46 protein-coding genes (1 of these 46 running past the window's edge) are annotated in these 57,671 nt (G+C 42.3%); 29 read left to right on the top strand and 17 right to left on the bottom strand.

Annotated elements, in window-relative coordinates:
- Positions 1-41, top strand: the 3' end of a protein-coding gene (locus CIK88_RS09075) for an ATP-binding protein (protein WP_094436002.1). Its footprint begins 2,128 nt before the window's first position; the window shows 41 of its 2,169 coding nt (coding positions 2,129-2,169); its start codon lies beyond the left edge, outside the window; its stop codon occupies positions 39-41.
- Entirely contained in the window at positions 38-2,209 is a 2,172-nt protein-coding gene (locus CIK88_RS09070; protein WP_094436000.1) for a HAMP domain-containing sensor histidine kinase, read from the top strand. The genes CIK88_RS09075 and CIK88_RS09070 overlap by 4 nt, the downstream gene beginning before the upstream one ends.
- A 15-nt stretch (positions 2,210-2,224) precedes the next feature.
- Here CIK88_RS09070 and aat read toward each other — a convergent pair whose 3' ends face one another.
- Genes aat through CIK88_RS09055 form a run of 3 tightly spaced genes read right to left on the bottom strand, consistent with a single transcriptional unit; the run spans position 2,225 to position 5,487 of the window.
- Positions 2,225-2,872: a leucyl/phenylalanyl-tRNA--protein transferase gene (aat, locus tag CIK88_RS09065; RefSeq protein ID WP_094435998.1), complete on the bottom strand. Its 648-nt coding sequence runs from the start codon at positions 2,870-2,872 to the stop codon at positions 2,225-2,227.
- A gap of 12 nt (positions 2,873-2,884) precedes the next feature.
- Positions 2,885-5,167, bottom strand: a complete 2,283-nt coding sequence (locus CIK88_RS09060) for an AAA family ATPase (RefSeq protein ID WP_254046881.1) — start codon at positions 5,165-5,167, stop codon at positions 2,885-2,887.
- A gap of 17 nt (positions 5,168-5,184) precedes the next feature.
- On the bottom strand, positions 5,185-5,487 hold the full coding sequence (locus CIK88_RS09055; protein WP_094435994.1) for an ATP-dependent Clp protease adaptor ClpS: 303 nt from the start codon (positions 5,485-5,487) through the stop codon (positions 5,185-5,187).
- Positions 5,488-5,611: 124 nt separating this feature from the next.
- On the opposite strand from CIK88_RS09055, the gene CIK88_RS09050 reads away from it, so the two are divergent.
- From CIK88_RS09050 to CIK88_RS09035, 4 genes are all read left to right on the top strand, one after another.
- On the top strand, positions 5,612-7,012 hold the full coding sequence (locus CIK88_RS09050; protein WP_094435992.1) for an aminopeptidase P family protein: 1,401 nt from the start codon (positions 5,612-5,614) through the stop codon (positions 7,010-7,012).
- 41 nt (positions 7,013-7,053) lie between these two features.
- Positions 7,054-8,253, top strand: a complete 1,200-nt coding sequence (locus CIK88_RS09045; RefSeq protein ID WP_094435990.1) for an aminopeptidase C — start codon at positions 7,054-7,056, stop codon at positions 8,251-8,253.
- A gap of 154 nt (positions 8,254-8,407) precedes the next feature.
- The gene (recJ, locus tag CIK88_RS09040; protein WP_094389399.1) at positions 8,408-10,144 is read left to right on the top strand and encodes a single-stranded-DNA-specific exonuclease RecJ; all 1,737 of its coding nucleotides are present in this window, start codon (positions 8,408-8,410) and stop codon (positions 10,142-10,144) included.
- A 64-nt stretch (positions 10,145-10,208) separates the two neighbouring features.
- Positions 10,209-12,104: an ATP-dependent DNA helicase RecQ gene (locus CIK88_RS09035; RefSeq protein ID WP_094435988.1), complete on the top strand. Its 1,896-nt coding sequence runs from the start codon at positions 10,209-10,211 to the stop codon at positions 12,102-12,104.
- A 34-nt stretch (positions 12,105-12,138) separates the two neighbouring features.
- Here the strand turns inward: CIK88_RS09035 and CIK88_RS09030 are convergent, their stop codons facing one another.
- From CIK88_RS09030 to CIK88_RS08985, 10 genes are all read right to left on the bottom strand, one after another.
- Positions 12,139-13,047, bottom strand: a complete 909-nt coding sequence (locus tag CIK88_RS09030) for a dihydroorotate dehydrogenase (protein WP_094389401.1) — start codon at positions 13,045-13,047, stop codon at positions 12,139-12,141.
- A complete protein-coding gene (locus tag CIK88_RS09025; RefSeq protein ID WP_094389428.1) occupies positions 13,035-13,811 on the bottom strand; it encodes a dihydroorotate dehydrogenase electron transfer subunit in 777 nt (258 codons plus the stop codon). Before CIK88_RS09025 ends, CIK88_RS09030 begins: the two co-directional genes overlap by 13 nt.
- Before the next feature lie 59 nt (positions 13,812-13,870).
- Positions 13,871-15,175 (bottom strand): NCS2 family permease, encoded by a 1,305-nt coding sequence (locus tag CIK88_RS09020; protein ID WP_094436059.1) that lies wholly within the window; start codon positions 15,173-15,175, stop codon positions 13,871-13,873.
- Positions 15,176-15,398: 223 nt separating this feature from the next.
- Complete coding sequence (gene ilvC / locus CIK88_RS09015; protein WP_094389402.1) at positions 15,399-16,448, bottom strand: ketol-acid reductoisomerase; 1,050 nt, start codon at positions 16,446-16,448, stop codon at positions 15,399-15,401.
- Positions 16,449-16,621: 173 nt separating this feature from the next.
- Positions 16,622-17,407, bottom strand: a complete 786-nt coding sequence (locus tag CIK88_RS09010) for an acyl-[acyl-carrier-protein] thioesterase (RefSeq protein ID WP_094389403.1) — start codon at positions 17,405-17,407, stop codon at positions 16,622-16,624.
- Positions 17,408-17,488: 81 nt separating this feature from the next.
- Positions 17,489-18,031 carry an acetolactate synthase small subunit gene (ilvN, locus tag CIK88_RS09005; protein WP_094435986.1) on the bottom strand — a complete coding sequence of 181 codons (543 nt, stop codon included), beginning with the start codon at positions 18,029-18,031 and terminating at the stop codon, positions 17,489-17,491.
- A 54-nt stretch (positions 18,032-18,085) separates the two neighbouring features.
- The gene (gene ilvB / locus CIK88_RS09000) at positions 18,086-19,795 is read right to left on the bottom strand and encodes a biosynthetic-type acetolactate synthase large subunit (protein ID WP_173815139.1); all 1,710 of its coding nucleotides are present in this window, start codon (positions 19,793-19,795) and stop codon (positions 18,086-18,088) included.
- Positions 19,796-19,850: 55 nt separating this feature from the next.
- Entirely contained in the window at positions 19,851-21,635 is a 1,785-nt protein-coding gene (gene ilvD, locus CIK88_RS08995; RefSeq protein WP_094435982.1) for a dihydroxy-acid dehydratase, read from the bottom strand.
- A gap of 314 nt (positions 21,636-21,949) precedes the next feature.
- Positions 21,950-24,469: a glycosyl hydrolase 115 family protein gene (locus CIK88_RS08990; protein WP_094435980.1), complete on the bottom strand. Its 2,520-nt coding sequence runs from the start codon at positions 24,467-24,469 to the stop codon at positions 21,950-21,952.
- Between the two features lie 452 nt (positions 24,470-24,921).
- A complete protein-coding gene (locus tag CIK88_RS08985; protein WP_094435978.1) occupies positions 24,922-26,070 on the bottom strand; it encodes an OmpA family protein in 1,149 nt (382 codons plus the stop codon).
- A gap of 174 nt (positions 26,071-26,244) precedes the next feature.
- Between CIK88_RS08985 and cobU the strand changes: the two genes are divergently transcribed.
- The 11 genes from cobU to buk all read left to right on the top strand — a co-directional run bounded on the left by cobU (position 26,245) and on the right by buk (position 38,552).
- Entirely contained in the window at positions 26,245-26,751 is a 507-nt protein-coding gene (cobU, locus tag CIK88_RS08980; RefSeq protein WP_094435976.1) for a bifunctional adenosylcobinamide kinase/adenosylcobinamide-phosphate guanylyltransferase, read from the top strand.
- A complete protein-coding gene (gene cobT, locus CIK88_RS08975; protein ID WP_094389410.1) occupies positions 26,748-27,797 on the top strand; it encodes a nicotinate-nucleotide--dimethylbenzimidazole phosphoribosyltransferase in 1,050 nt (349 codons plus the stop codon). The genes cobU and cobT overlap by 4 nt, the downstream gene beginning before the upstream one ends.
- A gap of 21 nt (positions 27,798-27,818) precedes the next feature.
- Complete coding sequence (locus CIK88_RS08970) at positions 27,819-28,679, top strand: adenosylcobinamide-GDP ribazoletransferase (protein WP_094435974.1); 861 nt, start codon at positions 27,819-27,821, stop codon at positions 28,677-28,679.
- Positions 28,680-29,088: 409 nt separating this feature from the next.
- On the top strand, positions 29,089-30,795 hold the full coding sequence (locus CIK88_RS08965) for a glutamine--tRNA ligase/YqeY domain fusion protein (protein WP_094435972.1): 1,707 nt from the start codon (positions 29,089-29,091) through the stop codon (positions 30,793-30,795).
- A 17-nt stretch (positions 30,796-30,812) separates the two neighbouring features.
- Entirely contained in the window at positions 30,813-32,246 is a 1,434-nt protein-coding gene (locus CIK88_RS08960) for a lipopolysaccharide assembly protein LapB (RefSeq protein WP_094435969.1), read from the top strand.
- Positions 32,243-32,872 (top strand): DedA family protein, encoded by a 630-nt coding sequence (locus CIK88_RS08955; protein WP_094389414.1) that lies wholly within the window; start codon positions 32,243-32,245, stop codon positions 32,870-32,872. Before CIK88_RS08960 ends, CIK88_RS08955 begins: the two co-directional genes overlap by 4 nt.
- Positions 32,873-32,989: 117 nt before the next feature.
- Positions 32,990-34,057, top strand: coding sequence for a mannose-1-phosphate guanylyltransferase (locus tag CIK88_RS08950; protein ID WP_094435967.1), 1,068 nt, complete (start codon positions 32,990-32,992; stop codon positions 34,055-34,057).
- Positions 34,058-34,141: 84 nt separating this feature from the next.
- Positions 34,142-35,230 carry a GDP-mannose 4,6-dehydratase gene (gene gmd, locus CIK88_RS08945; RefSeq protein WP_094435965.1) on the top strand — a complete coding sequence of 363 codons (1,089 nt, stop codon included), beginning with the start codon at positions 34,142-34,144 and terminating at the stop codon, positions 35,228-35,230.
- A 65-nt stretch (positions 35,231-35,295) separates the two neighbouring features.
- Positions 35,296-36,501: a GDP-L-fucose synthase gene (locus CIK88_RS08940; protein ID WP_173815658.1), complete on the top strand. Its 1,206-nt coding sequence runs from the start codon at positions 35,296-35,298 to the stop codon at positions 36,499-36,501.
- A 34-nt stretch (positions 36,502-36,535) separates the two neighbouring features.
- The gene (locus CIK88_RS08935) at positions 36,536-37,375 is read left to right on the top strand and encodes a phosphate acyltransferase (protein WP_094435963.1); all 840 of its coding nucleotides are present in this window, start codon (positions 36,536-36,538) and stop codon (positions 37,373-37,375) included.
- A gap of 109 nt (positions 37,376-37,484) precedes the next feature.
- Positions 37,485-38,552: a butyrate kinase gene (gene buk / locus CIK88_RS08930; protein ID WP_094435961.1), complete on the top strand. Its 1,068-nt coding sequence runs from the start codon at positions 37,485-37,487 to the stop codon at positions 38,550-38,552.
- Positions 38,553-38,642: 90 nt separating this feature from the next.
- Here the strand turns inward: buk and CIK88_RS08925 are convergent, their stop codons facing one another.
- Positions 38,643-40,133, bottom strand: a complete 1,491-nt coding sequence (locus tag CIK88_RS08925) for a xylulokinase (RefSeq protein ID WP_094435959.1) — start codon at positions 40,131-40,133, stop codon at positions 38,643-38,645.
- 238 nt (positions 40,134-40,371) lie between these two features.
- On the opposite strand from CIK88_RS08925, the gene CIK88_RS08920 reads away from it, so the two are divergent.
- The 12 genes from CIK88_RS08920 (at position 40,372) to CIK88_RS08865 (ending at position 54,550) form a co-directional block, all read left to right on the top strand.
- Positions 40,372-40,740, top strand: coding sequence for a response regulator transcription factor (locus CIK88_RS08920; protein ID WP_027449457.1), 369 nt, complete (start codon positions 40,372-40,374; stop codon positions 40,738-40,740).
- Positions 40,741-40,763: 23 nt separating this feature from the next.
- Positions 40,764-41,981 carry a sugar transferase gene (locus CIK88_RS08915; protein ID WP_094389420.1) on the top strand — a complete coding sequence of 406 codons (1,218 nt, stop codon included), beginning with the start codon at positions 40,764-40,766 and terminating at the stop codon, positions 41,979-41,981.
- A gap of 22 nt (positions 41,982-42,003) precedes the next feature.
- Positions 42,004-42,966 carry a TolC family protein gene (locus CIK88_RS08910; RefSeq protein ID WP_094389421.1) on the top strand — a complete coding sequence of 321 codons (963 nt, stop codon included), beginning with the start codon at positions 42,004-42,006 and terminating at the stop codon, positions 42,964-42,966.
- 17 nt (positions 42,967-42,983) lie between these two features.
- On the top strand, positions 42,984-45,167 hold the full coding sequence (locus tag CIK88_RS08905; RefSeq protein ID WP_094435957.1) for a hypothetical protein: 2,184 nt from the start codon (positions 42,984-42,986) through the stop codon (positions 45,165-45,167).
- 4 nt (positions 45,168-45,171) lie between these two features.
- Positions 45,172-46,701, top strand: coding sequence for an O-antigen ligase family protein (locus CIK88_RS08900; RefSeq protein ID WP_094435955.1), 1,530 nt, complete (start codon positions 45,172-45,174; stop codon positions 46,699-46,701).
- A gap of 21 nt (positions 46,702-46,722) precedes the next feature.
- Complete coding sequence (locus CIK88_RS08895) at positions 46,723-47,610, top strand: glycosyltransferase family 2 protein (protein WP_094435953.1); 888 nt, start codon at positions 46,723-46,725, stop codon at positions 47,608-47,610.
- A gap of 75 nt (positions 47,611-47,685) precedes the next feature.
- Positions 47,686-48,789 carry a glycosyltransferase family 2 protein gene (locus CIK88_RS08890; RefSeq protein WP_158214669.1) on the top strand — a complete coding sequence of 368 codons (1,104 nt, stop codon included), beginning with the start codon at positions 47,686-47,688 and terminating at the stop codon, positions 48,787-48,789.
- Positions 48,790-48,801: 12 nt separating this feature from the next.
- Complete coding sequence (locus tag CIK88_RS08885) at positions 48,802-49,962, top strand: glycosyltransferase family 2 protein (protein WP_094389426.1); 1,161 nt, start codon at positions 48,802-48,804, stop codon at positions 49,960-49,962.
- Between the two features lie 6 nt (positions 49,963-49,968).
- Positions 49,969-51,492: a lipopolysaccharide biosynthesis protein gene (locus CIK88_RS08880; RefSeq protein ID WP_094435949.1), complete on the top strand. Its 1,524-nt coding sequence runs from the start codon at positions 49,969-49,971 to the stop codon at positions 51,490-51,492.
- Between the two features lie 122 nt (positions 51,493-51,614).
- Complete coding sequence (locus tag CIK88_RS08875) at positions 51,615-52,424, top strand: glycosyltransferase family 2 protein (RefSeq protein ID WP_094435947.1); 810 nt, start codon at positions 51,615-51,617, stop codon at positions 52,422-52,424.
- Positions 52,425-52,428: 4 nt separating this feature from the next.
- On the top strand, positions 52,429-53,352 hold the full coding sequence (locus CIK88_RS08870) for a DUF6625 family protein (protein ID WP_094390465.1): 924 nt from the start codon (positions 52,429-52,431) through the stop codon (positions 53,350-53,352).
- A 7-nt stretch (positions 53,353-53,359) separates the two neighbouring features.
- Positions 53,360-54,550 (top strand): glycosyltransferase family 4 protein, encoded by a 1,191-nt coding sequence (locus CIK88_RS08865; RefSeq protein ID WP_094390464.1) that lies wholly within the window; start codon positions 53,360-53,362, stop codon positions 54,548-54,550.
- 3 nt (positions 54,551-54,553) lie between these two features.
- Here CIK88_RS08865 and CIK88_RS08860 read toward each other — a convergent pair whose 3' ends face one another.
- From CIK88_RS08860 to CIK88_RS12500, 3 genes are all read right to left on the bottom strand, one after another.
- Positions 54,554-55,537 (bottom strand): acyltransferase family protein, encoded by a 984-nt coding sequence (locus tag CIK88_RS08860; RefSeq protein ID WP_094390463.1) that lies wholly within the window; start codon positions 55,535-55,537, stop codon positions 54,554-54,556.
- Positions 55,534-56,517 carry a cellulase family glycosylhydrolase gene (locus CIK88_RS08855; RefSeq protein ID WP_094390462.1) on the bottom strand — a complete coding sequence of 328 codons (984 nt, stop codon included), beginning with the start codon at positions 56,515-56,517 and terminating at the stop codon, positions 55,534-55,536. Before CIK88_RS08855 ends, CIK88_RS08860 begins: the two co-directional genes overlap by 4 nt.
- A 959-nt stretch (positions 56,518-57,476) precedes the next feature.
- The coding region (locus CIK88_RS12500; protein WP_216820880.1) for a hypothetical protein at positions 57,477-57,671 on the bottom strand (195 nt) is incomplete at its 5' end.

The following is a 57,671-nucleotide window of genomic DNA, read 5'->3' as shown; positions in this document are numbered from 1 at the left end:
ATGGTGCACGTTTCTACTTCAATATTCCCTACAACGCATGAAACAGACAAAAAGAACTACAATATACACCCTGCTGATCATCCTGCTGTTTGGCTTGGCTTTGCCCACACAAGGACAGAACAATCCATTCAAGATCAACGACAGCCTGTACCCACTATACCTCAGAGCCAACTACAACAGAAAGAACCATATCTGTCTGGAACAGGCTGACTCACTAAGGAGAAAAGCCATCAGGCTAAAAGACCACAAGGCAGAAATCCTTGCTCTTCTCGTTCCTCTGAAATACCAAATAACAAAACAGCACAATTTCCCTGCCGTTTGGAAAGCAAGTCAGCAGGTAAGAAAGAAAGCACAGGAATACAACTATCTGCAGTATTATTTCTACACTTCTACAACTATGGCAAACTACCTCCTGTCTGAAGACAGATTCGACGAGGCGAAAGAACTGATGCAGAAAGACATCCAGTTTGCCACAAAACACAAACACCCATACGGCATTCAAGCAGGCTATGTGGCATTGGGAAATATGCTGATGGTAAGAGGGGAATATGCACATGCCATTTTCTACTACGAAACAGCACTACAATTCTCACAGGAACACATGCAGAAACAGGAGCGGTCAACAATCTATCCTCACATCTGCGATGGTAACATACGTTTAGGACGATTCCAAGAAGTCGTCAACGCAGCAAATGAGGGCATCCGCTACTGTTATTCAGAACCTACAAAAGCTGGACTCTACGGCTACAAAGCTATTGGCCACTTCATGACAGGTGATTACGCCAACTTCAAGAAAAGCTATCAGGAATATTTCAAGAGATTGAATACTGTCCCTATTATCGCAACAGAATACCTTATTTTATTGAACTCATTATACGCCATTTCCAATCAGGATTCTGTGAAATATCAGGAATACAAGAACAAACTGTCTGGACTGCTCAGAAAATACAGCTCCTATGCCTACTATTCATACAACGGACAATATGACAAGGCGGCAAAAGTCATGAACAAAATTGTAAGACTCACACAAAACGGAGGCAACACCAACATCCTCACAGACCTTGCAGGCATGAGAAACAGCTTTGCCATGCAGATTGCTGACATCGACAAGCAAAAGGCTGCCAACGAAATGGCAAAGCTACAACTGCAACTGGCCCAACTGCAACTGGCCAGCAACAACCTTGAGATAAGCAATGCGGACAGACTCAAGAAATTGGCAGAGATGCAGAACGGTCGTAACCTGCTCGCACTACAGAACCAAAAACTCAAGTCTAACAAACTGGGCGTTTCCATCGACAGTCAGAAGAAACTGGTAGAACTGCAGAAACGACAATACAACATGCAAAAACTGATCATGGTAGCCATGGCGGCTATTGCCCTGCTGCTCATTGTTGGCACGATCATCTATCTGAAAGCTAACAAAAAAATGGAGCGACGACTGTCCAAACTCTCTAAAAATCTGACCCATACATTGGCCGAACTCAACATCGCCAATAAAGAAGCACAACATGCCGACCAACAAAAGACACTCTTCATACAAAATATGAGCCACGAAATAAGAACACCACTCAACGCCATCGTAGGTTTCTCGCAAGTGCTTACCGACCCCAGTTTCAACATCAGCGATGAAGAGAAATCGGACCTTACCTATAGAATCACAGAAAACTCAAAGCAATTGAGCAACCTAATCAATAATATCCTTGATCTGACCTCCATAGAGAGTGGAAAATATCAATTGATAATAGAACCGGCAGACATCAATGGTGTGTGTCGGGATGCCGTAGAAGAAGCACGCAGTCACGTGGCAGAAGGGGTGATGTTAACATTCAACACCCAACTGGCAGAAAGCGAAAAGATTGAAACTGACGGAATGCGGGTGAAACAGGTTGTGACACACCTGCTGAATAATGCTATCAAGAACACAACAGCAGGCAGCATACAGGTAAACTGTTCGAAGAACCAGAAAGGACAAACCCTCATCACAGTAACTGACACAGGTGTGGGCATTCCGCAAGACAAGCAAGAAACCATCTTCGAACGCTTCGGAAAACTGGATCAATTTAAACCTGGATCAGGTCTCGGACTGGAAATTTGTCGCACCATTGCCCATAAATTAGGAGGTGATGTGTACCTCGATCCCGACTATACCAACGGCGCACGTTTTTGTTTTTTCTTTGGGAAACCAGAAGGAAAAGCGGCAAAGGTCTGATCCTTCAAAGGATACTTACTCCTGACGCAACATGGCAAGATAATCATCGTAAGAAATGTGACGACCACCCATGGAACGGAGATGCGGAGTTTCAAACTGGCAATCGATCATCAGTCCGCCATTCTTCTCCATCAGTTGTGCTAAAGCGATGAGTGCCACCTTGGAGGCAGATGGGGCCAACGAGAACATACTCTCACCCATAAAACAACGACCAAGACAAACTCCATACAGTCCGCCAACGAGTTGTTCATCCTCATCCCACACCTCCACACTGGCGGCAAACCCCTGACGATGCAATTCGGAAAACGCAGCTATCATCTGAGGACCAAGCCATGCACCTTTCTCTTCAATTCGCAGTTCGCTACAATTATCTATAACAGCTTGAAAATCTTGATTAAACGTCACATGGTAAATATTTTTATTTAACAGCGAACGCATGGAGTGACTAATATGAATCTCATGAGGTAAAATCACATAACGGTCCATCGGACACCACCATTGAATCTCGTCATAATCACGAAAACTGTACCAAGGGAAGATGCCGTTACTATAAGCAAGTAACAGGCGATCAACACTGAGGTCACCACCAATGGCAAAGAGTCCGTCATCATCACCACGGCGTGGATCAGGAAACCAGAGATTGTTGTCAAGTCGATAAATCATAACTGCTCCAAATCATTTAACAACAAAAACACCATCCTTACAGTCCACAGTGGCTATTCCACCCTTGCTGAGAGAACCAAACAACAAGGCACGCATCAACAACGGTTTGATATTGTTGCCAATCACTCGATCCATCTCACGAGCACCGTATTCCGGTGTAAAGCCAAGCATAAGCAGACGGTCGAAGGCCTGCTGAGAAACAGTTAGTTTCACCTGGCGCTGGCCAAGCTTGTCAGAAAGGAGGGCAAGTTTCTTACGAAGGATAAGCGTTGCCATTGTCTTGTCCATATCACGAAAAGTCACAATATCGGTCAGGCGGTTGATGAATTCAGGCTTGAACACCCTCTTCACCTGTTGCCGCATAGCCTCACCACGGGACACATGCCCCGTGAAGCCAACGCTGGCCTGTGAAGCATACTGCGCTCCTGCATTAGAAGTCATAATAATGATAACATGATGGAAATCCGCCTGCTGACCTCGGTTATCTGTCAGGCGGGCATAGTCCATTACTTGAAGTAGAATATTATAAATGTCGCTATGGGCTTTCTCAATCTCATCAAGCAGAAGCACACAGTTGGGCGTCTTACGAATGGCCGAAGTAAGCAGACCACCATCATCATACCCCACATAACCGGCAGGCGAACCAATAAGTTTGGCAACGGTATGCTTCTCCGCATATTCAGACATATCGAAACGCACCAATTCCACGCCCAACTGACGAGCAAGCACACGGGCAACCTCTGTCTTACCAACACCAGTGGGCCCCACAAAGAGCAATGAGGCCATCGGTTTGTCAGAATCGGTAAGACCAGCCTTGGCCATCATCACTGCATCTGTCAGACGCTCAATGGCCTTATCTTGACCATAGATCTGACTCTTCATCTGTGTGACAAGGTCTTTCAACGAATTATTATCGGCCTCTTTCAAGGCATCGGCATCAATACGGCAAACCTTATTTAATATTTCATCAACCAGGCTCTTTGTCACATAGTTATGCAGACGATTACGCGGGTGGACTTCAAGATAAGCACCTGCCTCATCAATAATGTCAATGGCTTTGTCGGGCAACTGGCGATTTGTTATCAACCGAGCCGAACTCTCAACAGCATACGTCCAAGCATCCTTCCGGTAGATTACATTGTGATAGTTCTGAAAGGTTGGTAACAATGCTTCTACAATACGAAGGGTGTCCTCTACAGACGGTTCCTTAATGTCAATCTGCTGGAAACGACGAGTAACGGCCTTCGACTTGGCAAGGGTACGATTGAAGGCTTCATAGGTTGTTGAACCTATAAAACGGAGTTTACCTCGATCAAGATAGGGTTTCATGACATCAAAAGCACTGATACTATCAGATTGCGCTTGTTCACCACCCATCATCAAATGAATCTCATCGAGATAGATCACACTGTTACCTTGGGCTGTAGCACCGTCCAGAACATCCTTGAGGCGCTTTTCAAACTCGCCTCGAAACTGTGCACCAGCCATCAACTGTCCCATTTCAATAGAATATATGTGGGCCTTTTGCAACCTATAAGGCACATGACCTTTGGCGATGCGTTGTGCCAAACCATAAATCAGAGCGGTCTTACCCACCCCAGGCTCACCAATATGGAGCGGATTGTTCTTCTCCATACGGCAAAGCACCTCTATGGTACGGTCAAGTTCTGCCTCGCGACCGATAATGGGCAGATGATCAGTGGCTTCTGCTGTAATATCAGTGGTCCATTGTTTCCAATCTGATGACGAAGCAAAATCAGAAGGACCTCCCATCATCTCATCATCGTCCTCCAAGTCATCATCATCCAAGTCATCGTCTTCTAAGTCATCCAAGTCATCGTCAAGTTCTTCTTCAGCAACATAAGAATCCTTTGCATCGCAATATTCATGAAGAGATAACAGAAGAAACACTTCCGTGACTTTGAGATGTTTGGTCAACAGATAGGTCCCCATACACTCAGCATCACGCATCATGGCTTCAATAAAGGAAGTCACACACAACACACGATCAGCATTTTCTCCTTTGCATATCGTGAAAATCCGACGCATAGAAGACGACAGTTCCAAATCTACTGGCTTTGGGGCTTTTTCTTGAGAAGCTAACCATTTTTCAACATCTTCAGCCAATTCACCAGGCTGACAATCTAAAGATTGCTTCAATACATTAACAAAAGACGGTGCTATTTGGCATAGAGCCAACAGCACATGTTCAGGCATCAGAAATTCATGGGAAGACCGATGGGCAAGTTCACAGGCTTGCTGGATGGCCCTATTCATCGTGGTTGTTATTCTCATTGCTAATTATCGTTTGATCATTCAGGAATATAACTCAAGGTCAGAGGAAAACCATTGGCACGGGCAAGACGCATGGCTTTGTCAACCTTGGAACGCGCAATATCAAGCGGATAGATGCCCACCACAGCCTGACCTGTACGATGAATGGCCAACATGAGCCGTTCTGCCTCATCAGCAGACTTAAAGAACACGTCCATCAGCATCATTACCACAAAATCCATCGTTGTGAAATCATCGTTATGACAAATCACCTTATAACGTCCCGGCTCCTTCATATTGAGGCGCACGCGCATTGTTGATTGAGTTTTTTCTTGAGCCATAATCCACGTAAAATGTAATACTATAGTGCAAAGGTAATCATTTTCAGCAAAATAAGATGCAAATATTTTGCCTTTTGGTTTATTTGTAGTAATTTTGTGGTCAAGATATTAATAAGTTACTACTATGTTTGACAAAGAAACTTACATCAGGCGAAGAGCCGAATTGAAAAAGCTGGTAGGCAACGGAGTCATTGTACTCTTCGGAAACAATGAATCACCCTACAACTCACCTGCCAACTGCCATGCACCAATGCGTCAGGACTCTACGTTCCTCTATTACTTTGGACAACACCGCGACGGACTGGTAGGAGTAATTGACGTGGACAACGACACAGAAATGCTCTATGGTGACGATATTGACATTGAAGACATCGTATGGATGGGATTCGTAGATAGCGTGAAGATTTTGGCAGATGCTGTGGGCGTCAGCATCACAGGACCGATGAAAGAACTCTCACACGTTTGTCACGAGGCATTAGCAAAGAAACGCACCATCCACTTTCTGCCACCCTATCGACACGATACAAAAATACAAATCATGGACTTGTTGGGCATCCACCCCTCACAACAAAAGGATGCTGCATCTCTACCATTGATTCATGCAGTGGTAAAAATGCGTTCGACCAAGGAAGAACAAGAGATTGCTGCCATTGACCGCGCCTGCAATATCGGCTACGAAATGCACACCACCGCGCAACGTCTGACAAAAGCAGGAACAACAGAACGTTACGTTGGAGGACAAGTTGACGGAATAGCCCGTTCAATGGCCCAGGACACAAGTTTTGCCACCATCTATACCCAACACGGTGAAATCATGCATGGCAATCCATCAGACGCAATACTGCAAGACGGAAGACTTGTCATCTGTGACGCAGGATGTGAACTGGATGACTATTGTTCTGACCATACAAGAACAATGCCTGTCAACGGAAAATTCACCCAGCGGCAACTGGAAATCTACAGCATCGTAGAAGCTTGCCATGATTATGTATTGGAAGTAGCCAAACCAGGAGTTAAGTACAAGGAAGTACACTTTGCCGTATGCCGTAAAATGGCTGAAAGCCTGAAAGAAATCGGTTTGATGAAGGGAGACATTGATGAAGCTATTGCAGCAGGAGCACACGCCATGTTCCTCCCCCACGGACTTGGACACATGATGGGTATGGACGTACATGACATGGAAAGCATCGGACAAATCTATGTCGGATTTGACGATGAGACAAGACCCAATCTGGAACAATTCGGCACCAACTGCCTGAGAATGGGAAGACGGTTGCAAGAAGGATTCGTCGTTACAGACGAACCGGGAATCTATTTCATCCCACATCTCATTGATGAATGGAAAGCTAACGGACACTGCAAAGACTTCCTCAATTTCGATATGCTTGAAACTTACAAGGACTTTGGAGGAATACGCATCGAAGATGATGTACTGATAACCAATGACGGATGCCGTTTCTTGGGAAGCAAACGTATTCCATACCATCCCGCAGAAATAGAAGAAATAATGGCAGGAAACAAATAAAAACGAACAAGCAACAAATAAATAAAAAAAGAGAACTAATTATGAAGAAAACATTCATTATCGCAATAATGGCAATTCTTGCCATTGGTGCTCAGGCTCAGGAAAAAAAGACTGAGAACAAAAACAAACCGGTATTCACCGTTGTCAAGGAGAATCCTATTACATCTATCAAGGACCAGAACCGTTCGGGTACGTGCTGGGCCTATTCTACTCTTTCGTACTTTGAGGCAGAAATTCTGAAAAAGACAGGTAAGACCTATGACCTCTGTGAGAGTTTTGTGGCCAACAAGGACTACATGGACCGTGCCATACAGGTTGTAAGACTGCACGGAGACTGCCAGTTTGCACAAGGCGGATCAGCTTATGATGTGCATTACGTGCTCCAGAACTACGGAATCTGTCCAGAAGAGGCCATGCCTTTCCCTGGTTCACTCTATGGTGACTCTCTCAACAACTTCAACGAGTTCTTCTCTCTGCTTGAACCATACGTGGCTGCCGTATCAAAAAGCAATGCTAAGAAAATCTCTAACCAGTGGAAAGTTGGACTGCAGGGCATTCTCGATGCATATCTTGGCAAATGTCCGGAAGAATTCACCTACCAAGGCAAAAAATACACTCCAAAGAGTTTTGCTGCTTCACTCGGTCTCGACTGGAACGACTACGTTAGCATAACTTCTTTCACTCACCATCCTTTCTATACTGCTTATGCTGTTGAAGTACAGGACAACTGGCGCAATCCTCTGAGCTACAACGTACCTATGGACGAAATGATGAAAATCATTGATAATGCCATTATGAACGGCTACACTGTAGCATGGGGCGGAGACGTTTCAGAAGAAGGATTCACACGCAATGGATTGGCTTATGCCATCGACACCAAGAAGACTGAGAGCCTTCAGGGAAGCGACATGGCACGCTGGCTCAAGATGACTGCCCAGAAAAAACGCAATCTCATCGACTCACTCGGATGCACCGTACCCGAAGTTAAAGCAACACAGGAAATGCGTCAAGAGCGTTTCGACAACTGGGAGCTCACCGATGACCACGGCATGCTCATCTTCGGTATTGCCAAAGACCAAAACGGACGCGAATACTATATGGTTAAGAACTCATGGGGAGAAACTGGCGAATATAAAGGAATTTGGTATATGACTAAAACCTTTATCGCAGCAAACACGATGGATTACACCGTTAACAAAAACGCTATTCCTAAGGATATCCGCAAAAAACTCGGCATCTAATAAATGACCTTTTATATGTAAAATCGGAACATACCATGATTTTTTCCATGGTATGTTCCGATTTCTTGTTTTTTCTTTGTAACTTTACACCGCATATTGGCTATTGTAAAGCCGATAGTATCTGAAATAAAGAAAAAATAAGAACAATATATAAATGCACTACCAATGGAATTACGAACCTCCTACACCAGAACGGCAACAAGCAATTAAAGAACTGGCCGAGAAAATCAACATGAGTCCCATTGTTGCAGATTTGCTTATCAGCAGAGGCATCAAAACTGAATCGGCAGCAAAACGTTTCTTCAGACCGATGATGAACGAACTCATCGATCCTTTTCTGATGAACGATATGGATGTGGCCGTAGATAGGCTCAACGATGCAATGGGACGCAAGGAACGCATCATGGTGTATGGTGACTATGACGTGGACGGATGCACAGCAGTGGCACTCGTCTATAAATTTCTTATGCAGTTTTATTCCAACATCGACTATTACATCCCTAACCGAGAAGAAGAAGGATACGGAGTAAGCTACAAAGGAATAGACTATGCCAAGGAAACAGGAGTTAAACTCATCATTGTACTTGACTGTGGCATCAAGGCCATTGAGGAGATTACCTATGCCAAACAACAAGGCATAGATTTCATCATCTGCGACCACCATGTGCCAGATGAGATTCTGCCTCCAGCAGTGGCTATACTCAACCCTAAACGCACCGACTCGTCCTATCCGTTCAAGCATCTTTGCGGATGCGGCGTAGGTTTCAAGCTGATGCAGGCATTCGCAAAAAATAACGGTATTCCATTCTCAAGACTGACTCCTCTACTCGATTTATGCGCAGTCAGCATTGCGGCAGACCTCGTGCCTGTAACCGGCGAAAATCGCATTCTGGCATTTCATGGACTGAAACAACTCAACATCAACCCATCTATTGGTCTCAAGGCCATTATCAATATTTGTGGATTGACCGGACGAGAGTTAACCATGAGCGACATTGTTTTCAAAATCGGTCCACGCATCAACGCAAGTGGAAGAATGCAAAACGGAAAGGAAGCTGTGGAACTGCTTGTAGAACGCGATCTCCAACGTGCACTGACAGAAGCTAATCGCATTAACGAATACAACGAGCAGCGAAAGGACATAGACAAGCAGATGACCATAGAGGCCAATGAAATCGTGGCTCGCTTGGAAAGTCAGCAACATATGTCGTCTATCGTGCTGTACGATGAAGGATGGAAAAAAGGAGTTGTAGGCATCGTTGCCTCACGCTTGACGGAAATATACTATCGGCCAACTGTCGTTCTCACCATTATAGATGGCATCGCGACAGGATCTGCACGTTCCGTAGCAGGATTCGACATCTATGATGCCATCAAAAACTGCAGAGATATCCTTGAGAACTTCGGTGGTCACACCTACGCAGTAGGACTCACCCTGAGACAGGAGAACATCCCTGAATTCCGTCGTCGTTTCCAGGAATACGTCAAACAACATATTCTACCAGAACAAACGTTGCCAACACTTGACATCGACGAAGAAATCGACTTTAAGGACATCACCAAACGCCTACACGGCGATTTGCGAAAACTTGCCCCTCACGGACCTGCCAACGAGAAGCCTCTCTTTCTTACACGCAACGTCTATGACTATGGAACATCGAAAGTTGTAGGCCGCCATCAAGAACACATCAAACTTGAACTGGTAGATTCGAAATCGGCAGTTGTCATGAATGGAATTGCCTTCGGACAAAGCGCAGATGCCAGATACATCAAGTCTAAGCGCTCGTTTGACATTGTTTATACCATCGAAGAAAATGCCTATAAACGTGGGGATATCCAATTGCAGATAACCGACATCCGTCCCAGCGAGACACCGGAATCTCCTAAATAAAGAAAGCGTACTGCCTATAAGTGATAAGAAAACTTGCAGACTGGCAAACAGAAAAGACCATAAGATGGACAAATACCAACAGATTCTCAAACGTTATTGGGGATATGATGATTTCCGCGGAATCCAACGAGACATCATTCAATCCATTGGAGAAGGTCATGACACGCTTGGCCTTATGCCTACGGGTGGAGGTAAGTCTATCACATTTCAGGTACCAGCACTCTGTCGTGAGGGAGTCTGTATAGTTATCACTCCACTCATCGCACTGATGAAAGACCAAGTCAATCATCTGAGACGACGTGGCATCTTGGCGGCTGCCGTCAATTCCAGCATGAGCCATGATGATGTGTTACGCATTCTCGACAATTGCATATTAGGAGGCACTCGGTTACTTTACATCTCACCAGAACGCCTGGCAAGCCAACTGTTTATCACAAAACTAAGACATATGCAAATTAGCTTCATCACTGTAGATGAAGCACATTGCATCAGCCAATGGGGATATGATTTTCGTCCAAGCTACCTCAACATTTCAAGCATTCGTGTTCTTTTACCTGATGTGCCTATTCTGGCTCTTACGGCAACAGCGACACCAGCTGTAGTTGAAGATATCAAAGACAAATTACAGCGACCTGACGACAAAGGTGGCACATTCAATGTGTTTCAAATGTCATTTGAACGTAAGAATCTCAGCTATATCGTCAGAGAAGCTATGGACAAGCGACATGAACTTATAGAAGCTCTACACACATCAACAGCCTCTTCCATCGTATATGTCCGGAGCCGGAAACATGCTCGAGAAATAGCAGAACTACTTACCCAAGAAGGATTCAGTGCGACATACTACCATGCTGGACTTGATACAGAGGAAAAAGACAAGCGACAAAACGACTGGCAGGCAGACCGCACCAGAATTATTGTTGCCACGAATGCTTTCGGCATGGGCATTGATAAAGCAGATGTCCGACTGGTGCTTCACTACGACTGCCCTGACTCTATTGAAGCTTACTTTCAAGAAGCTGGACGCGCAGGACGCGACGGGAAACCTGCCCAAGCTATTCTACTCTATGGCCAACAAGATATCGTCAAACTCCGCAAACGTGTAGCTGACACATTCCCTGACAAGGATTATATCCGGAAAGTTTACGACCATATAGCATTCTATTTTCAGATAGCATTAGGAGACGGTAACGGTGTTTCCCATGAATTCAACCTACAAGATTTCTGCTATAAATTCAACCATTTTCCTGTTCAGGTACATTCTGCCCTACAAATTCTGCAAAGAGCCGGCTATTTAGAATTCACTGCAGAACGTGAGAATGCCTCTAGAGTGATGTTCGTCGTAGAAAGAGACGAACTATACCGGCTGACTGGCAATACGCCCAACGAGGATCGTCTGATTGTTGTCATGTTACGTAACTTTTCTGGGATGTTTTCTGAATATGCCTATATTAATGAAGCTCATCTGGCATCAATCAGCAATATTGACCGAACTGAAGTACACAACATTCTGTTGCAACTGTCGCGCAAGCACATCATACAATACATACCTCCTAGCCAGTTGCCTTTTCTCCGCTACCTGCAGAGACGAGAAGACAGCAAACATTTGTTGTTTCCTGCAGAAGTTTATGAAAACCGTCGCAAACAATTCAGCCAACGCATAGAAGCAATGATCCATTATCTACAGGATAACACTCATTGCCGTTCACAGCAGTTGCTTTCTTACTTTGGAGAAAAGCAAGAGAAAACATGTGGTCAATGTGATGTGTGTGTTACTATTAGCGACGATGATGTTCAAGCAGCGCAAAAGCAAATACTTCAATTTCTCTCCGATAAGAAGCCTCATCTGCTTGTAGAACTCCGAGCGCTACACATTCCTACCGAAATCTTTTCACGAGCTCTCCGTTATCTTGTTCTTGAAGAGCTCGTAAAAAGCGATTCGGTTCAAATAAGCCTTTAAGAGGCAATGTAGAATATCTACCAGTAAAGAAGTATCAATCGAGGCAACCTATAATTTCACGGACAGAATGACATCCATGATCATCAAGCCAACGATCAATGCCATCACGTACCTTTATGGTAACTGATGGATCTATAAAGTTTGCTGTTCCTATCTCAATAGCTGTGGCACCTGCCATAAGAAATTCAATAGCATCATGGGCATTCATTATACCACCAAGTCCAACAACAGGAATTTTAACCGCACGAGCAACTTGCCACACCATACGTAATGCAACAGGTTTAACCGCAGGACCGCTCAAGCCACCAGTACCGATACTGAGTACAGGACGACGTTTTTCTATATCAATGGCCATTCCCATCAATGTATTAATAAGCGAAACACTGTCTGCGCCCTGTGCTTCACAAGCACGAGCAATGTCGGCTATATTTGTAACATTAGGCGAAAGTTTCACTATTAACGTTTTATGATAACGTTCACGTACAGCTTTTACCACACTCTCTGCCCCAGCGCAAGTTACGCCAAAAGCCATTCCTCCATCCTTGACATTGGGACAAGAAATATTGAGTTCTATTGCTGGAATATTGTCAAGAGCGTCAATGCGCGAAGCACATTCTGCATAATCGTCTGGTGACGAACCGCTAACATTTACAATGACGTTAGTATTTATATCCTTAAGTTGGGGATAGATGTGCTGGCAGAAATAATCCACACCCTTATTTTGCAATCCTACACAATTGAGCATACCACTGGGAGTTTCTGCCATACGCGGATAATCATTACCTTCACGTGCTTTCAACGTGGTACCTTTAACGATGAATCCTCCTAAACCGTCAAGGGGAATAAAGTCTGCAAACTCTAATCCATAGCCAAATGTTCCCGAGGCCGTCATTACTGGATTTTTAAGTGCCAGATGGCCTATATTCACTTTCAGATCTGCCATAACAATTGTTTTACATTAAATACAGGACCATCTTTGCAGACACAAAGATTACCCTTTACTGTTTTCTCTACACAACAGAGACAAGCTCCAAGACCGCACGCCATCATATTCTCCAATGACGCTTCACACTCAACATTTGCTTGAGAAGCATATCGTGCCACAGCCATCATCATGGGTTTAGGACCACAGGTAACTATTCTATCAAATGTTTCTTTCTTTAAAATCGAGTGATTGGTTACAAACCCTTTTTCTCCTTCAGTTCCATCTTCCGTTGTAATACAAACACGGCCATAATGACTGAAAAGATCTAATTCTAACAAGTCTCCCTTGGAACGTGCACCAAGCAGAAATGTCGGTTCTACTCCCAAGCGTTTCATTTCTGCACCCATATATAACAATGGAGCCACTCCCACTCCTCCACCTACAAGAAGCAGGCGTTCTGAGGACTTATTGGGCATAGTAAAACTATTACCCAGAGGCAATACGCAATTGACAACATCCCCCACTTGTACCTGTCCTAAGTAGCGTGTGCCCTTGCCGACCATTGCCACCATAAGCCAGAGTTCATTATTCGTTCTATCTACAAAATTAATTGAGATTGGACGGCGAAGCAAAACGCCATCAACACCTTCCATACTTACTTCGACAAATTGTCCGGGAAACATTTCAGGTAAAGGTTCTTCGTGTGTCAATTTAATCAGCACATGTTTCGAACTGATGTGATCAACACTCTTCACCACAAGATCACATATATATTTTTTCATATTCATCATTATTTTATAGTTTTCGTCATGTTCTACTAACATTTCCTGAACTAAATCGCTTATAAAAACATATACTTCATTATAAACAGAAGGGCAAGGATAACAGAACCTATTGACAAATCACGGTATTTACCACTAAATGCATGTACCATAACCCAAGTTATGAGTCCAAGAAGAATACCATCGGAAATACTGTAACATAGAGACATCATAATAATGCAGATAAAACAAGGAATTGCTTTCGCATAATCATGAAAATCAATATCACGGACGCCAACCATCATAAAGACTCCAACCATAATCATTGCCGGTGCTGTTGCCTGAGAGGGAATCAAGAGGAACAAAGGGGCAAAGAAAAGCGCAAGTATAAAACAAACGGCAGTTGTCATAGCAGTAAGTCCGCTACGACCACCAACGTTCACACCTGCAGCACTCTCTACATAGGTCGAGACTGTAGATGTTCCAACGATTGCACCAAACGTTGTTCCAACAGCATCAGCAAAAAAAGCTCTGTTCATGCCGTGCATCGTTCCGTCTTTTTCTACAAATCCTGTTCTATTACCTACACCGATAAGTGTACCTAATGTGTCGAACATATCCATAAACAGGAGAGTAAACACACAAATCGCCATATCAGGTGTGAAGATATTCTGCCAATCCATTTTACAGAATACAGGGGCAAGACTCGGTGGAGTATCTACAATTGTTTTAACATGTTGCACATCTGTTACTCCCAAAGGAATTCCGATGGCTGTTGTTGCAAGAATGCCTATCAACAATCCTCCAGTAACATTTCTCACCATAAGAACTGCACTAATAACAATACCGAAAAGAGCGACTAAAACTGGCGTTGTATGAAGATCGCCAAGTGTAACAAGTGTTGCGTCACTATGAACAATAATGCCAGCCTGTTGAAGACCTATAAAAGCAATAAACAACCCGATACCTGGTGATATTGCCTTTCTAAGTTGTATTGGCATGGCATAAACAATCTTGTTACGTAGGCCTGCAATGGTCAAAAGAATAAAAATTACGCCTTCTATAAAAACGGCCGTAAGTCCGAATTGCCAAGAATATCCCATCTTCAAGACAATGGTATAGACAAAAAATGCATTCAGTCCCATTGCAGGGGCCAGTGCAAAAGGCAATTTAGCATAAAGAGCCATAACGATGGTAGCTACCAAAGAGGAGAGCACCGTTGCTGTGAAAACAGCTCCTGGATCCATTCCTGCATTGCTGAGTATAGACGGTTGTACGGCAAGAATATAAGCCATTGTAAGGAAGGTAGTAATGCCACCGAGCAGTTCTTTTTTCAGCGACATTGTTGCAGGATTAAATCCAAAGAGACGATTGAGCGTATTCATTATCTTAAAAATTGCTTTTGTTAGAGTATCATTTAAAAACTGCATGCAAAGTTAATGAATTATTTTGAGATATAATGCTATAGATGAGCTTTTCTTAACTAAGATACCAATAAAAGACATTTATCTTATGCGCTCATCTTCAGATGGAAAAAAACCGTTACCCTTGGTCGAGGGTAACGGTCCAATATCAAATAAATTCTTTCTATTCTAAAAGAATGATCTCTTAGTCTTCCTGGTTTTCAGGACGGAGTTTGCGAACAGTCACACCTGCACGCCACATTTCCTGATTGCGCATAGCTTCAAGCTCTTTCTCCAAGCCGGCACGATAATCAGGCTTTGAGTTAGCATCAATTGAAATCTGTGCTTCATTACCAGTCTTAACAGAATAGTAGAGCCACTCCATAACAGGTTTTATTGCATCATGGAAACGAGGAGCCCAATCGAGAGCACCACGCTGTGCGGTTGTAGAGCAGTTAGCATACATCCAATCCATACCCTTTTCACCGAACAACGGGCCAAGGCTTTGGGTAAGTTCTTCAACTGTCTCATTGAATGCTTCTGAAGGAGTATGTCCGTTCTCGCGCAATACTTCATACTGAGCAAGAAGAAGTCCCTGTATAGCACCCATCAGTGAACCGCGCTCACCAGTCAAGTCACTAGTAGCTTCACGTTGGAATGTTGTCTCAAAGAGATAACCAGCTCCAATACCAATACCGAATGCGATGGTCTTCTCTTTTGCCTTACCACTTGCATCCTGATATACTGCATATGAACAGTTCAGACCGCGACCTTCACAGAACATGGTACGAAGAGAAGTACCAGATCCCTTAGGCGCAACCATGATTACATCAACATCTTTTGGTGGAACCACACCAGTGCGGTCGCTCCAGTTGATTGCAAAACCATGACTATAATATAATGTCTTACCGGGTTTCAGATATTTCTTAATATTAGGCCATACCTGAATCTGACCTGCATCTGAAAGCAACATGCAAAGGATAGTACCCTTTTCTGCAGCCTCTTCAATAGAGAAAAGGGTCTTACCTGGTACCCAACCATCAGCAACGGCCTTGTCATAAGTTTTACCCTGACGCTGTCCAACAATGACATTGAAACCATTGTCGCGCAGGTTACAAGCCTGTCCAGGTCCCTGAATACCGTAGCCAATAACTGCGATTACTTCATCTTTCAAAACTTCACGTGCTTTCTCGAGTGAGAATTCTTTGCTGGTGACAACTGTTTCTACTACGCCACCAAAATTCATTTCTGCCATATATGCAAATTGTTTAATGTGTTGTACATGTCCACTTGAACCATGCCCGCCCTCACGAGAGCAGTCGTCTTGTTGGTCCAACACCTCGCTTACTCGAAGCGACGCCAATGGATTAACTATTTCTTTTCTGGCTGCAAAGATAACAAATTATCACCAAACAACCAAATTTTCTTTCAATCTTTTACAAATTTAACTTTACTTCTACATACTTCTATGCCATCGTCTTTGCAAATTCGTATGCAGAATTCGTTTTCATCCGCACCATTCTCTCGATAAAACGAAAGTTTGTCACCTGCATGTGCCTCAGCCACATATGCTATTTCAAAGCGTTTGATTCGGTGTGTCCGATACCAGTCAATAGGCCATAAATCAAGAACATGTTCTATATATTTCACAGAGTTGACGTGTCCGTTGATATCTACATCATTATAATAGGTGTCTATGGTACGCACATATTGTGCTTGATTGGTCATTTTCACCCTTCCTCCTTTATCTATCGGACATTCCTTTTCTGTTTCTATCCATTGTTGGATAGCTCCGTCGTTGACAGCAAGTATATCAGTAGGTTGGCGGTTATCAACATCAATCATTGCCCATATAGAGCGTCCATAGCCATATATTTTTTGATTTCCCTGTTCATCTTTACCGCTAACGGCAAAGTTTCGCTGTGTGAAATAGCGCATTGCACCCTCCACCCATGTCTCAACTGTGAATGGTGTGTATTGAAATGGCATTTCTTCCATTTCTATTGCTAATCGGGACAATACCCATGCTCGCTTTGCTTTCATCAGATAGCGCATACCGAACCCTCGGTCGGTAGAATGAAAGTCTGCTGCATTAAGTAAATGATTTCCAAGATGTCCCATAAACAAACGGCCACTATAATCACAATGGAAAGGTTCTGCAAGGAACTGATATCTTCCAATCTTTCCTATAGTCTTATTATCTTGACTGTCCATCAATATATCTCTTTTAATGATCTACCAATAATTATGTATTTTGCCTCTCGTTATTTGCATTATTATCTGCAAATGCGATTTCTAAACATGATTATTTTCTCTTTCATCAAGGAATTCACTAACCTGTTCTTGTGTTGATCGGGTCACCGCAATACGTCCACTTCTCGTATATTGCAATACACATCCATAGTCGTTGAGTGTATGATACAATTTAAGGATATCTTCAGTAATACCGAATTTCATCACGATAACATAGGTAGGATTAACCTCAGTAATACTAGCATCTGAGCGTCGGATAACCTGGCAGATTTCTGGATTTCCGAATACCATTTCCGTTGAAAGTTTATAGAATGCGGTTTCTCGTATAAACAGCTGATCGTCTGTAAAATAGTTAGCCTTCACCACATCTATTTTCTTTTCAATTTGCTTAGTAATCTTAGTAATTTGGTCTTCATCACTCCAGGCTGTAATAGTATATTTGTGAACGCCTTCAATACTTGAGGGCGATACATTCAAACTTTCGATATTAACTTGTCTTCGAGTAAACACAGCAGTTATCTGGTTGAGAATACCAGCAATATTCTCTGAATAGACCAACAATGTATATAATGTTTTATCGTTCATCTTATTTCCTTTTATTCTGTTTACATTTGGAGAACGTTCGCTTACTTGTTTTTATTAAACCTGAACGTCGAGCATCATATCATCGACACTAAGTCCCGGAGGTGTCATCGGTAACACATTATCATCTTCCAGAATAGCACATTCCAGAATATAAGGTCCGTCAGTTTCTGCCATTTTCTTTATAGCTTGTGCCAAACGTGCACGGTCTGTAACTGCCTCATAAGGGATGCCGTATCCTTGCGCGATGAGTTCGTAGCACGGATTCATCATTTTGGTAAACGATTGTCTTCTGTGCCAGAACATATCCTGCCACTGGCGTACATTTCCAAGATAATGATTATTCATGAGAATCATCTTTACTGGGGCTTGCTGTTCCATAATCGTACCCAATTCTTCTATGCACATTTGGAATCCTCCGTCACCCATAAAACAACAAACCATACGGCCAGGAGCTCCAAAAGTTGCTCCTATAGCGGCAGGCATTCCATACCCCATAGTTCCAAGTCCACCACTTGTACAGATACTTCTTTTGTGATGATATTTAAAATAGCGGGTTGCAAAGAGCTGGTTTTGACCCACATCGGTTACAAGGACAGCATCATCTGGAGTATTTTCTGCCACAGCATTCACGACTTCACCCATCAGAAGAGGGCCTTCTGTAGGATGTATGGCGGGTTCTATCACTCGCTTGCGTTCCTGCTCATGAAGTGGCAGGAAAGAATCGCGCCATTCTTTATGATTGGCATTATTAACAAGAGCTGTCAATGCCGGAAGAGATTCTTTGCAGTCGGCAATGATAGCCACATCAGCTTTCACATTCTTGTCAATTTCACTTTTGTCAATATCGAGGTGAATGATTTTTGCCTGTTTGGCATATGTTTTTAGATTACCCGTTACACGGTCGCTGAATCGCATTCCGATGGCAATAAGAACATCACATTCCTGTTCTTTCAGATTGACAGCATAGTTTCCATGCATTCCCAACATACCAACATTAAGCGGATGATTGGAAGGCAAAGCACTAAGTCCAAGCATGGTACGTCCTGCAGGAATATCGGTTTTTTCCAAGAAATTCAGTAGTTCTTGCTGAGCATGTCCGAGTTCTACGCCTTGTCCAACCAAGGCAAGGGGACGTTTTGCTTCGTTAATCATACGAGCGGCTTCTGCCACCGCCTCTTTGTTGAGTTTAGGATAAGCCACATACGAGCGAACATAGTCAACTTTTTGAGGTACAAACTCGACGTCTTCCGTTTGTGCGTTTTTAGGAAAGTCGAGTACGACAGGTCCAGGTCTTCCGCTTCTTGCAATATAGAATGCGCGACTTACCGCCCATGCAATATCCTCCGCATGTCTGATTTGATAGCTCCATTTCGAGATGGGCTGAGCCAATCCCACAAGATCCACCTCTTGGAAGGCATCGGTTCCCAACGCTCCGATAGGAACCTGTCCGGCAATAACCACAATAGGAGTTGAGTCGAGCATAGCATCAGCCACACCAGTCAGCGTGTTTGTTGCACCTGGTCCACTTGTGACCAAGCATACTCCAACCTCTCCGCTAACCCTTGCATAGCCTTCTGCAGCATGCGCAGCTCCTTGTTCGTGTCTGACAAGAATATGATCAAAGGCTTTTTTCTCACCTCTTGTATAGTCGTAGAGTGCATCATAGACAGGCATGATAGAACCTCCAGGGTAACCAAAGATTGTTGTTACCCCTTCGTTCTTTAATGCGAGCATCAACGCTTCACTTCCTTTTATTTTTTCCATACTATTCTCTATTTCTTTCATTTAATCATCGTCGCGGCTTCCTTTGCCGTTATTTTCAGTCGATTATTCTCACTCCACCTTTATCTGCCGATGAAACGCTCTGCGCATAGGCGCGAAGGGCTTTCGACACTTGTCTGTTTCTCTTCAACGGCTGTTGTGGTCTTGCAGCAAGCTCCTCTTCTGAAAGTTTCACGTTGATTCTGCGGTTTGGAATATCTATTTCTATGATGTCTCCATCCTTTATCTTTCCAATATTTCCACCTGCAGCGGCCTCAGGAGAAATGTGTCCGATGCTTAATCCTGACGTGCCTCCGCTGAATCGTCCGTCGGTAATAAGTGCACACTCTTTACCCATGTGCATGCTCTTAATGTATGATGTAGGATAGAGCATTTCCTGCATTCCAGGACCACCCTTCGGACCCTCGTGTGTGATGACTACACAATCACCTTTTTTGACTTTTCCTCCGAGGATTCCCTCGCAGGCATCATCCTGTGAGTCGAAGACCACAGCGGGACCTTCAAAATGCCAAAGAGCCTCATCGACACCTGCTGTTTTCACAACGCATCCATCCTGAGCTATATTTCCGAAGAGTACAGCCAGTCCTCCATCTTTGGTATAGGCATGTTCAATATCACGTATGCATCCATTCTCACGATCAACATCGAGAGTCGGATATTGCTCGTTTTGAGAACCCATCTTTGTACTGAAACGTTGTCCCGGTGCTGAGAAATAGATTTCAGGTTGATTGGCAACATCATATATCTTCATAGCTTCGTCGAGTGTCATTCCATCCACACGCGCCGCTGTTCCGTCAATGAGTCCACCTTTATTGAGTTCGTTGAGTATTCCGAGGATTCCTCCTGCTCTATTACATTCCTGGACGCTATACTTTTGCGTATTTGGAGCAAGTTTACACAAGCAAGGAGTTTTGCGACTCAATGCATCAATATCCTTGATTGTAAAGTCTGCGCCAGCCTCCTGTGCCACAGCCAACAGATGAAGTACTGTATTGGTAGATCCTCCCATAGCAATATCGAGTGTCATGGCGTTGAGGAACGCTTTTCTGGTTGCGATATTTCTAGGCAGAACGCTCTCGTCTCCATCTTCGTAATAGGCCAATGCATTCTTTACAATCTGTCTTGCTGCCTTTCTGAAGAGTTCTATGCGTCGTTCATGTGTAGCGAGGATTGTTCCATTTCCTGGCAATGAGAGTCCTATGGCTTCTGTCAGCGAGTTCATGGAATTTGCAGTAAACATTCCAGAGCAGCTACCGCATCCTGGACATGCACATTGTTCTATTTGCTGCAGTTCTTCATCGCTTATAGAATTATCAGCTCCTTTGATCATGGCAGTAATAAGGTCTGCATTTTCTCCTCTCCATCTTCCTGCTTCCATAGGTCCACCGGAACAGAATACTGTAGGGATATTGAGTCGCATGGAAGCCATGAGCATTCCTGGAGTCACTTTATCACAATTTGAGATGCAGATCATTGCATCTGCTTTATGTGCATTGACCATATACTCTACCGAGTCGGCAATAATATCTCTTGAGGGCAAAGAATAGAGCATACCGTCATGTCCCATTGCAATTCCGTCATCAATAGCAATTGTATTGAATTCGGCAGCATAACATCCCATTTTCTCTATTTCTTCCTTTACGATTTGTCCTATTTCGTGCAGATGCGTATGTCCGGGTACAAACTGGGTGAACGAATTGACAACGGCAATGATCGGTTTTCCAAATTGCTCATGTTTCATTCCTGTAGCCACCCAAAGAGCTCTGGCTCCAGCCATTCTTCTTCCTTCTGTGCATACTGCACTGCGTAATTGGTGTTTCATATCTATTTAGTTTGTTTGTTTATTCCTTTTTATGTGGATTTTCTCCACCATCTCACCATATTGAGTTGCAAAGTTACACTTTTTCCGCCTAATCACCAACGAAACATTAGAGGTTTTTCGGTTTTTGCTTATAAATTGAAAGTTTCATAGTGAATTACAGAAAAAAGCGAGCCGTAGTTTCCATCGGCTCGCTTTCGTTTCCTTAACAATCTCTTTACCTTTGATTCGTACCTATGTATGTTTTCTGAGTGCAAAGATACATTTAATCTCTGTATGATTAATGCACTTTTTTGACATAATTTCATAGAGCCGTTTTATTTTTGACTTGCATCAATTTTGCATGTACTTTCATTCATGAAGAGGTACGACGGTTTGTATCCTCCTGCGTCAACGATGATTTTTTCGAAGACGATAGCAGGATCGTTAGGTTTGATTGTCAGGGTATGGAATTCGCCTTCTACTACTGGGAGTGTAACAATACTTTCCACTACTCTTCTTGCCACGGTTGGGTAATAGATGGAATAGATATTTTCCTTTTTCTCATTGAGATTGTGGTTGAAGTTGACTGTTTGAACCTCTCCTTGATCGAGTTGCACACTATAAGTAAGTCCGCCTTTGTTAAGATAGTCGAGGGTGGATTTCACTACGATGTGTATTTTGAGTGGACTCTTCACTCCGTTTGGCATACGGAATCGATAGGTCAGGCTTGCCCCTTCCACACCTTTGGTATAAGGCATTAGGGTAACTCCGCTTCTTGTGCGTCCCATGTCTGGTATGATAGTCCATTTTGCTTCTGATGCATCAGATGCAGCATAGTAGTGTTCTGCTTCCATGGCTACCACTCCATTTGCCTCTGTAAACACATATCCTCCGTTTGTAGGATTTTCAATGCGTTTCACTTCTGGCATCCTGTCTGCCGGGAAGTCATCGTTCCATGAAGTGTAACCGATATGTTTCTGAATCATCATTCCATTCCATTTTCCACCTGCCATTTTGAGGTTATAATCAGCACAAAGTGTAGAATCGCGCTTAAACGCCTGTTCTACGCGATCTGCCCAAAGATTACAATCAGGATTTCCCTCTTTGAAGAGTTTACGGTTCATGGCTTGCGCATAATACATTTGATGGATATTACCCATGGCTTGTATCGGGAAGAGTATGATTTGCTGATAAGCATCGCGCTGGTTCTCGTCGAGTGTGAGATACTGTCTGAGCGCATCGCGCTCAAGAGTTGCGTATTCATCGACCACTTGTTTCCATTCACCTGTATTTATATTATAGGTATTCGCATCCATCATTTCTGCCGTGCATCGTCCGTTGAGTTTGCAGACGATATTGAGCAGACGGGCTGCTTCGTCTGCCTGTTTTGCTCCAAACTGTTGAAGACAGAACTGGCGGGCATGCTCTGTGATATTGTTGACATCGTATTTTCTTGGATTCCAAGCCATATCCATAAACATAGAGATGGGAAATTCCATTGGCTTAAGGTCGCCAACATTGAGAATCCACATCGCCTGTATTCCGTTTTCGTAGGCTAAAGTGAGTTGCTCCCACATATTCTGCATAGGAGTGACGTTGAGCCATTTAGAATTTCTCGGTGCTCCCACATAATCCACATGGTAATAGAGTCCCCATCCTCCTTTATGCTTGCGTTCTTGTGCATTCGGTACTCTACGCACATTTCCCCAGTTATCGTCACAAAGGAGAAGAATAACGTCTTCAGGAACTTTCATTCCTTTGTCATAATAGTCAAGCACCTCTTTATAGAGCGCCCAGACTTGGGGCGTTTCGCTTGCTTTCTTTCCTGTTACGTCTGCAATAATCTTTCGCTGGTCTGCAATAATCTGCTGCATGAGTCGCGTATCGGCTTCGTCGCTCATGGCTTCGTCGCCATCGCCTCTCATTCCTATGGTTACGAGCTGCTCGGTTCCTTTCATGCGCTCGATGCCTTCACGGAAGAACTGCTGCAACTTTGTTTTATTGGTATTATAGTTCCATGGTCCCCACTCTGCTCTTCTACGTGCATATTCCTGATGGTTTCTTGCCATTGGTTCATGATGTGAGGTACTCATGACAATACCCATATCGTTGGCCGTTTTCTCGTTGGCAGGATCGTCTGCATAGAACGACCACATCCACATGGCAGGCCACATCATGTTTCCTTTCAGTCGGAGCACAAGTTCAAAGACGCGCTCATAGAAATGGTGGTCTGCATAATTAGTACCAAATGTATTTTTAATCCATGTAGAAAGACACGGTGCTTCATCGTTGAGGAAGATTCCTCGGTAAGCAACAGCCGGTTCTCCGTCAGTATATATTCCTCGGTTGACATAGATCTCGTCATGTCTTTCAGTAGGAACGTCAGCCCAATAGTACCATGGCGACACACCCATCTGTGCAGAAAGTTCATAGATTCCATAGACAGTACCTCTTCTGTCGCTTCCTGCAATAATGAGTTGTTTTCCTACGGTTGTGATGATAAACTTCTCGCGTTTTCCTTTAAGTTGTGTTGCATCGATAAGTTTTTTCTTTGCGAGTTGGTCAATAAATTTAGAGTGCCCTATAGTTCCCACTATAATCTTTGCATCCGCCTGATGTTGAAGCACGGCATCTTGTCCTGTTACTCGCCCGAAGTCTGCTGCCAAAGCATGTACGGCAATATCAACGGCTTTAAAATCTGCTTCATCCGTTGTGATGGTTACTTGCTTTTGTGGGTTAAGGAGCAGGTCTCCTTGATTGAAATTTACAAATCGCTCTGCAGCCTTTATGGTTTGCATTCCAAAGAGGGCAACAAAAGCCAATAATGTTGTTTTGATGATTTGAATAGTTGTCATAAGTGTATATTGTTTTTAAGTTCGGATGCAAAGTTACACATTATTTCTCAAAAATGATAACGTTGTCCGTCATTTTAAACAAACAAAGTTTTGCATGCGAGATTTCAGTCGTTTTTTTAATGAGGCCTTCACTATATTCTCATTCGGGATGCATTCGGGATGCATTCGGGATGCATTCGGGATTGACCCATTCATAGAAAGGCATAATATTCCTAAAAACCGAGTCATAAGTAAGTCCTAAGTAAATCCCAAGTAAGTCCCATCAGATTTGGGACAATAATAGAAGATAGTTGGGAAGAAGAAAGGACGTTCTAGGGTAATACTTTAGGCATTTCACTATTCAGAAAGCGACAGAAGTACAGATGTCTCAAAGTTATAATCAAAAAAATCCGTCTTGCAGAAAATACTCCACAAGACGGACTGTTTATTTGTCGCTAAATGCTGAGTTCTTATTACTTAGTAGTATCGAAGAACATAGCTACGCGGTTGAAGTCAACCTCCTCTGAGAGTTTGTCGGTTGCACCGAGACCCTCAGTAGTGATGCGGCTGGCCGCAATCTTGTAACGCTTAACAAGAGCGTTCTTCACAGCGTTAGCACGTGCGATAGAAATCTTCTCGTTGATTTCTGCACTTCCTTCTGGTGAAGCGTAGCCACGAACGATAATCTTAGAATTCTTGTGATTACGCATGTACTTAGCAACCATTTCGATGCTTGCATACTGAGCTGCGTCGATGGTGCTCTTACCCTGACCGAAGATGACGATTGGCTGGAGCTGAGTATTGTTTTCCTTAACGACTTTCACCTCAGGCTGCTTGCTCTTTTCAGCAGCGAGCTGAGCCTGAAGGTCAGCGATGGTACGGCCATCAGCAGCAATCTTGTTGTCCTTGTTAGCATTTTCAGCACGGAGCTCGTTAATCTTGGCATTCAGGCCATCGATTTCGGCCTGGTCACGGAGCTGTGCGATTTTGAAATTGTGAGTACCATTGGTGTTACCGAACTTATAGTTCAAACCTACGTTAACTCCGAAGGCTGCGGTACCGAAGTTGTATTTGATGTCCTGACCATCTGCATTGAGACCATACACGAGGTTTGGTTCAATATAGAGCTGCCAAGCCTTGTTTGCGCCAAGGTTGAAAGCGAAATCAAGACCAATCTTAGATGTCAGTACATCGTTGTCCTGACCTTCACGCTCGTTAGAAGTACCGAAAGCGTGACCCCAACCGAGTCCATAAACACCGATTACCTCAAAGTTGCGAGGCTCGCCTTTGTATCCGCCAAACCAATTGCTGAAGTTTGTAGTACCGAGTACTGAAGTGTTGAGCGCACGAACCAATGTACTGTAGCTACCGAATCCACGTGTACGGGCATAAGCGTCGCTTTCAACGGCGAGACCGAATACTGGAGTAAACCAGCGGCCTACACGAATTCCGGCAGAAGGGTTAATGTTGTTGAATACTGAAACACCTGTGGCCTTTGCACTCGCACCAGCCTTGATACCTACATACCAGTTGTCCTGATTCTCACTTTCCTCTACAGTCTGAGCAGAGATAGCCTGTGCAGAAAAAGCTGCAACGGCAAGCATTAAAAATACTTTTTTCATCGTTTTTAATGATTATATAATATGTTGTAACGTTTAATTACTTAAGTTTCGAGCTGCAAAGTAACAAAAAAAAAAAATAACTACCAAACATTTCCTAAGAAAACTCTACGAATAGACAAATTTTTCCATCGAAAAGAAAAATTTATTGAAGAATTTATTTTAATTTTGCATTTTATGAGCAGAATAATCCTTATCACCGGAGGCCAACGGTCTGGAAAAAGTGAAAAAGCAGAGCAATTGGCGTTAACACTCAGCGAAAACCCTGTTTATCTGGCCACAGCCCATATTTGGGACGATGAGTTTCGCGAGCGTGTACGTCGCCATCAGGAGCGTCGTGGACCACAATGGACTAATATAGAAGAGGAACACGCACTGAGTCGTCACGATTTTTCAGGACGTGTGGTTTTGGTGGACTGCCTGACGCTTTGGGCCACTAATTTCTTCTGCGAAGCAGAGGAGGTTGACGTAGTGCTCGACAAACTGAAACAGGAATTTGACCGCTTGGTGAGTCAAAATGCCACATTCATTTTCGTAACCAACGAAATTGGATCGGGTGGAGTAAGTGCCAATGCCGTGCAACGCAAATTTACAGATCTACTGGGATGGTTCAACCAATATGTGGCTTCAAAGGCCGACGAGGTAATTCTGATGGTTAGTGGAATTTCAGTAAAAATCAAATGACAACATTTAATATTTATCCTCTCGACGATTCACTTCGTCCTACCATTCAGTCGAAAATCGACAATCTCAACAAACCCAAAGGCTCATTGGGCCGCTTGGAAGAACTCGCATTACAGATATGCTTGATAGAACAGACACTATCGCCCACCCTGCATCATCCCAGTCACTTGCTATTTGGTGCAGACCATGGTATTGAGCGCGAAAGAGTAAGCGTCTCGCCACGCGAAGTGACTTGGCAACAGATGATAAACTTCACACGTGGCGGAGGCGGAGTCAATATGTTCTGCCGACAATACGGTTTCGACTTGAAGATTATCGACGTCGGAGTGGATTACGACCTTTCATCTATAGAAGGTATCATTCCACGCAAAATCGCTTGGGGCACTAACAATTTCTTGCATGAAGCGGCCATGAGTCAGGAAGAAATGGAACAAGCACTCGGCATAGGCCGCGACATGGTGGATTGCTGTCAGAAAGAAGGGTGCCAGGTGATTTCTATAGGAGAAATGGGCATCGCCAACACATCGCCAAGCAGCATATGGATGAGCCTGTTTGCCCATCTGCCACTCAACACCTGCATCGGAGCTGGCGCAGGACTCAATACAGCGGGCATCAATCATAAATACGAGGTACTGAACGAGGCAGTAAACAGATTCAAAGCCAATGGAGGTCAGGAAGAGGATGCATGGGAGGTAATACGTTATTTCGGCGGATTCGAAATGGTGGCAGCCATTGGAGCCATGTTGCGTGCGGCAGAATTACACCTTATTATATTAATAGACGGATTCATCATGTCTGCATGTGCCTTGGCCGCAAGCAAACTCTACCCACAAGCCAAACAATACATGGTATTTGCCCATTGTGGTGACGAAAGCGGCCACAAACTTCTGCTTGACAGTATGGGAGTGCAGCCACTATTGAATCTTGGTCTGAGACTGGGAGAAGGCACAGGAGCACTTTGCTCCTTTGGCATTTTGGAGAGTAGCGTACGGATGATGCAGGAGATGAATAATTTCGATAATGCACACATCACCAAATATTTCTAACCATCGAAAAAAACAACAATCATGAGACTTCGCATAGACCAAACAAAATGGTGGGAGACTCCTATGGCAGCACTCATCTTCTTCACCCGACTGCCTTTCTGGCGACTGTGTTCACCCTCCAAAGCATGTTATCAGCACGTTGTGGAATACTGGCCTTTGGCCGGATGGCTCACAGGCGGAATCATGGCTCTAACATTCTATATAACAAGCGCATGGTTCACCTTGCCCGTAGCGGTATTATTAGCCATCATCGCACGAATCCTCACCACAGGGGCGCTCCACGAAGATGGTCTTGCAGACTTTCTTGACGGTTTCGGAGGTGGTTACAACCGTGAACGCATCCTTTCCATCATGAAAGACTCACATATAGGCACATACGGAGTTTTGGGACTGATTCTTTATTTTGCACTACTCGCCACTACACTTCTCGCCATCGGAGATCATGAAATAACCACCCTCACGCCTTCCTTCGCTTTGGATAATGCCGATTCCGCTTCAACACTTCTTCTTGCTTCGACAATTCTTGCAGCCGACCCATTTTGTAAGATGGTAAGCGGTCAACTCATCATGTTTCTACCCTATGCCCGTAAAGAGGAAGAGGCTAAATCTAAAACCGTTTATGTAAAATACGGACTCCAGGCTGGTCTCCGACTGGCTCTCACCGGACTAATGCCCTTAGTAGGTTGGGGCTGGATGATGAACCAATGGTTTGCCGTTCCATTTTCATCGATAGAAGTGCTGGTTGCCGTTCCGTGTATTGTATTCTATCTGCTCTATCTGCTGATGAACCGCAAATTGCAGGGATATACGGGCGATTGCTGCGGAGCCACATTCCTTTTAACAGAACTCTCGTTTTACCTCACTTGCGCAGCCACATTATAATGGCCCAACATCTCGGAACAGGAAAAAATATTCAAATGACCCTGTATTAACAATATACTCACCCACATAACGTCATCTTGCCAATACAAAAAAAAAGCGATGTCCCAACTTCACAGCAGAGACATCACGAAACAGGTATTAGTCCTTTTAAGGTAAAAAGATTGTATTCAGGATAACGTCTGCAAAGGTACTTCTTTTTTTCAACTAACACAAATATTTTTATATGATATATAACATGTTTTCGACCTAATTCCACATTTTTTACCGCTTTTCTTGAGATTTTAGAGATTTCTATTGTATCTTTGCAAACGAAGGGCAAACTATAGCCGTCAAGCTAACAAACATCACTATATCACACATGTAGCATAGACTGCTCCAACAAAAAGAAAACAAAAACGTATCACATAATATGACTGAAGAGAAAACAACAACAGAGAACGAAGAGAAAAAAAGCATTAGCTTCGTTGAACAGATTGTAGAAAACGACCTCGCAGAGGGCAAAAATGGCAAACGCATACAGACACGATTCCCACCGGAACCTAACGGATACATACACATCGGACACGCCAAGGCCATCTGCATGGACTTCGGAGTAGCAGAAAAATACAACGGAATTTGCAACCTCCGATTCGATGACACCAACCCCACTAAAGAAAACACAGAGTATGTCGAAAACATCATGAACGACATCAAGTGGCTCGGATTTAACTGGGGAAATGTGTATTATGCATCCGACTACTTCGATAAACTGTGGGAATTCGCCATTTGGCTCATAGAAAAAGGAATGGCATACGTGGACGAACAGACATCTGAACAAATTGCAGAACAGAAAGGAACGCCCACACAGCCTGGACAGCCAAGTCCGTTCCGCGACAGACCCATAGAGGAGAACCTCAAGCTCTTCAAACAAATGAATACGCCGGAAGCCGTAGAGGGTTCTATGGTGCTCAGAGCCAAACTCGACATGGCAAGCCCAAACATGCACTTCCGCGACCCTATCATCTACAGAATCATTCAGATTCCTCACCACAGAACAGGAACAAAATGGCATGCATACCCCATGTACGACTTCGCACACGGACAGAGCGACTATTTTGAAGGGGTTACACACTCCATCTGTACCCTCGAATTCGTGCCTCACCGCCCACTCTACGACAAATTCGTGGACTTCCTGCAAGAAAAAGAAGGGCAGACAGAATACCGCCCAAGACAGATTGAGTTCAACAGACTCAACCTCACTTATACCGTCATGTCAAAACGCAAACTTAAAGCACTCGTTGACGAAAACCTCGTCAGCGGATGGAATGATCCACGAATGCCAACCGTTTGCGGAATGAGAAGGAGAGGATACTCTGCACAAAGCATCAGAAACTTCATCGACTCCATCGGATACACTAAGTTTGACGCACTCAACGACTACGCTCTCCTTGAAGCAGCTGTACGTGAAGACCTTAACAAAAAAGCATGCAGAGTGTCTGCCGTGCTCAACCCTGTAAAGCTTATCATCACCAACTATCCTGAAGGACAGACAGAAGAACTCACAGCTATCAACAACCCAGAGAACGAGGCAGACGGTACACACAACATCACCTTCAGCCGCGAACTTTGGATTGAGCGCGAAGACTTCATGGAAGATGCACCCAAGAAATTCTTCCGTATGACACCAGGAAAAGAGGTGAGACTCAAAAACGCATACATCATCGCCTGCACAGGATGCAAGAAAAACGAAGCAGGAGAGATTGAAGAAATCTATGCAGAGTACGATCCAGAAAGCAAGAGCGGAATGGCGGGAGCAGACAGAAAGGTCAAAGGTACACTCCATTGGGTAAGTGCCGGCCACTGCATCAAAGCAGAAGTAAGACTATACGACAGACTGTTCTCCGTAGAAAACCCTGGTGCTGATGAACGCGACTTCCGCGAACTTCTCAACCCAGAATCTCTCACCGTGCTCAACAACTGTTATGTAGAGAAATTCCTTGAAGAGAAACAACCTGGAGACTTCCTGCAGTTCCAACGTATCGGCTATTTCACACCAGATGAAGATTCTAAACCCGGACACCTTGTCTTCAACCGTACAGTAGGATTAAAAGACAACTGGGCAAAGAAAAACAAATAAGAAACAAGGCAATTTAAATGCTATTGACTGACGACAAATTCTTCAACGACCCAGAGTTCAGAGAAATGCTCAAAGCATACGAAGAGGCAGCATCCAAAGGGATGCCGCCCTTCTTTGATGCAGACGACCTCATAGACATTGCAGACTACTATCGGTTGACAGACCAAATGGATAAAGCCATGGAAGTGGCACAAAACGCTATAGACCTCTTCCCAAACGCCACCCTGCCCAATGTCTTCATGGCAAGAAATGCACTCCAGAACGACAACCTCAAAGAGGCAGAATACTACGTCAGTATGATTGAAGCCGAAGACGATCCCGACTATATCTACATCAAAGCCGAACTACTCATTTACCAATACAAGCTAGAAGAGGCAGAAAAGCTCCTTGAAGCAAAATTCCACGAACTCACCAATGATGACAACGGATGGTTCATCAAAGACGTAGCAAACCTCTATCTCGACTATGGAGAATACGAAAGAGGATATACATGGATGATGAGATATTGTGACGTCAAGGACGATGACTATAAAGAACTATTGGGAAGAGCACTCTACGGTACATGGAAACTCGAAGAATGTGAAAGCATATTCACAGAACTTGCCGACAAATATCCTTTCGACAAGAAATACTGGAAAGTACTGGCTGAAGCACAACTCTCACAAAACAAATTCGATGAAGCCATCAATAGCAGCGAATATGCAATTGCCATTGACCCTGACGATCCCGTTCCACATGGCATCAAGGCATCTGCATTAATGGGAAAAGGCAACTGGGAAGAGGCTGTAAAATTTTTCAAGACCGCCCTCAGTCATGCACAATATGATTGTAGCGGATATATTCAACTTGCCACCTGCCTCATCAACACCAATGAGTTTAAGGAAGCATTGGAATGGTTGGAAAAAGCACTCAAGGAAAGCGGGAATGCCAGAGAATACGAAGGAGCTATCTATCATCAAATGGCACTCTGCCAAGGTGCACTTGGGAATAACGAAGAGGCAAAAAAACTTTTGGATAAAGCAGAAGAAAAAGGAGAAAACAAAACAGACCTCTACGTGGCTCGGGCACATATCCTACAAACTGAGAAACAGTACGAAGCAGCTGATAGATATTTCAACAAAGCTCTCGAACTGTCAACAGACCAGATGCATACACTCATAAGAATTGCTATCTCCCTAACAGACTGTCAAAGATATAAAGAGTGTCTCCAACTACTCAAAGAGAAATTGCCAGTCATCGATGAAAATTGCACAGAAGGACTTTCACTTCTCGCACTATGCTCACTCAGACTTAACCAAGCTGAAGACTTTCTCTATTATCTCCGTCTGGCAGCAGAACGAAATCCCATCGAACTGCGCATGATACTCGGGGCATACTTTCCCGAGAATATGGCCACGAAGGACTATTACGATTTCGCATATAAACAGATTCATAAAAGCAAACAACAGTGAACTTTATTACATCACTCCTTGCCAACCTCAACTATGGCACCATATTCTTCCTCATGCTACTCGAAAGCACGGTCGTACCCGTGCCATCAGAATTCGTAGTTACACCAGCAGCCTACCATGCTGCAGGAGGAAATCTTGATGTTTTCCTTGTCATACTATTCGCTACAATCGGAGCTGACTTCGGAGCATCCATCAACTATCTTGTGGCATACTACGTAGGAAGACCGGTAATCTATCGTTTCGCCAACAGCAAATGGGGAAAACTATGCCTACTCAATCAAGAGAAAGTAGAGAAAAGCGAACGCTACTTCGACGACCACGGCGTAGTAGCAACTCTCACAGGAAGACTCATACCTGGCATCAGACACCTTATTTCCATCCCAGCAGGACTCGCCAAGATGAACTACTGGAAATTCTTGCTCTATACTACAGTAGGAGCAGCAGCATGGCATTCTATCCTCGCACTCCTGGGATGGTACCTCCACAGCGTTGTACCTGAAGAGCAACTAAACGATAAAATCACAGAATATGCCGAATACATAAAAATTGGCATACTTGCCATCATGATACTTGCCATTGGCTATTTCATCGTGCGTTCGTTGCTAAAAAAATCAAGAAAAAAGTAAAAAAACAAAGATTCTTGTAAAAAGGCAGATAAAATAGACGTAAATATTTCTTAATACCGAATATTTTCCGTATATTTGCCACGTTTTCTTAAACTTTCAACAACGTATAAATTGCTTATGTCAAGAAACAATAACCATCTCGTTATCATGGCAGGAGGAGTAGGTAGCAGATTCTGGCCTATGAGTACCGAAGAAACCCCAAAACAGTTCATCGATGTATTGGGAGTCGGACGCTCATTGCTCCAACTCACAAGAGACCGCTTCGAAAGTGTAGTCCCCCATGACAATATATGGGTGGTCACAAATCGAAAATATGTTCATATGGTGCAGCAACAACTGCCAGACATGCCAACAAACCATATACTTTGCGAACCATGTCGGCGCAATACTGCACCATGTATTGCATACGTCAGTTGGCGAATTAAAGCTCAAGACCCCAAAGCTAATATCGTAGTCACACCAAGTGACCATATCGTAACTGACCCTGTAGAATTCAGACGTGTAGTAAGCGAGTGTCTGGATTTTACGGCTGATAGCGATGCCATCGTTACACTGGGCATGAAAACCTCAAGACCAGAAACAGGATACGGATACATACAGGCAGACCTGTCAAGCAGTTCTTTACGAAACAAAGAAATTTTCCGAGTGGATTCCTTCAAGGAAAAGCCAGACCTTGAGACTGCTAAACAATATATCAAGAAGAACTACTATTTTTGGAACGCAGGTATATTCATTTGGAATGTATCAACCATCGTCAATGCATTCCGCGTATATCAACCCGTCATGTCCAAACTCTTCGAGTCACTACTCCCGATATACGGAACAGAAAAAGAACAGGAGGAAATAGACCGCACATTCCCAGAATGTGACAACATATCCGTCGATTATGCCATCATGGAGAAGGCAGAAGAGATTTTCGTATGTCCTGCAGACTTCGGATGGAGCGACCTCGGCACATGGGGTTCGCTGCAAATGCAGACCAGAAAAGACATCTATGGTAATGCATGCATCGGAAATAATATCACTCTCGTAGAGTCACACAACTGTATGATCCATACCACACAAGAAAAAAAAGTGGTAGTACAGGGACTCGACGGTTATATCGTAGCAGAAAACAACGACACCCTGCTCATCTGCAAACTCTCAGAAGAACAACGCATCAAGCAGTTCTCTGAAATGAATTAACCGAGTCTAAAAATCTAGCGATTTTATTTCGCACGAAAGAAAAATAATCCTTAAACCAAACAAGACTAAGACAATAACATAGATATGGAAGACAAGAAAGTAGCCCTCATCACAGGAATTACCGGACAAGACGGTTCGTACCTCGCTGAATTTCTCATCGAGAAAGGTTACGAAGTACATGGACTCCTAAGACGTTCATCATCATTCAATACAGGAAGAATTGAACATCTCTATCTCGATGAATGGGTACGCGATATGAAGAAAAAACGACTCGTCAACCTCCATTGGGCGGACATGACAGACTCTTCGTCGCTCATCAGAATCATTGGTGAAACAAAACCTACGGAAATATACAACCTTGCAGCACAAAGCCATGTAAAGGTGTCATTTGACGTGCCAGAATATACGGCAGACGTTGATGCAACAGGAGTACTCAGACTTCTCGAAGCAGTAAGAATTTGCGGACTGGAAAAAAGCTGTCGCATCTACCAAGCCTCAACATCAGAACTATTTGGAAAAGTACAAGAAGTTCCGCAAAGCGAAACAACTCCATTCTATCCCCGTTCGCCCTATTCTGTAGCCAAACTCTATGGCTTTTGGATCATGAAAAACTATCGGGAGTCCTACGGCATGTATTGCTGTAACGGTATTCTCTTCAATCATGAAAGTGAACGAAGAGGTGAAACATTCGTCACAAGAAAAATAACACTTGCTGCCGCACGCATTGCACAAGGCTATCAAGACAAGCTCTATCTCGGAAACCTCAACTCACTCCGTGACTGGGGATACGCAAAAGACTACATCGAATGCATGTGGCTTATACTACAACAGCCCCAACCCGATGATTTTGTCATTGCAACAGGCGAATACCATACTGTACGTGAGTTTGCGACACTCGCATTCAAGGAGGCTGGTATTGAATTGGAATGGCGTGGCGATGGTATAGACGAAAAAGGAATAGACAAGAAAACAGGAAAAATTCTTGTAGAAGTAGATCCTAAATACTTCCGCCCTGCAGAAGTTGACCAACTACTCGGAAATCCAGCAAAAGCCAAAAACACACTGGGATGGAACCCACAGAAGACATCCTTTGAAGAACTCGTCAGAATCATGGTTCGCCATGACATGACCTTCGTCAAAAAACTCTTCCTCAAAGCACAGCTCCCAGAATAATTATAAACAAGGCGCCCCACAACGGGGTAAAAATAAACAAGATAAAAGTCAAAACAAAGACAACAATGTTGGACAAGAACAGCAAAATATATGTAGCTGGACACCACGGGCTCGTAGGCTCAGCCATTTGGAATAATCTCAAGCAACGGGGTTATACAAATCTCGTTGGGCGAAGCCATAAAGAACTTGATCTGACTGACCAAATAGCAGTCAAACAGTTCTTCGACCAAGAACAACCTGATGCTGTTGTCCTTGCAGCAGCCTTCGTAGGTGGCATCATGGCCAATTCCCTCTACCGTGCAGACTTCATCATGCAGAACATGAAAATGCAATGCAACGTTATCAGCGAAGCCTATGCACACCAAGTCAAGAAACTGCTGTTCCTTGGCTCAACATGCATCTATCCTAAAAACGCGCCACAGCCCATGAAGGAAGATGTCTTGCTTACCTCACCACTCGAATACACCAACGAGGAATATGCTATTGCCAAAATAGCAGGTCTTAAGATGTGTGAGAGCTATAATCTACAGTACGGCACGAATTATATCGCCGTGATGCCAACCAACCTCTACGGACCAAACGACAACTTCCATCTTGAAAACAGTCACGTCATGCCTGCTATGATGCGAAAAATCTATCTGGCAAAACTCATCCACGAACAAGACTGGAAGAGTATCGAAACAGATATGAATAAACGACCCATCAACCCCACGGACAAATTACGAGCCATCATCGGAGAAGGTAATGTTGATGGAAACAATAGCCACGAACGTATTCTAAGAGCATTAGAATTCTACGGCATATACGACAACAAGGTTGTTTTATGGGGAACGGGCACTCCACTACGCGAATTTCTATGGAGTGAAGACATGGCAGACGCAAGTGTTTACATCCTCCTAAACGTAGATTTCAAAGACATCATTGGAATAGAAAAATATTCATCTGTTTTCTACGGTGCAAAGACTAATGGTCTCGTAGATCGAAACAATTCTGAAGGACGTGGTGGTGCAATTCCTGCCCTTGGAGAAATCCGCAACTGTCACATCAACGTAGGAACAGGAAAAGAACTCACCATCAGAGAACTCTCAGAATTGATAAGGGAAACCATAGGATTCAATGGTGAGATCGTTTTCGACACCTCAAAACCTGACGGAACCATGCGCAAGCTCATCGATGTTTCCAAACTACACTCACTGGGATGGACGCATCACGTAGAGATTGAAAATGGAGTAAGAAAACTCTTTGAATGGTATCGGCAAAGTCTGATATAGAAATCCTAACAATAAAAAAAAATAACTAAAGCCTATGATTCAATCCTTTGAAGAACTCCGTAACAAACTGCAGCAGAATGGAAAATGCCGTAAAATTGCTGCCGTATGCGTCTATGACGAAGCCACCAAGTCTGCGCTCAACCAATGTGAACAACTTGGATTGGCAGAAATTATCTATGTAAATGATGACATACCAGAAGAAGCAGCCAACAAGGCCGTGGCCATGGTAAGAAACGGAGAAGCCGATGTCCTTATGAAAGGACTCATCGGAACAGACCAGCTTCTGCGTGCGGTACTTAACAAGGAACATGGACTGCTTCCAGAAGGACGTATCCTGACCCACCTCACATTGGCTGAGATACCCACCTACCACAAAATGCTCTTCTTTAGCGATGCTGCGGTAATTCCATATCCCACTCACGAGCAACGCATCGAACAGGTAAGATACGCTTCAGAAGTATGTCATGCCATGGGCATCCGTCAACCACGTATTGCCCTTATTCATTGTTCTGAGAAACCAAGTAAGCGTTTTCCGTTCGTTGACGGCTATAAAGACATTTGTCAGATGGCGAAAGATGGTATCTATGGTGATTGTATCGTAGATGGTCCTCTCGACATCAAAACAGCATGTTCTTTAAAAGCCTTACAGGCTAAAAGTCTGCAATCACCATTGATGGGCGAAACCGATGTGCTCATCATGCCAGACATAGAGGCAGGTAACGTTTTCTACAAATCCATGACACTATTTGCAGGAGCGAAAACAGCAGGAATGCTTTGTGGAGCTTCCCATCCAGTCGTGGTACCTTCACGTGGCGACTGTGCCGAAGCAAAATTCAACAGCATTCTCTTCGCCCTATCAAGCCTACCGGATTAACTCAAAACAAGTCCTTTCCACAAAAACGGCACTCTAAAAGAAAGGCCAAAAAGAAAACAACAAGGGAATGAGATAAGTGCAGAAAGTCATTAACTAATTATCAAAAACTATGCGAATTCTCGTCATCAACCCAGGTTCAACATCGACAAAGATAGCTGTCTATGAAGACGAAAAGCCAATACTCCTTCATAGCATCACCCACTCTGCCGATGAATTGGCTGTCTATGATGCTATTACCGAACAACAGGATTTCCGACGCAATCTTGTCATCAAAGAACTGCACCGTGCTAATATTCCTGTAAAATTCGATGCTGTCATTGGACGTGGAGGCTTGGTTAAGCCTATTGCAGGTGGAGTTTATGAAATCAACGAGCAGATGCTCAACGACACACTACACGGATGCGTCATGCACAATCACGCGTGCAATCTTGGTTGTCTGATAGCACATGAAATTGCCATCACAATTCCAAACTGTCGCGCATTTATTGCTGACCCAGGAGTTGTCGATGAACTCTCTCCATTAGCACGTATCAGCGGTAGTCCGCTCATGCCTCGCATCTGTATATGGCATGCTCTTAATCAACGAGCCATTGCAAGACGATACGCAAGAGAAATCGGTAAAAGATACGAAGACCTCAATCTCATCATCTGCCACTTAGGAGGAGGCATATCCGTAGCAGCACATGAACACGGAAAGGCCATCGACACCAACAATGCTCTCGACGGTGAAGGTCCGTTCTCGCCAGAGCGTGCAGGTTCCTTGCCGGCAGCAGACCTCATCCGCCTCTGTTTCAGTGGAAAATATACAGAAAAACAATTACTGAAGCGAATAGCAGGAAAAGCAGGACTTACCGCACATCTTGGCACCAACAACATGAAAGAGATACAAGAACGCATCAAGAATGGAGACAAACAAGCACAAATCATTACAGATGCCATGATTTACCACACAGCAAAACAAATAGCAGCAGAAGGTGCAGTACTTTGCGGTAACGTTGACGCTATTCTATTGACAGGGGGCATGGCACATAGTGATTACATTACTAACGAGCTTCGTCGCAGAATCGGCTACCTCGCACCTGTTTATTGTTTTCCTGGAGAAAACGAAATGGAAGCATTAGCTCTCAATGCGTTATCTGTATTAAAAGGAACTAGCAAGGCACAAATTTACCAATAGCCCCAACACAGTAGTTAGATTCTGAGAAAAAGGAAACTCCTCTCTTGTTATTAGCAAGAGAGGAGAAACTATATGAAGCAATATCTATAATCAGATATTGTTTTTCAGAATATCCTTCCAACGGGCGTAAGCAGCAAGATACTCTGCGCGGTGTGCCTCATCCGGTTCAATCACCTGAAGTTTATCCAAAGAAGCAAAAGCCTCATTATTGTCTTTATAGATACCAGCACCGATACCAGCACCCTTGGCAGCGCCTACCGATCCATCTGTATCATATAATTCAATAGTTGCCCCACTAACACCTGCGAGGGTATCACGGAACAATGGACTCAAGAACATGTTAGCCTTACCAGCATGTATCTTGTGGATATCCATACCCATCTGTTGCATGATTTCCATACCATAGCAGAACGAGAACACAATACCTTCCTGTGCAGCACGTACAAGATGTGCACGATTATGCTTATTAAAATTAACACCATTGAACGAACAGCCAATTTCCTTGTTCTCCAAAACGCGTTCTGCACCGTTTCCAAAAGGAATAACAGTAACTCCTTCACTTCCGATAGGAACAGTAGCAGCGAGATCATTCATCTCTGCATAACCAACCTCAGGAGTTATATTACGATGAACCCATGCATTTAGGATACCTGTACCATTGATGCACAGCAGTACGCCCAAACGGGTTTGTTCTTCAGTATGATTGACGTGTGCAAATGTATTCACACGACTTTTCTTGTCGTAGTTAACATTTCCAAGCACACCATAAACCACACCTGATGTTCCGGCTGTAGATGCGATTTCTCCAGGATTAAACACATTAAGCGACAATGCATTGTTGGGTTGATCACCTGCACGGTAGGTTATCGGGGTTCCTGCCTCCAAACCTGTCTCTGCAGCAGCTTCTGCCGAAACTTCACTCTGAATGCTGAAAGTCGGAACGATATCGCTGATTATCGACTCATCAAAGCCATAATATTTGGTCAAGAAATCAGCAACTCTGTTATTTTTGAAATCCCAAAGCATTCCTTCGCTCAATCCACTTACTGTAGTATTGGCAACACCTGAGAGACGCATGGCAATATAATCACCCGGCAACATCACCTTATAAATTTTCTCATAAATGTCGGGCTCGTTCTCTTTCACCCATGCCAATTTAGCCGCAGTAAAGTTACCTGGTGAATTCAACAAGTGACCAAGACATTGTTCTGCGCCCAAATCACGGAATGCTTTCTCGCCATAAGGTACTGCACGTGAATCACACCAAATAATAGAAGGACGCAGCGCCTGCAGATTCTTATCTACACATACCAAGCCGTGCATCTGATAGGAAATACCAATAGCCTTGATATCTTCACCCTTAACCTGGGCATCAGCCATAATTTTCTTCAAACTCAATTTGGCATTATCCCACCACATCTGAGGATCCTGTTCTGCCCATCCTGCTTTTACAGCCATAATAGGAGCTTCTTTTTCAGGATAAAAAGCAGTAGCAACACACTTGCCTGTGTCGGCATTTACCAACGACGCTTTGACAGAAGAACTGCCCACGTCAAAACCTAATAGGTATCTATTTGACATAATACAATAGTTAATAATTTATTTATAATTCGTTTCTGCCTACAAAGTTCTTCATTTTTTTTTAGAAAATCGTCTTTTTTCATCTTTTTTTCTCATTTTTTTGCTCAATATACCGCTACTTTTAATTTTTTTTCCTACCTTTGCGCATAAAAGAAGCCTAATAAACAGAATGAAGTCAACTTCTATCCTGCCATGGCCAAACAAAAATCACGACCAAAACATAAAGTTCAGTTCATAAATGAAAAAGAAAATATTAATCCTTGATGACAAAGAGACCATCGCAAAGGTGCTCTCAATCTACTTGATGAGTGACTATGATGTTCAGTGGCTCCCCGACGGGCTACAGGGCGTAAAATGGCTTCAGGCCGGTAACACTCCCGACTTGATTATCTCCGACATCCGTATGCCAGGAATGCGAGGAGACGATTTTTTGGAGTGGATTAAGCAGAACGAGTTGTTCCGTCACATCCCAGTAATCATGTTATCAAGTGAAGATTCCACAAGTGAGCGAATTCGCCTATTGGAGATTGGTGCAGAAGACTATATTGTTAAGCCTTTCAATCCCATGGAGCTTAAAATTCGTGTGAAGAAGATTTTACCAAACTAATTTTGAGAAATCACATATAATATATGATAGGTGTTGTTTACTTAGGAAACAATCCAAAAACACAGGAAAAACTAAAATACATCCCAGGGCAGATGGTTCGTATAACCAATGCTTATAAGGATACTGCTCAATTGTGTACGCCTCACGTACGCAATGAGCATTTTATTGTGTTTTACGAACGTAGTGTCCGCAACGAAGACATCACCGCCATCACCTACCTTCGCAAGAAGTGCCACAATGTATATATCATTCTCCTTACCAATGCTATGACACCAAAGGAGCGTGATATTTATATGAAATGCGGTATCAATGATACCATAGAATGTGATGCGTCTGTTACGGCATTGAACAAGAAAATTCAGTTCATATCCGATCGTGAGAACATACTTTTCGATGACGAAAGCTCCAAACACAAAATTTTAAAATTCAAAATTCCACTTTGGAAACGTCTTTTCGATATTATATTCTCTAGCATTGCTATCATCCTGCTTTCACCTGTATTCATCCTTACTGCCATTGCCATTCGTTTGGAAAGCAAAGGACCGATTCTATTCAAATCGAAACGAGTAGGTACCAATTACACAGTATTCAACTTCCTTAAATTCCGTAGCATGTATGCAGATGCAGAGCGTCGATTAAAGGAATTAAGCAAAGATCATAACCAGTATGCAGAAAAGGATACTGATCAAAAAGAAGAGGCCGATAAGCAGAAGAATATTACAGCACCTTTGGGTGACGAGGCTGAGCAAGAAATGCTCACCATGGGTATGGAATCCGGCATGATGATTGGCGATGAAGAAGTGATGCTCATTGGAGACAACTACGTTGTAGCAGAAAGCGAATTCAACAAGAAGCGTGAAGAAGAGAATAATAACGCATTTGTTAAGATAGAAAATGACCCACGCATCACTAAGGTAGGTCGTTTCATCCGCAAATACAGCATTGACGAACTTCCACAGTTGTTTAACATCCTTCGAGGTGATATGTCTATTGTTGGCAATCGTCCGCTTCCTCTATATGAGGCAGAAAAGCTAACCGTTGACACCAGCATTGACCGTTTCATGGCCCCCGCGGGCCTTACCGGCCTTTGGCAAGTAGAAGAGCGCGGCAAAGGCGGCAATATGTCTGCCGAAGAGCGCAAACAACTTGACATCACGTATGGACAGACCTATAACTTCATGCTCGACATGAAGATTATATTCCGTACACTCTTTGCATTTATCCAGAAAGAAAACGTTTAAAAATTAGATTAACTAAATTGAGATGAAAAAAATCAAGAGACTACTATTGCTCTTAGTTCTAACTGGTGCAGGTACTGCCGCCCATGCTCAGTTGGACGAAAGTGGCATTAGCGCTGGATTCTTCGATTCCAGCGAAAACAACACGCTCAACTTTTCCACCTTCCATTTACCACCATTATCCGTGTTGTATGAAAACGCCAAACAGAATCCTCAGATTCTGTCGTTGGCAAAAGCGCAGGAGTTGGCACAGGCAGAAGTTGCCAAACAGAAGCGCCATATCTTTTCATACGTCACAGGTCATGCCAGCTATAGTTATGGTAAGGCCGATATGTGGGGAAACAGTTCGTCGGCTTATAGCCCGACACTATACCAATTTCAAGGAACCGAACAGAGTTATTGGAATGTTGGTGTCAATGTTGCCGTTCCATTGGAAGACATCCTTGACCTCAGCGCATCTGTTAAACGCAAGCGCATTGAGGCAGAACAGGCAAAATTAAAAAAAGACATTGAATTTGAAGATTTAAAAAAGGAAATTGGTATTCTTTATGTGACCATTACCAACAATTTGATTACTCTAAAGACCGCCAGTGAAAGTGCTGCAGCATACCAAGGTGCCGGCTCTTTGAATCAGGAAGATTTCCATCAGGGCAACATGACTATGGAAAACTATGCCTACACCAAGATGCATGAGCTCAGCGTAGTTCAGCAATACCAAACGCTTCAAACCAAACTGATGACAGACATCATCACTTTGGAAATTCTCTCTCGCACACCAATCATAACCAATGCTACAACAGACGTAACACTTGATGATACCATCCAGAAATCTGACAAGCAGATTGCTAAGGAGAACAAAGCTGTTGACAAGCGTATTGCAGAAGAAGTAAAAAATGAAGAGAAACGCTATCGCCAGTTAGAGAAAGCTGAACGCGAAGCACAGAAAAAAGCAGAACGCGAAGCTGCCAAAAACAACAAAAAGAAATAACATAACGCCTTACTAATATGGATTTATTCAGATATATCGTCAGATTTTTATATAAGATACGTTGGTATTTGGTTATCTTCCCCATGATAGCCCTTATCATAGCATGGTTCTCTACCCGCCACATGGACCGCGTTTACGACACTAATGCCACTATTTATACTGGTATGATTACCGGCTACAATATTGAAGGTGGTGTGGGTGTTGCAGGTGGCAATCCCCAAACCAACATCAATAACTTGATGCTCATCATCACTACAGAGACTACTATCAATGAGGTTTCCCTTCGTCTGTTTGCTCGTTGTATGATGTATGGCAATCCAAACAAAGACAACAACTACATCTCAGCCGAACACTTCCGTGAACTTGACGCCCAAGTTCCTGCAGAAGTCAAGGCATTGATTAACCGCAACAGCGAATCGGCATCCTATGCCAACCTAAAAGCATACGTTAAGCCCTCCCAAGACAACTACATCTTTGGCTTACTTAACTATCACCCATATTTCGGTGTAAACCAAATCACCTCACGCTTAAAAGTGGTACAATTAAATAATAGTGATATCATTGATATAGGTTATTCTGCCAACGATGCAGGTATCGCCTATAACACATTGGATATCTTGAACGAAGTCTTCGCTCGCCAATATCAGTTGATTCGTTTCGGTGAAACCAACAATGTCATCAAGTTCTTTGAGCGTGAGGTTGCTCGCCTCTATCGTATTCTGACAGGTGCAGAAGATGATCTCATTCGCTACAACGTTTCGAAACGCATCATCAACTATGGTGAACAGACCAAGCAGTTAAGTGGTTTGGAAGCCCAACAGCAGAATTTCCGCAACGACCAATTGATGGAATATACCACTTCAAAAGCCATTTTGGACTACTTGGAGCGTCATTTGGGCGATCGTGCCAAAGTAATCCGCGCAAACCAGAGTTTCACCAACGAAATCAAGGATATTTCACGTTTACAGTCACGTATCTCTAACCTTCGACTGATGAGCGGAGAAGGTGGTGACCTCAATAATGAGGCGCAGGAAGAACTGGCAAAAGCACAGAAAGAACTCCAAGCCACTACACAACGTGTTAGAAAACTCACCCACGACATTGAAGCTGGTAGTTACAGCACCGAAACTGGTGTTAAGGCTCAGCCAATGATTGATAAGTGGCTGGATCAAATGTTGACCATGGAAAAAGTGAAAGCACAGATGTCAGCAACAGATATCATGCAACAGAATCTCGATCGCCAATATCTGTTCTATTCTCCTATTGGTGCCACCTTGGACCGTAAAGCGCGTCATATTGGATTTGTGGAAGGAAACTATATGGAAATGCTGAAAGCTTTGAATGCAGCACGCCTGCGTCAGAAGAACTTGCAGATGAGTACCGCCACACTCCGTGTACTCAACCCACCGATGTTCCCTTTGAATGCACAGCCTACCAATCGTATCATGATTCTGTTGGGTGCATTTCTTCTGACCTTCATGCTGACAGCCTTATACTTCTTCATTATCGAATTGCTCGATCGTACACTTCGTGACCGTATGCGTTCAGAACGCATCACTAAAGTACCCGTCATGGGTTGTTTCCCACGCGAAAGCAATCTGCGCTATCGCCGCTTCAACAAGACCATTGCCGATATGTCATTGCGCCAGTTGAGCAAGGCACTGCTTCCCCATTTCAAGGAAGGTCAGCAGAATGTGTTAAACCTCATCTCTACCGACTCAGGTAATGGAAGGAGCTATCTCGCTCAGGAATTGGAAAACTATTGGATATCCATCGGTCTGCAAGTTCGCCGCCTTACCTACGACGAAGACTTCTTGGCAGAAGACAGTAAATTCATTATGGCAAACGGCATCAAAGACTTGTGCCCAGATATCTTGCCCGATGAGATAGCCATCATTGAGTACCCGAACCTCAACGACAACTCCATTGCACCAGCATTGCTAAACATGGGTACTGTCAACCTCATGGTAACTCGTGCCAATCGCACCTGGAAGGATGTCGATCAGAAAGCCTTGAAGGAAGTAGAGGCCATGCTGGACGAAGATCACAAGAACACACTCTATATGTATCTGACAGAGGCAAGCCGCTATGCTGTAGAAGAGTTTGTCGGTCAATTGCCACCTTATACTAAGTTCAACAACTTTGTATATCGCATGTCTCAGTTAGGATTGACAGCCACTGAAAACAACAAAGCCCTGTAAATACATGCAGAATAAGTTCGCAACCTATACGGACGGAAACGGAGGAAGAGCAATATTGCTCTTTCTCCTGTTTTCAGTAGCTATCTACCAATTTGTATCGGTAGGTATCGGTCCCTTTGCCATGATATGTCTATCGCCCTTGGTGATAGCAGCTATCTATATAGCATTCCGTTGGCGCACCGCCACTTTTTGGCTATTGTTTTTTCTCAACTATTTATTGCACTGGTTCAACACAAACGGATGGCTACCTGGTGGCATACCGCTGTCTTTCTATAACGAAGCATTGGAAATCGTTTTATTGGCCATTGCCATCATCGATGCCCGTAAATCTCCATGTTTTGAACGTACTGGAAACATGATGCTCTATGCATTGATGATTTGGTGTGGTTTTTGCACCTTGGAAATTTTCAATGATACCTGTAATCTTGGCATCAATGTTTATGCTTGGTACACTGGTGCCCGCCTCATGGCTTTCCAGATTCTCTATGCATTCTTAGTCTATATCATCTATATCGACAAGCCCAAAATACTCATATATTATTTGATATTTTGGGGCTCCCTCTCCTTATTCTCTGTTTTTTGGGTATGGAAACAGAAATATATAGGATTCACCTATGGTGAACATGCATGGATATATGGAAGAGGACGTAGTACACATATCATCCAAGGGGGAACACTTATACGTTATTTCTCAACACACAATGACGCAGCAAGTTTTGGTATTGGTATTGCCTCTACGGCTGTAGCATTCTTGATTTTTGCCTTAACCAACAAAGTAAAAAAATACCGTTATTTTTTCCTCATCACAGGCATTGCCTGCACCTGGGCTATGTTTCCGTCGGGCACCCGTACCGCTATTGTGTGTTTTGGCGCAGGCATTGCGTTCTATATTGTTTTAGCAAAATCTGTCAAACTGTCAGCCTTTGTGGGTATTACATTTGGCATTGCGTTTTTCATCTTAGCTTTTACCAACATCGGAAACAGCAACGGCTCAATCAGACGTATGCGCACAGCATTTGACAGAAGCGACGCCTCTTTAAATGTTCGTGATGTAAACAAGGAATCCATCAAGAAATATATCAAAGAAGCCCCTTGGGGAATTGGCATAGGTATGGAACGCGAAGAAGTACCTGCCAATAACAAATACCGCATCTTGACTGAAATTCCACCAGACTCAGAATATGTATATATTTGGGTACGTACAGGAAAGATAGGTATCATAACTTTCGTATTGACCACGCTCATCATGTTAGGTGGAGCATGCTGGACAGTCCTGTTTAGGATAAACAGCCCATCCATGCGAGGTATTGGTGCAGGATTATGTTGCGCCTTTGTCTCCATCCAATTAGGAGGATATGCTAACCAAATATTGATGAACTTCCCCAACTGCTTTCTCTTCTATGGAGGTCTCAGTATGGTGTATGCATTACCCTTTATGGAGAAGGAATGGATAGCCTTCGAAAACGAAGAGTTAGCCAAACAAGCAGAGCGCAAGCGTCTGAAATTAGAAAAGAAAAAAGCATCAAGAGTATAAACACAAGCGTATAAGACACCTTTGGAACCCGTCATATCTATCATCACTATCAATTACAACGGACTCGACGACATCTGTTCGCTAATTGACACCATCCCCTTTGATGATTATCCATTAGAGGTGATAGTGGTAGATAATGCTTCCCGTGATGATGAAGCCACTATTATCGAACACCGTTATCCTCAAGTTAGGGTAATTAGAAGTAATAAGAATCTTGGGTTCGCTGGTGGAAACAATCTCGGTATCAGAGCAGCAAAAGGACAATTTCTTTTTTTTGTCAATAACGATACTGTGTTCTTTCGTGAGGGCAAAGTCAAAGTGAATCTTCAAGCCTTGGTCAATCGTTTTGCCTCATCTTCTAAGATTGGAGCTATATGCCCAAAAATACGTTTCTTTTGGGACGATGCACCCATTCAATTTGCAGGCTACACTCCCCTGTCATCCATCACCATGCGCAACAGTGCTATCGGCTATGATGAGCAAGATCATGGACAATATAATACAGCCCATCCAACACCCTATGCCCATGGGGCTGCTATGATGGTCAAGCGTGAAGTTATTGCCCAAGTTGGAATGATGCCAGAATGTTACTTCCTTTATTATGAGGAATTAGACTGGAGTATAATGATACGTCGGGCTGGCTATGAGATTTGGTATGACCCTGTCGTTACAGTCTTTCATAAGGAAAGTCGCGCCACAGGACAAAGCTCGCCACTTCGCATGTATTACATTACACGCAACCGTTTGCTGTTCGTCAAGAGGAATTATTCTGGTTTCAAGGGGCTCTGCTCAAAATTGTATTTAATCGGCATTGTAGCACCCAAGGATATGTTGCTATCGCTCCTTCATGGCAAGTTGCGTCATGCACTATCCGTAATCAATGGCATTGTTGACTATATAAAACTTTAGATTATGGACATCTGGACACTCTTATACTTCTGTGACATCACATTATTCTGTCTAATATCATTTACGGTGATATATATGACGATTTTCACTTTGGCAGCAATGTTGCCAAAGCGTCATTACACCCAGAAAGTGAAACATCAGAACCGTTTCATCATTCTTATACCTTCATACCGCAATAGTAACGTAGAGCAAACAGTAGCCTCGGCATTAGGTCAGAGTTATCCTCAACGGTTATTTGATATCACTGTCATATCAGATCACAACAACGAGATGACCAATTTCCATTTGGCACAGCAACCTATAACACTACTCACCCCCAATTTCCGAGAAAGCAATAAGGCAAAGTATTTCCAATTGGCCATTTCAAATCTGCCCCAATTCAAGCTCTACGATGTCGTTATAATTCTTGAAGCTGGCAACATCATTGAGTCTGATTTCCTGGAAAAGATCAATACCGCCTACGAGAATGCAGGCACGAGAGCTCTTCAGGCACATCGTGTCTCAAGAAACAGCAAGAGTCAAGTATCACAGATGGCTGCTATTTTTGAAGAAATCAACAACACCATATTCCGTAGAGGACACAATCGTTTGGGATTATCTGCCAGTCTTTGTATGTCAGGAATGGCGTTTGATTTCGAATGGTTCAAATCTACAATTCTCCAATCTAAGGCCAGTTGGGATGATAAGAATTTAGAGTCTATTCTACTCCAACAACACGTATTTGTGGAATATGTGGAAGACCTTTATGTCTATGACGAAAAGCCACAACATGCAGAAGACTTCAACCGTCAACGTGGTCAATGGATAAAAAGCCAGTTCGTTACACTACTCAAGAACATCCATCATCTTCCTTGGGCAATACTGACTCGCCAATACGACTTGGCAGACAAGATTATACAATGGATGCTGATGCCTCGTATGGTGTTGATGGGACTTGTTGTAATAATGAGCGCCATTCTCCCATTCATCTATATGTCATTGGCATTGAAATGGTGGGCATTATTTGCCTTTGTTCTATTTATCTTTGCTTTAGCAACACCAGACTATCTTGTTGACGAGAATTGGAGTCGCTCTTCTCTTAAATCACCCTTGATACTCATGAGGTGCATTCCTGGTCTTTCAAAGATAGCCGATTTTATAGATTACCTCGACAAAAAGTTTCATCATACAAAACGATAAACTCCCTATACCATGTGGACTATCATACATATCATTGACCTTGCGTTATGGATTTTCATAGCGCCTTCTGTCATTTATGTATTATTCTATGCCATCGTATCCTTGTTTCATCACAAAAAAAATAAAACTACCATAACAGAGGTACAACACACCTATTTGGTATTATTCCCTGCCTATCATGAAGATGCAGTTATAGTATCATCCATCAAAAGTTTTCTGGAACAAACCTACCCGAAGACAAATTATGATGTTGCTGTCATTTCTGACCACATGACAAAGAGCACCAACGATGCCTTGCTTGCGCTCCCCATCACGCTCCATCGACCTATATTCTATAAGAGTAGTAAAGCAAGAGCATTACAATATGCTATTTCAGAAACTAGGAAACAGTACGACCATGTGGTCATTTTAGATGCTGACAATGTGGTTCATGCTGATTTCCTTGAGCGTCTTAACGCTGTTTGTTGTCAAGGTTATGATTTCGTTCAATGTCATCGTTGCGCAAAGAATAGCGACAACGACATAGCTGCACTTGAAGGAACAAGTGAAGAAATCAACAATACCATTTTCCGTAAAGCCCATAACATAATAGGAATGTCGTCAGCATTAATCGGTTCTGGCATGTGTTTCCGTTTTGAATGGTTCAAAAATCATGTATCCAAACTACAAACTGCAGTAGAAGACCGCGAATTAGAAGCCATGCTCATGCAAGAAAATATTTTCATCAAGTATGAGGCAACTATCCATGTTTATGATGAGAAGGTATCTAATCAAGATAACTTCCGTCGCCAGCGTCTTCGTTGGATGACTGGTCAGATACAAAGTCTTTTGTTCATGCTCCCTTATTTACCCAAGGCTTTTATAAAAGGGAACATCAACTATATTGACAAGACCCTACAACAGCTACTGATACCCCGTTCTATACTTTTAGCAACAATACCTGTTGTTGCAGTCATAATGACCTGCGTCTGTTGGCAATGGGGACTTCGTTGGTGGGCATTGTTTATTGCGTTGATTATAGCCCTCTTGATAGCCATTCCTCGCCATCTCCGCACAAGAGCTATCTTCGGAAAAATCATCTCATTTTTCAGGCTTACAGGCAGTATGCTTCAAAACCTGACGAAGATAAACATCAAAAGTAATGATTTCATTCACACCTCACACCATAAATAAAGCCCAATGGCAGAAAGAATCCACAAAAGTATATTGAATGCGAAAGTAAATCTCGTTTTTTACTTTCTCTCTTTATTCTTTGCTTTCTTTTCTAGGAAAATATTCTTAGATTGCTTAGGGGTAGACTTTATTGGACTAACAGGAACACTTGGAAATATATTAGGTTACCTCAATCTTGCAGAACTTGGGATTTCTGCATCTGTAGGATATTTTCTCTTTAAGCCACTTCAATCAAATAATAGAGAGGAAATACAAGAAATTCTTTCCGTTTTAGGATTCTTATATCGAAAAATTGGAATAATCATTCTCTTTGCTGGTATTTCTGTCAGCCTATTCTTTCCTCTTATCTTTTCCAAAGCAGGTCTAAGCTTCTACATTATTTATTTCTCTTTCTATTCTTTTTTAGGCTCTGCCCTTATAGGATACTTTATTAACTTTAGGCAAATTCTATTGTCTGCAGACCAAAAAAATTATCTAGTTGCGATATATTACCAGAGTGCCAATCTATGTAAAATAGCCTTGCAGATATTCTTAGCATATACCTATAAGAACTTGTTCGTATGGGTATTCGTCGAATTCTTATTCGGTATCATAGGTTGCATTATCCTTAATTGGAAAATCAACAAAGAATACCCTTGGCTCAATGTCAATATCAATAACGGCAAGGCATTATTGAAGAAATACCCAAATATAACAGGAAAAACCAGACAAATATTCATTCATAAGATTAAAGACTTCTTGCTTATAAAAAGCGACGAGTTGTTCATCTTTATATTCGTTTCATTGAAAATGGTTGCCCTCTATGGCAATTACCTTATTATCTTCTCAAAACTCATATCATTATTTAATTCCATTACCAATAGTATTGGAGCAAGTGTAGGCAATCTTGTTGCAGAAGGGCATCGCCCACACATCATCAATGTCTTTTGGCAAATCACAGCCCTTCATCATTTCGTTGCAGCAACATTATGCTATTCCTTATACAACTTCACAGAACCATTTATCTATCATTGGTTAGGATCATCATATATTATGGACCATAACATTTTGATATTACTTGTTATCTTTATTTATATTACCAATTCCAGAAACTCGGTAGATAATTTTAATTATGCCTATGGTCTTTATGCTGACGTGTGGTCAGCATGGGCAGAACTAACCATAAATATAAGCATTACCATAATTTGTGGATTAAAATGGGGAATCATAGGAATACTATTAGGTAAGATTACTAGTCTTTTATTGATAGTTGTAATCTGGAAGCCATGTTATTTGTACCATTCAGGCTTTAAGGAGCCCATTTTCAACTATTGGAAATCTGTGACAAGAAACTATATTGTTTCATTGATTGCCATCATTATACCAACATGCTTGACGAGGCTTTTACCAATTGATCCGTATCAAAATATCGGCACATGGGTTTTATACGCTTTATCGGGAATGGCAATATATTTTGTAATTTCTATTCCATCCTATTGTATTTGTGTAAAAGGAACCAAAGATTGCCTGCATAGATTTATACACAAATAAGTAATCTCAATCGTATATTGAAAAAAATCAGAAACGATAATTATTTTCGTCAATATTAGACTATATCTCACAGATAATCATTAACTTTGCATTAAAAGTTGAATTGATATCATATAAAGTTTATGAAATTTTCGATTATTACTATTAACTACAACAATGTGGAAGGTCTCCGCAACACTGTCAAAAGTGTTGTAAATCAAACATATACTGATTACGAATTCATAATCATTGATGGTGGTTCAACAGACGGAAGCGTTGAGGTCATAAAAGAATACGCCAACATAATCACGTATTGGGTATCAGAACCTGACAAGGGTATCTACAATGCCATGAACAAGGGTATTGAGGTTGCCAATGGAGAATATCTTAATTTCATGAATTCTGGAGATTGTTTTTATAATAATGATGTATTACAGAAAGTGGCAGATTATCATCTTGAAAAAGATATGATTGTCGGTCATGATTACCATTATAATGAAGATCTGAAACTTGGTCATGTATCATTGGAGCCCATGCGACTTTCCATGATTACGTTTTACGAAGAAACCCTTGCCCATCAAAGTACATTTTTTAAGAAATGTTTATTTCAAGAATATCAATATGACGAATCATACAAATTCGTTTCAGATTGGATTTTCTATTTAAGAAAAATCGTAGCAGAAGAAAAGACAGTAATCTTTATTCCAGACATTATCTGTAAACGAGAAGCTGGAGGTATCACAGAACGTCAAAACGCAAAAAGTCAAGAAGAAAAGCGGCAGTATCTGAAGAATTTCCTGGCTCCTGGTGTGTATAAAGACTACGCATCTTTATCTAAGATTGACAAAATAACCCTATATAAATTCTTTTCTCTCTGTAATGAAGAAAAAAACGTCAAGATGATTAGATTCTGTATCAAAGTGATTTATCGTATATCAAAATTCTTCAAATAAAGCCATGAAATCTATTGTTGTTATATTCCCCTATTTCGGAAAGTTACCTCCACAATACGATATTTGGAGGGCGTCAGCTATACGCAATCCAAGTGTTGACTTTATGTTCTTTACCGATGCAGAAATAGCACCATATAAGAATATTATCGTCCACAAAATGAGATTTGAGGACTTTCGTATAATTGTTCAAAAGGCATTCGATTTTCAGATTATATTAGATAGGCCATACAAGCTTTGCGAATATAAACCAGCTTATGGCTATATCCTAAAAGATTACATCAAACAATATGATTTTTGGGGATTTGGTGACTTAGACCTTGTATATGGAAATATACGCACTTTTATTACTGATGAGGTATTAAAATACAAGTTTATATTAGGATGGGGACATCTTTCTCTTTTCAGAAATGATTCTGACACCAATGAATATTTTATGAAAGAAGAAAATGGTTTCCAAAAATATACTGATGCATATACAACAAGAAACATTACATTCTTCGATGAGTTTGACCATATGGGGTGTAGCGACAAATGGAAAGCATGCCGCCCAAATGATTGTTGGCTAGAGACTCCATTTGACAACGTCTCAAAGCCCAAACAAGCTTTTCATTTCAACAGTTTAACGCGAGGATGGCAACAAGTATTGTTTGAACACGATGGTCAACATTTGTACATGATTCGCATAGTCAATGGGAAAATCGAAAAGAAAGAGTCTCTCTATGCACATTTCCAACATAGGGCATTCATGAAAGATAAAATTTCAGATTACAATCACTTTCTGATTACCCCTACATCAATGATTGATTTTCCCAAACACATGATAAAATTCCATTTGTTATTTTATAGCAGGAAACGAACCTTTAGGACAAAACTTGCACAATGGAAAGACCGCATTATATGGAAATTAAACTTAGGACACTATAAATAAACAACTAATGAAGATAGCAATACTTACTTCTGGTATCTTACCTGTTCCTGCCGTACGAGGAGGAGCTGTGGAAAACCTCATTGATTTTTACCTTGAATACAATGAAGTTCACCATTTGCACGATATTACAGTATATAGTATAGATGATCAACAAGTGCACGGTCATCGCGCTCTATCTTCACGCAATAATCATTATCATTTCATCAAAACTGATACGCTTTGGGCTAAAATATGCAAAAGAATGTATCATCTATTCAACCATAAAAATGAATATTACAATTACAATATAGAGTATTTCCTATACAAATCCATAAAACATATTCGTCGTAATCATTACGATGCTATTATTCTTGAGAACAGACCTGGTTATGCTCTAAAACTCAAAAAGCTAACAGACTCAAAACTCATATATCATCTTCATAACGATAACTTAAATAGCAATACATACAAAAGCCAAGAGTTGTATCATCTTGCCACAAGTATTATCACCGTTTCTGACTATATAAGAATGAGAATACTAACAATAAATGCTTCTGACAGCAAAAGTGTTGTTGTACATAATGGAATTGATTTATCTAGTTTTTCTCATTGCAACAAACTTTTGTATGAAAGAAAAGATTTTGGTATAAGCGAAGGAGATTTCATCGTTGTATTTTCCGGACGACTAACTGAAGAAAAAGGTATTCTTCAGTTGATTACAGCATTCCATAAACTCACCAAGTACTCTAAAATCAAACTTCTAATTGTGGGAGGATCATTTTATGGACGAAACAAGGATGATAACATGTTCGTCAAAAAATTAAAAGAAAAAGCATACAACATTCAAGACAAGATTATATTTACAGGATTTAAGCCATATCATGACGTTCCGTCCATATTAGCATTGGCAGATGTTGCTGTTCTTCCTTCTATCTGGAACGAACCTTTTGGTCTCACATTGGTAGAAGCCATGGCAATGGGGCTTCCCATCGTTTCGACATCTCAGGGAGGTATTCCTGAGGTATTAACACCAGATTGTTCAATTGTACTTGACAAGAACGACCAGTTACCAGATAATATTGCGACCAGTATTCTGTCTTTATATAACAATCCAAAACAGAGAGCAAAAATGTCAAAAGCCTCAATAAGGCAATCAAAACTGTTTGACAAAGAGAAATATGCAAAACAATTCTTTGCTACTATCGATTGTTATTCATAAACCTCAAAAAACTATCTGTTTTACCATTCGATTTTTATTCAAAAGCCATGACAACACAAAGCCACCAATCAAAGCACACATAAACTGTAATATACTTACAACGCTCGTGTTCTCAAATATAGGATAAAAAGCCGCCATACGATGAGCGATGTCCTTTCCTAATACAATAAATGGTATTTCCATACAGAAAATCGTCAAGGAATGTCTTCCTAACAAGACAAGAGGAATCCGACACACTTTCGATTTTTCAAGCAGCAAAGCCAAATTAGTAAGAATCATACATCCAGCAAAACCTGCTACTAAAAAAAGAGATAGACTATTGCCATATTCTCTCACTGAAATATTCACACCTTCAGTAAATCTCAAAGCAAAAACATAAATAATAGCACATATTAACACCAGCCACTTTTCTGTAAGTAAATTTCGCACTTTAATTTCATATCCAAGAATCATAAAGATAGTAAGAAGTGGTGCAGTATCTATACTCCATGGTAATAGTACTGGTAAATGTGACATGGCAACAGACGCCAGAAAATAAACAGCCAGAACAATATATTTATATTTAAAGAAACGAAGATAAACAGCATAGAGCAAATAACATAGTGACATACAAGTCAGAAACCACAGCGGAAAGTTTCCTACTATAAAGAGTCTATAAATATCATCCGTTCCAATTGGAAAGAAACAATACCTTGAATAAACAATACCAGAAATAGCTCGCAAAGAAAAGTCATTAAATATCAACAGCAACAATACGCTAAAGAAGAAGTATGGTTTAAGTAATTTTGGCAACTTTTTAACGACAGTTATAAACCGAAATTTCTCTTCTTGATTGAATGAAAACGTATAACCCGAACAAAAGAAGAATATTGGAATCACAAAAAAAGAGGAGAAAGTCACCCATTGATAACTTTCTACATGATTTAACAATACAAAAAGAATACCAATACCTTTTGCAATATCTATGAATTCAAGTCGTTTCTTCATTTTTCTCTTGCCTTATCTTTCTCAAACACTTTGGCGGGAATGGCTGTTTGCCGGATGCCATACGCACCTTCAATCACATCAGTTCCCCATGCTGTCGGCGTCTTCCAATCACGATGATCTACCATATCAAGCCAAGCATTCTCTTGGTTATTTCCTGTCCATGACCAAGGCATAAAACCATAATCCAACTGATGACATGTTTTTAGGATTGTACGATGGTCGGCCTTACAACCGAGATTATTTTTGCCATCATTATAGTTGTAGCCAAACTCACCAACGATCAAAGGCAATTGTTTATTCTTGGCTTCTGTCAGTTTATTGATAATTTTTTGGGAGTCATTCCACGAACCATACATGTGGACAGAAAATAAAATATTGTGCAAAGGGTCGCAGTCTATAAGTTGCTGACCACCTTTTAATATGGGTAAAATATTCTGTCCCCAACCTGGAGCATCAACGACCAACGTCGTTTTGAAGCCAGCTTCACGAAGTAATGCGATAGCCTTTTCATAGCTTTTCTGCCAATGTTTCGTGGTAACACGATGAGCGCCCCACTCGTTTGCAATATTGATGAGCAGAAAGCGTTCGTAACGCATCAGTACAGTTTTGACATCTTCACGAGCATAGTATCGCGCCATATCGAGCAGCCGTTCGCCCGACGAGTTTCCCGTTACATCGTGAAGTTCCATCATCGGAATCATCTTCAGGGCTATGCAACGCTCTATGACGCGTTCCAATTCTGCGGCTTGCCCCCTTGTGTGCCATACGATACGTAGCGTATTAGCTCCTGTAGCAGCAATATCATCAAGTGCTTGATAGGCTTTTTCACCTAACCAGGCATGCGGGTTGTTGACACCCGCAATAATAAAAGGTTGTCCTGCGGCATCAATCAGTTGTGTTTTTTGGACATGAAAGTATTCTTGCGCATGACCATCAACACCAAGAATTGTCATTAGAATGGTTAGCAGTATTGACTTCATTGTTTCAGAAAAATATCTTGATTGTGATCTTTTTTATTATTTCTATTTTGCAAATTTACGAAAAAGGTTGAAAATAAAAAAATTTTGGGCAATTAATACGATTCTACCTTATAAATACTTCTGTTTGATGTAATTGACAATAAGAAATTTTGGAGTCAGCAATCGCCTTGGTATTACAACAATTATTCTTGGGACAGGATAGAATGTGGAAAGCGAAACGTTAATTAGACTCAAAGGCAAGAATATCATTCTGTAAATATATCAAACACGTCTTGTATTAATATTGTAAGGTTATTATACTTATATTGCACAAAATGGTGATATGAAGGACTCTGCTGTGGCTTTGCATGATTTTTATGGTTTGACCTGTAGTTGAGCCTATGAAGATGGGACTGTTGGGTGTGTTCCAGGTTGTTTTTGGGGTGGACAGAGGATTATCTCTGTTGGTTATGTGGGGGATAACTCGGTTATTTAGGTGGAAAACAAGGCATTAAAAGCCCGTGGAGGGCTTTCTGCAGGGTTGAATCATAGTGACCCACGGAATGGACGAAATGGTTTTATTCGCCGTAAAAATGCTCAGTGTGGACTGGAAATGCGGGGTTCTACCTCGGCAGATTTGAGACAAAAGGCATTGTGCTGGTTTGTGGTTGCTGAAGGGTGTACCACCAGCCATGATGGTGGCATTTCGTCGAGTTTTCGATAGATTCTCGCTATTTACTCGATCGACATTCGTTGCTCTTTCGTTCGTTTTTCGCTTGTTCCTCGTTCGGTTCTCGTTCGGTCTTCGATAGACTAACGACTAAGCAACGAGAGACGAACGAGAGACGAACGAGGACCTAACGAGAAGTCAACGAGAACCGAACGAGAACCGAACGAGAAGCAATCGAGAAGCAATCGAGAAACCGTGGCTTTCTGTCGTGACCTGATGGCATGTAAATCTGTTGGTTTTGTAAACATAATCAGTATTTTAATTGTTGAATTATTTGTTTGATTTTTGGTTTAAGGGTATCTTTCTTATTTTTAGAAATCATCCTCGGCTTGAAATACAAAGATACAACATGACACCCCCGGAATGCAAGAGTTTTGGCAGCTTTAATTATATATTTAACACTATTTAACTTTATTATAGATATTTTTGTTTTCAAACTCGTATA

The sequence above is a fragment of the Prevotella sp. P5-50 genome (assembly GCF_002251295.1).
Taxonomy (GTDB): domain Bacteria; phylum Bacteroidota; class Bacteroidia; order Bacteroidales; family Bacteroidaceae; genus Prevotella.
This window is presented reverse-complemented; position numbering and strand designations above follow the sequence as displayed.

Coding starts and splice junctions, on each gene's coding strand:
- CIK88_RS09070 (WP_094436000.1), top strand. CDS start 38: ATGAAACAGACAAAAAGAACTACAATATACACCCTGCTGATCATCCTG.
- aat (WP_094435998.1), bottom strand. CDS start 2,872: ATGATTTATCGACTTGACAACAATCTCTGGTTTCCTGATCCACGCCGT.
- CIK88_RS09060 (WP_254046881.1), bottom strand. CDS start 5,167: ATGAGAATAACAACCACGATGAATAGGGCCATCCAGCAAGCCTGTGAA.
- CIK88_RS09055 (WP_094435994.1), bottom strand. CDS start 5,487: ATGGCTCAAGAAAAAACTCAATCAACAATGCGCGTGCGCCTCAATATG.
- CIK88_RS09050 (WP_094435992.1), top strand. CDS start 5,612: ATGTTTGACAAAGAAACTTACATCAGGCGAAGAGCCGAATTGAAAAAG.
- CIK88_RS09045 (WP_094435990.1), top strand. CDS start 7,054: ATGAAGAAAACATTCATTATCGCAATAATGGCAATTCTTGCCATTGGT.
- recJ (WP_094389399.1), top strand. CDS start 8,408: ATGCACTACCAATGGAATTACGAACCTCCTACACCAGAACGGCAACAA.
- CIK88_RS09035 (WP_094435988.1), top strand. CDS start 10,209: ATGGACAAATACCAACAGATTCTCAAACGTTATTGGGGATATGATGAT.
- CIK88_RS09030 (WP_094389401.1), bottom strand. CDS start 13,047: ATGGCAGATCTGAAAGTGAATATAGGCCATCTGGCACTTAAAAATCCA.
- CIK88_RS09025 (WP_094389428.1), bottom strand. CDS start 13,811: ATGAAAAAATATATATGTGATCTTGTGGTGAAGAGTGTTGATCACATC.
- CIK88_RS09020 (WP_094436059.1), bottom strand. CDS start 15,175: ATGAATACGCTCAATCGTCTCTTTGGATTTAATCCTGCAACAATGTCG.
- ilvC (WP_094389402.1), bottom strand. CDS start 16,448: ATGGCAGAAATGAATTTTGGTGGCGTAGTAGAAACAGTTGTCACCAGC.
- CIK88_RS09010 (WP_094389403.1), bottom strand. CDS start 17,407: ATGGACAGTCAAGATAATAAGACTATAGGAAAGATTGGAAGATATCAG.
- ilvN (WP_094435986.1), bottom strand. CDS start 18,031: ATGAACGATAAAACATTATATACATTGTTGGTCTATTCAGAGAATATT.
- ilvB (WP_173815139.1), bottom strand. CDS start 19,795: ATGGAAAAAATAAAAGGAAGTGAAGCGTTGATGCTCGCATTAAAGAAC.
- ilvD (WP_094435982.1), bottom strand. CDS start 21,635: ATGAAACACCAATTACGCAGTGCAGTATGCACAGAAGGAAGAAGAATG.
- CIK88_RS08990 (WP_094435980.1), bottom strand. CDS start 24,469: ATGACAACTATTCAAATCATCAAAACAACATTATTGGCTTTTGTTGCC.
- CIK88_RS08985 (WP_094435978.1), bottom strand. CDS start 26,070: ATGAAAAAAGTATTTTTAATGCTTGCCGTTGCAGCTTTTTCTGCACAG.
- cobU (WP_094435976.1), top strand. CDS start 26,245: ATGAGCAGAATAATCCTTATCACCGGAGGCCAACGGTCTGGAAAAAGT.
- cobT (WP_094389410.1), top strand. CDS start 26,748: ATGACAACATTTAATATTTATCCTCTCGACGATTCACTTCGTCCTACC.
- CIK88_RS08970 (WP_094435974.1), top strand. CDS start 27,819: ATGAGACTTCGCATAGACCAAACAAAATGGTGGGAGACTCCTATGGCA.
- CIK88_RS08965 (WP_094435972.1), top strand. CDS start 29,089: ATGACTGAAGAGAAAACAACAACAGAGAACGAAGAGAAAAAAAGCATT.
- CIK88_RS08960 (WP_094435969.1), top strand. CDS start 30,813: ATGCTATTGACTGACGACAAATTCTTCAACGACCCAGAGTTCAGAGAA.
- CIK88_RS08950 (WP_094435967.1), top strand. CDS start 32,990: ATGTCAAGAAACAATAACCATCTCGTTATCATGGCAGGAGGAGTAGGT.
- gmd (WP_094435965.1), top strand. CDS start 34,142: ATGGAAGACAAGAAAGTAGCCCTCATCACAGGAATTACCGGACAAGAC.
- CIK88_RS08940 (WP_173815658.1), top strand. CDS start 35,296: ATGTTGGACAAGAACAGCAAAATATATGTAGCTGGACACCACGGGCTC.
- CIK88_RS08935 (WP_094435963.1), top strand. CDS start 36,536: ATGATTCAATCCTTTGAAGAACTCCGTAACAAACTGCAGCAGAATGGA.
- buk (WP_094435961.1), top strand. CDS start 37,485: ATGCGAATTCTCGTCATCAACCCAGGTTCAACATCGACAAAGATAGCT.
- CIK88_RS08925 (WP_094435959.1), bottom strand. CDS start 40,133: ATGTCAAATAGATACCTATTAGGTTTTGACGTGGGCAGTTCTTCTGTC.
- CIK88_RS08920 (WP_027449457.1), top strand. CDS start 40,372: ATGAAAAAGAAAATATTAATCCTTGATGACAAAGAGACCATCGCAAAG.
- CIK88_RS08915 (WP_094389420.1), top strand. CDS start 40,764: ATGATAGGTGTTGTTTACTTAGGAAACAATCCAAAAACACAGGAAAAA.
- CIK88_RS08910 (WP_094389421.1), top strand. CDS start 42,004: ATGAAAAAAATCAAGAGACTACTATTGCTCTTAGTTCTAACTGGTGCA.
- CIK88_RS08905 (WP_094435957.1), top strand. CDS start 42,984: ATGGATTTATTCAGATATATCGTCAGATTTTTATATAAGATACGTTGG.
- CIK88_RS08900 (WP_094435955.1), top strand. CDS start 45,172: ATGCAGAATAAGTTCGCAACCTATACGGACGGAAACGGAGGAAGAGCA.
- CIK88_RS08890 (WP_158214669.1), top strand. CDS start 47,686: ATGACGATTTTCACTTTGGCAGCAATGTTGCCAAAGCGTCATTACACC.
- CIK88_RS08885 (WP_094389426.1), top strand. CDS start 48,802: ATGTGGACTATCATACATATCATTGACCTTGCGTTATGGATTTTCATA.
- CIK88_RS08880 (WP_094435949.1), top strand. CDS start 49,969: ATGGCAGAAAGAATCCACAAAAGTATATTGAATGCGAAAGTAAATCTC.
- CIK88_RS08875 (WP_094435947.1), top strand. CDS start 51,615: ATGAAATTTTCGATTATTACTATTAACTACAACAATGTGGAAGGTCTC.
- CIK88_RS08870 (WP_094390465.1), top strand. CDS start 52,429: ATGAAATCTATTGTTGTTATATTCCCCTATTTCGGAAAGTTACCTCCA.
- CIK88_RS08865 (WP_094390464.1), top strand. CDS start 53,360: ATGAAGATAGCAATACTTACTTCTGGTATCTTACCTGTTCCTGCCGTA.
- CIK88_RS08860 (WP_094390463.1), bottom strand. CDS start 55,537: ATGAAGAAACGACTTGAATTCATAGATATTGCAAAAGGTATTGGTATT.
- CIK88_RS08855 (WP_094390462.1), bottom strand. CDS start 56,517: ATGAAGTCAATACTGCTAACCATTCTAATGACAATTCTTGGTGTTGAT.